We start from the raw sequence: 57,671 nt of genomic DNA on the forward strand, positions 1-57,671 counted from the left end.
CTACTATGCTACTTTTTCTAGCCCTCGTCTTTGGTGGCTTGATGATTACACTTGGGATTTCAACTCTTTTCTTAATCATTAAACGCTTTAAAGGTAGTGTCTATGACCGACAAGGCTATCTGACTTTGACCTTGCCAGTTTCTGAACACCATATCATCACAACCAAACTAATCGGTGCCTTTATCTGGTCGTTGATTAGCACTGCTGTCTTACTCCTATGTATCTATATTATCTTATTGTCAACAAATTCTGATGAAGTTCAACTGTCTATTCTTCTATCATTTGTTGGAGAACATTTTACCGGCTTTGGTCTTACTGTCTTATCCTTCCTGCTTAGTACAATTTCATTTATCCTCTGCATTTACTTGGCCATTTCCATCGGACAACTTTTCAACGAATACCGTACAGCACTCGCTGTTGCAGCCTACATTGGTATCCGAATCGTCATTGGAATTATAGAAGTCTTCTTCAATACCAGTACTAACTTCTATGTCAATTCACTTGCAGGATTTAATGATAATTTCTATATGGGAGCAAGCGTAGGCATTGTTGAAGAACTCATATTCATAGCTATCTTTTACCTCGGAACCTACTATATTTTGAGAAATAAGGTTAATTTGCAATAATTTTAAAATCAAATAAGAAAAACACAGAAAGTCAAATTAATAAAAAATTGATTTTCTGTGTTTTTTAGATTATTGCTAACTAATTTTGGTTTTAGCCAACACCAATAACAATTATTGACTCTAGAATACATAGAATCATGGTTATAATCATCTTTTTATTCATATAAACAACCTCACTTTCTTTTTTATATATGATATAATATTTTGAAAACATACTAAAAAATTTCCATATAAGCAATTGAGGTGACAGAAATGAAAAATTACGGAAAAATTTTTAAACAATTTAGAGAATCACGTGGATTAACATTAAAAGATGTTGCAAAACATGGTCTATCTACATCACATATTTCTAGATTTGAAAGAGAAAATTCTGATCTGACGATTGGTAAATTTATGCAAGCATTAGATGCTATTAATATGCCTGTTGAAGAATTTATGTATGCTGCAAATGACTTTCATCGGGATGAAATAAATGAATTATTAGAGCAAATTCGACTTCTAAGCTCTAAAAGAGATATTTCAGGAATGGAAAAACTACTTATTTCTCAACTTGAAAAGACTACAAAAAGAGAGAAATTCTATACTCTGAATACCATTCTAGTAAAAATTCGCTTACAAGATTTGTCAGAAAAAATCTATTACCATGAATCTGATATTAAATATCTATCTGACTATCTTTTTTCTGTGGAATACTGGGGATGCTATGAATTACTTTTGTTTATGAATACTATAGATGTATTATCTCACCCTACTATGATGTGCTTATCAAGAGAAATGTGTCAACGTTCCGAATTCTACAGAGATTTACCACATTATCGTAGATTGCTTGCCACCATGTTACTAAATGGATATATCACGTGTATAGAAAGAGAGGAATTTTTAGATTCTTTATATTTTAAAAAGCAACTAAAACATTGTTATTTTACAGAAACTGAGATATATGAAAAATTAGTTTTTCACTATGCCGAAAACTTATATACTTTAAAAAAAGACAAAAATAAACGTTCTGTTTTAGAAATGAGAAAGTGCATAGCAACAATGAAGTTAGTCCACAGCGATAGCTTAGCAAAAAAATTTGAAAAACATTTAGCAAAGGTAATAGAAGAACTGAAATAATTTTCTTATATGGGAAAATTTTTAATTATTATTTCAAAAAGAGTATCATTAAATCATCAAATTAAGGAGGTGAAAATATGAGAACAGTGCAAATTATTGACCTTGAAGATCTATTAGATACAGATCAAACTTACTCCGTACCAGGTCATTGTGGTCCAAGCCATTCTTGTGGTGGCGGACGATAGTTTTCTATGAGACGAGTTCTCACTCGTCTCCTTTATTTTATAATGGTGATATTATGCTAAAAAAAATATATACTAATATTGGAGATTATTATTTCGATAGTGAGAAATTCACATTATCTACTTCTTCAGTAGAGGGAACTACCTCCTATAAGCCCCCCTACATCCCCAAAAATGTTTTACAAAAAATTGTTATTAACATATCTAACAGTTGCAATTTATCCTGTTCTTACTGTTATGCGGATGGTGGAAATTACGGCATGGATAATAAAATCATGACTCTAGATACTGCTGATAATATTATTAACGAAGTCAAATTTAGAGGTATAACACAAATTAATAGACTTATCCTATTTGGTGGAGAACCTTTTCTTAATACTCAATTATTCGAATACATTATTAAAGAATTTTCCAAATTTACAACTATACTTAAAATAGAAACCGTGACTAACGGAACAATACTAAATAATAATGTTAAAAAAATAATAGATAATTTCCAACCATATCTAACTATTAGTTTAGATGGTCCAGAATTTATACATGATAAATTAAGAGGTAAAGGTAGTCATCGTAAAACTACTAAATTTATCCACTATTTAAAAACTATAAACTACACTAATTTTGAAATTGCTTCAACATACACTAGACTACATCAATTACATTCTCTAAGTAGAGATGATATTTTCCAATATTTTACAAATATGGATGTACACTTTAACATCAATGACGTATTTAGTAAAAATAAGGTGCTTGTGGTTAAAGAAATGGAAAAAAGCTTAGTAGATAGGAAAAAATTCATTACTGATTCTATAAATAATATTGTTGAAAATAATGAAAAAGCTTTTATAAGTCCCATCCTATATGATGTTTTAATTTCTATGATTTATAAGAGTACTAATCATACATTCTGCGACGATATAGATCCTTCAAATACCATAACTTTTGATGTTGATGGTAGCAAAAAATTGTGTTTTAGATTTTGGGGAACTCATAATAGCTCTAAAGCAGAGCTATTTAATAATAAAGAATACTTCCAACAATGTAAAGATTGTTGGTGTAAAGGTATGTGTCTTGAATGCGTTGCTAATATCATTGATGGTTATTCTTCAGTAATTAACGAAGATGGACAATTTATAGAATGTCATAAGCCTGAATTAATGGAATATTGTATTAAAGAAATCATTTATCTTTCACAAGATCAATCCAAAATATCTAAACTCGTTAATAATTTCAAAAGGTTTATCCGCTATGCTTAAAAATTTCTTTTCCAAGAAACACCTCATACTTTACTTCTTTTCTATTGCGATTACTTGGCTGGAAGCAATTATCACACCAGCCCTTGTTCAGAATATTGTTACCAGTTTTACCAATCAAGAGCTAGGCCTTCTTTGGAAAGTTTTGATTTTGGGAATCCTTGGAAACCTCATCCTCTTACTAGGCTTAGCTGGGAAACGCTATTACTACGCTCGTTTGATTACTGACTTCAAATATGGAATCAAGAGTGCTATTTTCAAGCGATTTTTAAACAGTTATGAGATTGATGAAAAGGATATTTTGTCCGACCTAGAAAATGACGTCAAGCAACTAGAAGAAAGCTATATTGAGCCAACGGTCATCATCATTTCTTCTCTTGGCTTCACAACTGTGTCCATTCTCTATGCCCTATGGACTAATTTTTACCTAGGCTTGATTTTCATCCTCTTCTACTCCTTTCCTGTACTCTGCAGTGCTATCGGATCAAAGCGTTTGGACTCACTTTCTGAAAAGCGGTCCACTGTTAACCAGAGCTACTTAGCAAGCTTGACAAATTTTATTGGTGGTAGCCAACAAATTCGCCATTATCAGGGACAAGACTACTTTTTTACTCGCTACCAAAAACAATTACAAACCAGTCTAGATGCCGAAATCAACTATGAAAAACAACGCACTTTAAACAGTCTCTTGATCAATAGCATCGATGCCTTTTGTTCTGTCACACCAATCGTCATCGGTGGCTTTATGACCTACTATAATTATTTAGATGCGGCGAGTTTTGTGGCTATCTATCTAGTTTCCCATAATATCGGCTATCAATTCCAAGAGTTGGCTTACTTTACCAACACCCGAAAAGCGACTCGAACTCTTCTCAACAAATACCAAAAACTTTTGAACCAGTCTGATCCCATCTCGCCTAGAAGCATAGAAAATATTTTCCCTATCCAACTTGACACCATCTCCCTTGAAAAAGAGGGGAATAGCCTCTTGTCTCCGATTTCCATACACATCAAGCAAGGAGAAAAAATTGCCATTATCGGGGAAAGTGGCTCTGGTAAAACAACCCTGCTCAATATCATTCATGGAGAAGAGACACCAACAAGTGGTCAGATTAGCTTTGCTGGTCAGAACCTGTCACGTCAAGAAATCACAAGTATTAGTTCCTATATTCTCCAAGATAGCCATTGCTTTGACACGCTATCTCTGGAAGACAATATCCTTCTAGGACTGGATAAAAATCCAGAGACTTTAAATCATATCCTCAAAAAAACAGGATTAGAACATTTGAAAAATCGAACGCTCAGTAATGATAGTCTATCTGGTGGCGAGAAGCAACGCCTAGAAATCGCTCGCGCCCTCTACCATGATAGCCAACTCATCTTAGCAGATGAGATTAAGGCCAATCTTGACTCGGAAAATAGCAGAAAAATTAGCGACTTGCTTTTCTCCCTACCTCAAACAGTCATTGAAGTCATTCACCACTACACAGAAGAGGACTTAAAGCACTATGACCAAGTCATTCACTTAAGCAAAGAAAAGTAGTATTCTTCGAAAATCGCTTCAAACTATGTCAGTTTGACCTACAAACCCAACACTTTGCTTTGAGCAACATGCAGCTGACTTCCTAGTTTGTTCTTTAATTTTCATTATCCCTTGTGCATTTCCTTGAAATTTTCTGAAAAAATAGTAAACTGGTATGTAAGAAGTCTATTTCGTGGAGTTTAGGATGAAATTATATGTTCAATTAATGATTCTCTTTGTGATTTCTCTAATCGGAGAGGGGATTTCCAGTTTCTTTCATTTGCCCATACCAGGCAGTATTATCGGTTTGATTATTCTCTTTCTAGCCCTGCAGTTCAAGTGGCTGAGAACCAGACATGTCAACATGGTTGGGAATTTCTTGCTGGCCAATATGACCATTCTCTTTTTACCGCCAGCAGTGGGAATCATGGAGAAGTTTGATGTGATTGCTCCCTATCTTTTGCCCATTGTTTTGATTGTCTTTTTTGCAGCAGTCATCAATATTATCCTTATTGCCTTGGTGGTTCAGTTCATCAAGAGACGATTTGAGGGAGATTATGAGAAAGGAGATGCCAAATGAGTGAATTTGTTTCCAATCCCCTGTTCGGGCTTGCCCTATCTATCCTAGCTTATCTAGTGGGAATGCTGATTTACAGACGTTTTCCCCATCCATTGACAACTCCCCTGCTTTTGTCGGCTATTTTTATCATTATTTTTCTTAAGGTGACAGGTATTTCTTACCAAGATTACTACCAAGGTGGGGTTTATCTGAACAACTTGATTGTTCCGTCTACAGTGGCTCTAGGGATTCCGCTTTATAAGAGTTTTCACCTGATGAAGCACCATGCTCGGAGTATTCTCTTTGGTAGTCTGTTAGCAGTAGTGGTCAATACCTCTTTCACAGCCCTTGTGGCAAAAATATTTGGAATGGACTTTTTCCTAGCCATTTCTCTCTTTCCTAAGTCAGTAACAACCGCCATGGCAGTAGGAATTACAGAAAAATTGCAAGGTCTGACGACCGTGACCTTGGTGGTTGTAGTGGCGACTGGGATTTTAACCAGTGTCATCGGACCAACCCTTTTGAAGTGGTTGAAAATTGACGATCCAGTAGCTGTTGGTCTTTCCCTTGGAGGAACAGGCCATGCAGTCGGAACAGGGACAGCCTTCCGATACGGCTCTGTAGCAGGAGCTATGGGTGGTTTGGCTATCGGTGTCACTGGTATTCTCTATGTCTTTGTCAGCCCTATCGTAGCCAGTTTGATATTGAGTTAATACTCTTCGAAAATCTCTTCAAACCGCGTCAACGTCGCCTCGCCGTAGGTATGGTTACTGACTTCGTCAGTTCTATCCACAACCTCAAAACACTGTTTTGAGCAACCTGCGGCTAGTTTCCTAGTTTTCTCTTTGATTTTCATTGAGTATAAAAAGCAAGGAATTCGAGCAATCTCATTATGGTAGTGATATGGGGGTCTAACTTCTCATATTTATACATTTCTCCAATCAGTTAGTTGATTACAATCGAGATTTTCTATACTCTCCTTATAAGATTTTCGCATAAGATGAGACAGCACACGCTGAAGACGTCTATGTTATTTAGATTTAATGCAATCTTTTAAAAGAGTTTTGATAATCTATATTTCTTATTTAGTTTAGTTGATTTCATATCACTTCATATCACTATACTATAATGCTTATCCAAATGATTACACTATCAAAATACCCTATTATTAGATGCTTACGAAACAGATTTTTATACTCTTCAAACCACGTCAGCTTGTCCTTAGTGTGTATATGTTACTGACTTGGTCAGTTCCTAAACCTCAAAACATAGTTTCGAAGATCCTTCCGCTAACTTCCCAGTCTGATTTCCATTGAATATTAAAGATACTTTATCACATAAAGAGGCTGGATGAAAAGTCTTCACAATCAAAAAACGCATACTATCAGGTCTTGAAAAATCCTGGTAGTATGCGTTTTTTGTGAGCTGACTTATTTCCTTTCACTATATCGCAAAATGAAATAAGAACGGAAAACGATGGGATTTTGGAATTCAAATCAATTTATAAGAATGTTTTAGAAGCAATATTATCCTATTCCAGATTCAGTTCACTATACAATCAAGTTTTCAAGTAACCTATTTACATAATGTGTAAGTAATTAGGTTCGTGATTCCACTCTTTTCATCTCTAAAAAACCTCGCTTTCGCGAGGCTCTTCTATTTATAAGCTAAGGCACGTTTAAAGGTTTTCCAGATTCCTAAATCATCTGTTTGCAGAACGAGACTAGCATACATGCGTCCGATAAATCCTGTTGCTACCACCGCAAAAATCACTGTAATAGCTAGCGAAATCCATGCTTCTGCTCCCCCTGCATAGCCATTAATGGTTCTAAATGGCATGAAGAAGGTCGAAATAAAGGGAATATAAGAACCAATCTTCAAGATGAGATTGTCACCAGCTGCACCCAGAGCTGTCACTCCAAAAAAACCACCCATAATCAAAATCATCAAAGGCGACAAGGCTTTTCCTGCGTCCTCCGGACGAGAAACCATAGAACCTAGAAAGGCCGCCAAGACGACGTACATAAAGAGACTAACCAAAATAAAGAGCAAGGTATTCAGTGAGAAAGCATCTCCCAAGTGATCTAAAACACCAGACTGAGCCAAGAATGGCAAATCTTTAAATAACAGAATGGCAGCGATACCACCTACAACATAAATCCCAATATGCGTTAAAATCACTAGAAATAGAGCCATCATCCGCGCATAGAAATAGTGACTTGCCCTTATGCTAGAAAAAACGACTTCCATAATTTTGGTGCCTTTTTCACTGGCAACTTCCTGAGCCGTCACACCCGCATAGGTAATCAGAATCATATAAAGAAAGAATCCTAAGGCGCCTGCTGCAATTGTTTGAATAAACTTTTTATTTTCCTTGGCTTCATCAATCTTTTCTGTGAATTGAACTGTCTGCGCTAAGCGTTTTTCCTGCTCTTGAGACAAGGAGGCCGTTGAACGATTAAGCTGATTTTGCAGCTCATTGAGTGTACCTGTAACTGCAAATTTAATTCCATTTTCAAGCGATGTTTCGCCATGATAAACTGCCTTTAGAACACTATCTTCTTGATCAATAGTCAAATAGCCTTTTAATTTTTCATCTTTAATCGCTTCTTTGGCACTTGCTTCGTCTTTATAGTCAAAGTTAATACCATTTACATTCTTCAGTCCTTCTGCCACAGATGGCACTGTTGTCACTACTGCCACTTTATTATTTTTAGCCATTGAAGAGCCTTGAAGATGCCCAATTCCTACAAAGATTCCTAAAAAGAGGAACGGCGAAATCACCATAAAGAAGAAACTCCACGATTTGACATGTCGAAGATAGGTTTCCTTGATTACAACCCACATATTTCTCATACTTCCACCCCTGATTCTAGTTTAAAGATTTCATCGATTGTCGGCGCTTGTTGGTCAAAGGTTGCGATATATTGCCCCTGAGTCAAGATTGGGAAGAGTTCCCTTCCAGCGCTCTCATCCTCCAAAATCAATTTCCAACTGCCTTGTTTGGTCAAGCTCACCTGTTTAACATGAGGAAGTTTTTCCAGTTCTTCCTTGCTTCGTTCACTTGCAACAAAGAGACGCGTTTTCCCGTATTGATTGCGGACATCCTGAACTGGTCCATGCAAGACCACACGGCCATCTCGGATCATGAGAATATCGTCACAAAGTTCCTCGACGTTGGTCATAACATGGTCAGAAAAGATAATGGTTGCCCCACGTTCTTTTTCCTGAAAGATGACTTGCTTGAGCAATTCAGTATTGACTGGATCCAAGCCACTGAAAGGCTCATCCAAGATAATCAAGTCTGGTTCATGAATCAGAGTAATAATAAGCTGAATCTTCTGCTGATTTCCTTTTGACAGACTCTTGATTTTATCAGTCAGCTTCCCTTTCACTTCCAACTTCTTCATCCATTGAGGGAGTTTTTCCTTGACCTCCTTGGCATCCATACCTTTTAGAGTCGCCAAATAGCGAACTTGTTCAAGAACTGTCAATTTAGGCATGAGACTGCGTTCTTCAGGCAGATAGCCAATCCGAGTGTAGGTCTCCTGACGAATATCCTGATTATCAAGACTAATTTCTCCTTGATATTCTAAAAACTTCAAAATACTGTGGAAAATCGTTGTCTTCCCAGCACCATTTTTTCCGACTAGTCCCAAAATACGACCTGGTCGCGCTTGAAAGTCAATACCAAACAAAACTTGCTTGGATCCAAAACTTTTCTCTAGACTTCTTACTTCTAGCATCTTTAACCTCCGAAATTTCTTTCACTCATTATACTCTTTTTTGATAGCCTTTACAATGATTTCTGTCCATTTTTAGAAGACTAATGCTATGTAAAATATGGCATGGAGCGTTTTTAGTGATAAATCCATTATACAGTAGCAAACTTAATTTATCCACTCTGCTCCTCAACTGTCTATTTTTGATCCTGAATTGTTATTTGAGTAACTCCTTTTTCCCCATAAAGTTCTCTTCCTCTAAAACTTCTGGAAAAAAGCGAATAATTTCTTGACAACATTTTTTATAAGAAACAAGTTCATCTGTCATTTCAAGAAGGAGTAATCCTTTATCTACTAATGGACGGAACGGAATTCAACCGCCTGTCCGATATGTTTTCTAAGGAACATATCTACTATGCACATCCCTATACCTCTTGGGAAAGGGGAACTAATGAGAATCACAACAGGCTTATTCGTAGATGGTTACCTAAGCCTAAGGGAACTAAGAAAACGACTCCCAAAGAAATCGCATTCATCGAAAAATGGATTAACAACTATCCTAAAAAATGCTTGAACTACAAGTCGCCTAGAGAAGACTTCTGGATGGCTAACTTGAACTCGAAATTTAGCAATAATTCATTCACCATCTAACTATATTTAGTAATTATTTCAGAACTGATTCATATTAAAATTAGCTAACGATTCAAAGGATTCATACTAGACATAAATTACATCCATCAGATAGAGACCCTTATTATTTTTAGATTTTAGCTTTTCTAGCTTCAGAATACATCTAAACTTTAGGGAATATGACTATTCGAAAGCTCGAATGCATCAAAATTATCTCAGATAAGCTATTCGAAACTTAGAATGCTTTTAAATTTATGTAATTGCGATTATTCTAAACCTAGAATACATGTAAACTTTAGGGAACGGACCTATTCTAAGTCTCGAAGGACTATTCACTATCCATTCCTCATCAAAAACACTCATTCCCCCTTTCTCCTCCAAAATATGGTATAGTAGAAATATACTATCTATGAGGAGTTTACATGTCACAGGATAAACAAATGAAAGCTGTTTCTCCCCTTCTGCAGCAAGTTATCAATATCTCATCGATTGTCGGTGGGGTTGGGAGTTTGATTTTCTGTATTTGGGCTTATCAAGCTGGGATTTTACAGTCTAAGGAAACCCTCTCTGCCTTTATCCAGCAGGCAGGCATCTGGGGGCCACCCCTCTTTATCTTTTTACAGATTTTACAAACGGTCGTCCCTATCATTCCTGGGGCCTTGACCTCGGTAGCTGGGGTCTTTATCTACGGTCACATCATCGGGACAATCTACAACTATATCGGTATCGTGATTGGCTGTGCCATTATCTTTTATCTGGTGCGCCTCTATGGGGCTGCCTTTGTCCAGTCTGTCGTCAGCAAGCGCACCTATGACAAGTACATCGGCTGGTTGGACAAGGGCAATCGTTTTGACCGTTTCTTTATCTTTATGATGATTTGGCCCATTAGTCCAGCTGACTTTCTCTGTATGCTGGCTGCCCTGACCAAGATGAGTTTCAAGCGCTATATGACCATCATCATTCTGACCAAACCCTTTACTCTCGTGGTTTATACCTACGGTCTGACCTATATTATTGACTTTTTCTGGCAAATGCTTTGACACGTAAAAAATCCGTTTGGTTTCCCAAGTGGATTTTTAAAGCGTAGATTAACTATAGCTTAATACTAAATATACTTTGGTATGGAAATCATGCATATTTTTCGATAGTAAGGCGAGGACTTACCTAGCCTTTCCGCCGTGATAGAAACACCTGAAATCTAATGGTTTCAGGTATTCGGAAACTTTGAGACATTAGGCTCAAAGTTTAGGTATGGAATTTCGAAGAAAGTCGCTACCGTCCGTAATCACTTAAGGAAAGGCTCAAAAATATTATTTGCAACCACAAAATCCGTTTGGTTTCCCAAGCGGATTTTGTGCTTTATTTTGAAACTTCTTTTGCAAGGACAAAGTTTCCAAGAGTAGCAGAACCATTTCCTGCGACTGCTGGCGTCACGATGTAATCACGCACATCAGGTACTGGTAGGTAGCCATTGAGAAGAGATGTAAATTTCTCACGGACACGGTCCAGCATGTGTTGTTGAGCCATGACCCCTCCACCAAAGACAATCACGTCTGGGCGGAAAGTCACTGTCGCATTAACCGCAGCTTGAGCGATATAGTAGGCTTGAACATCCCAAACAGGGTTGTTGAGTTCAATGTTTTCCCCACGAACACCTGTACGAGCTTCCAAACTTGGACCAGCTGCATAGCCTTCCAGACATCCCTTATGGAAAGGACAAACACCCTTAAACTCTTTTTCAATATCCATTGGGTGTCTAGCAACATAATAATGACCCATTTCAGGGTGACCCACACCACCGATAAACTCACCACGTTGGATAACACCTGCACCGATACCTGTACCGATTGTGTAGTAAACCAAGTTTTCGATACGACCACCCGCATTGTTACGGGCAACCACTTCACCATAGGCAGAGCTGTTTACGTCGGTTGTGAAGTACATTGGCACGTTGAGGGCGCGACGAAGGGCACCAAGCAAGTCCACATTTGCCCAGTTTGGTTTTGGAGTCGTCGTGATAAAGCCATAAGTTTTTGAGTTTTTATCAATATCAATCGGACCAAATGAACCAACTGCAAGACCAGCAAGGTTGTCGAATTTTGAGAAGAACTCAATGGTTTTATCGATTGTTTCGATTGGAGTTGTTGTTGGAAATTGTGTTTTTTCTACAACGTTAAAGTTTTCATCACCGACAGCACAGACAAACTTTGTACCGCCCGCTTCCAAGCTTCCATATAATTTTGTCATGATAAACCTCTTGTTTTTATTTTCTTTATTATAGCATATTTCGAAAGTCTAAATTTCTCTATTTTTTAGATTTTCCTCTGTAAATCTTACCATTCAAGCAAAAACGAACAAACATGTCATTTGTTCGTTTTCACATTAGAGAGGATTGATTAGATTTTCACTTCGATCACAGCATCCCCCTTCGCAACTGAACCTGTTGCGACTGGAGCTACTGAAGCGTAGTCAGCTGTGTTTGTAACGATAACCATTGTTGTATCATCAAGACCAACTGCAGCGATTTTGTTTAAGTCAAATGTTCCAAGAACATCGCCAGCTTTCACCTTGTCACCTTGAGCAACTTTTGCTTCAAAACCTTCACCGTTCATTGTTACAGTGTCGATACCAACGTGGATCAAGACTTCAGCACCATCAGTTGTTTTCAAACCAAAAGCGTGTCCTGTTGGAAAGGCGATTGAAACTTCAGCATCAGCTGGTGCATATACCACACCTTGACTTGGCTTCACAGCGATACCTTGTCCCATAGCTCCACTTGAGAAGACTGGGTCATTAACATCAGCAAGAGCTACAACATCACCGACGATAGGAGTTACAAGTGTTTCATTTTGAAGAGCTGCTGGAATATTACCAGTTGTTTCTTCTTGGACCAAACGTTCTGTCGTCGCTTCAGTAGTAACTTCTTCTTCGTCCTCGTAACCAAACATGTAAGTAAGAGCAAAACCAAGGGCAAATGATACAGCTACCATGAGAAGGTATTGGGCAAGTTGTCCGTTACCAACATAAAGCATTGTACCAGGGATGATGGTGATACCATTACCAGTACCAGCAAGTCCAAGGATAGAAGCCAATCCACCACCGATTGCACCAGCAATCAATGAAAGGAAGAATGGTTTACGGAAGCGCAAGTTAACCCCGAAGATAGCAGGCTCTGTAATACCTAGGAAGGCAGAAAGAGCAGCTGGGAAAGCAAGTGTTTTTAGTTTTGGATTTTTAGTTTTAACACCAACCGCAACAGTCGCAGCACCTTGAGCTGTCATAGCAGCTGTGATGATAGCGTTGAATGGGTTAGCATGGTCAGCAGCAAGCAATTGAACTTCAAGCAAGTTGAAGATGTGGTGCACACCTGACACGACGATCAATTGGTGAACCCCACCAATCAAGAAACCACCAAGACCAAATGGCATGCTGAGGATCGCTTTTGTAGCGATAAGGATGTAGTTTTCAACTACGTGGAAGACTGGTCCGATGACAAAGAGTCCAAGGATAGACATGACCAAAAGTGTCACGAATGGCGTTACCAAAAGGTCAATGACATCTGGAACAACCTTGCGGACAGCTTTTTCAAATTTAGCTCCGACAACCCCGATGATGAAGGCTGGAAGAACAGAACCTTGCAAACCAACAACAGGGATGAAACCAAAGAAGTTCATAGCTGTTACTTCACCACCTGAAGCGACTGCCCAAGCGTTTGGAAGTGAGCCAGAAACAAGCATCATACCAAGAACGATACCAACGGCAGGATTTCCACCAAATACACGGAAGGTTGACCACACAACCAAACCTGGCAAGATGATGAAGGCCGTATCTGTCAAGATTTGTGTGTAAGTTGCAAAGTCACCTGGAAGTGGCATTTCAAGAGCGTTGAAAAGACCACGCACACCCATGAAGAGACCTGTCGCTACAATAACTGGGATGATTGGAACGAAAACGTCACCGAAAGTACGGATAGCACGTTGGAACCAGTTCCCTTGTTTAGCAGCTTCTGCTTTCATGTCAGCTTTAGATGATGTTGGCAAGCCAAGCGCAACAACTTCATCGTACATTTTGTTAACTGTACCTGTACCAAAGATGATTTGGTATTGACCTGAGTTAAAGAAAGCACCTTGAACTTTTTCCAAGTTCTCAATCACCTCTTTATTGATTTTTCCTTCATCTTTGACCATGACACGAAGACGAGTCGCACAGTGAGCTACACTGTTGACATTTTCACGTCCGCCCAAGGCATCGATGACTTTTTTTGCAATTTCCTGATTGTTCATTTGCAAAAATCTCCTTATATAAAATTTTGTTATTGTTTGAAAGCGATTTTATTCGCCCTACGACTATTATTTTATCATGTTTTAGAAATATGTCAAGCGTTTTGCAGAAAAAATATTCTATCCACTTAGTGGGCACGCCATAGATTGATTGTTTTTGACTGTTTTAGCAGGCATTTCTTAAAAAAATAAGTTTGGAATCTTGTTTAAAAGGATTTTGCTTCACTTTCTTTCATTTTTTTGTAGATAGATGATTGATTTTCTGGTTTTAATTTGTGATAAACGCTTGACAGCTTTTCCTCTTTTTTAACATAAAAGGCTTGCATTTTTTATCGAAAACGGTTACTATTAAAAGTGATAAGATTTTTGGAGGAATGAATGAATGGAATGGACAACTGAGCGTCGTTACAGACTTTATCAAGATTGGACGCAAGAAGAAATTCAACATATAAAAGAAAATATAGCACAATCTCCATGGCATACTCATTACCATGTTGAGCCAAAAACAGGACTTCTCAACGATCCAAATGGCTTTTCCTACTTTGATGGCAAGTGGATTGTTTTTTATCAGAACTTTCCATTTGGTGCAGCCCATGGTTTAAAATCTTGGGTGCAATTGGAAAGTGAGGACTTGGTTCACTTCACAGAAACTGGTGTCAAAGTTTTACCTGATACTCCATTAGATAGCCACGGTGCCTACTCTGGTTCTGCCATGCAATTTGGTGATCAGTTATTCCTATTTTATACAGGAAATGTCCGCGATGAAAACTGGATCCGTCACCCTTACCAGATTGGAGCTTTGATGGATAAGGATGGTAAGATTACCAAGATTGACAAGACCTTGATCGACCAGCCAGCAGACTCAACTGACCACTTCCGTGATCCGCAAATTTTTAACTTTAAGGGGCAATATTATGCTATCGTTGGTGGACAGGACTTGGAGAAAAAAGGTTTCGTCCGTCTCTACAAGGCTGTCGATAATGACTATACAAACTGGCAAGCCGTTGGCAACCTTGACTTTGCTAACGACCGTACTGCCTACATGATGGAATGTCCAAATCTGGTCTTTGTAGGGGAACAACCTGTCCTTCTCTACTGCCCACAAGGATTGGATAAGAACGTTCTAGACTACGATAATATCTTTCCAAATATGTATAAGATTGGGGCTTCCTTTGACCCTGAAAATGCCAAAATGGTAGATGTGTCTCAACTTCAAAACATGGACTATGGTTTCGAAGCCTATGCAACTCAAGCCTTCAACGCTCCTGATGGACGTGCTCTAGCTGTTAGCTGGCTTGGCTTGCCTGATGTTTCATATCCATCTGACCGTTTTGACCACCAAGGAACCTTCTCTTTGGTCAAGGAACTCACTATCAAAGACGGCAAACTCTACCAATACCCAGTCGCAGCTATCAAGGACCTTTGTGCTTCTGAAGAACCTTTCTCAAACCGTGCCCAAACCAAGAACACTTACGAACTTGAACTCAACTTGGAAGCCAATAGCCAGAGCGAGATTGTCTTACTTGCTGATAAAGAAGGCAAGGGACTTTCAATCAACTTTGACCTTGTAAATGGTCAAGTGACAGTGGATCGTAGCCATGCTGGAGAACAGTATGCCCAAGAATTTGGAACTACACGTTCTTGCCCAATCGAGAATCAGGCTACTACTGCTACGATTTTCATCGATAACTCTGTCTTTGAAATTTTCATCAATAAAGGAGAAAAAGTATTTTCTGGTCGTGTCTTCCCACATGAGGACCAAAATGGTATCCTGATTAAATCTGGAAACCCAACTGGAACTTACTATGAATTAGATTATGGTCGCAAAACTAACTGATGTCGCCAAACTTGCAGGCGTCAGTCCTACTACCGTTTCTCGGGTTATCAATAAAAAAGGGTATCTATCTGAAAAAACCATTCAAAAGGTTAATGAAGCCATGCGAGAATTGGGCTATAAACCCAACAACCTAGCTCGTAGTCTGCAAGGAAAATCAGCTAAATTAATCGGCTTGATTTTCCCCAATATTTCTAACGTTTTCTATGCAGAATTGATTGATAAGCTGGAACACCAACTCTTCAAAAATGGATATAAGACCATCATCTGCAACAGTGAGCACGATTCTGAAAAGGAACGCGAATATATCGAAATGTTGGAAGCCAATCAGGTAGACGGCATCATTTCTGGTAGTCACAACTTGGGAATCAAAGACTACAATCGTGTGACAGCACCGATTATTTCCTTTGACCGTAACCTGTCGCCAGACATTCCTGTCGTTTCCTCTGACAACTATGCTGGTGGGGTTCTTGCTGCCCAGACCTTGGTTAAGACAGGCGCCCAATCTATCATCATGATTACAGGGAATGACAATTCTAACTCGCCAACTGGACTGCGCCACGCTGGTTTTGCATCTGTACTCCCAAAAGCACCTATTATCAATGTTTCCAGTGACTTTTCTCCCGTCAGAAAAGAAATGGAAATCAAGAATATCTTGACTCGACAAAAGCCAGATGCCATCTTTGCTTCAGATGACTTGACTGCTATTCTGGTCATTAAAATTGCTCAAGAACTGGGCATTTCTGTCCCTGAAGAACTCAAGGTCATCGGATATGATGGGACCTACTTTATCGAGAATTACTACCCCCAACTGGCTACTATCAAGCAACCTTTGGAAGAGATTGCCTGCCTCACTGTTGATCTACTCTTGCAAAAGATTGAAGGCAAGGAAGTCGCAACAACTGGTTACTTTTTACCAGTTACATTATTACCAGGAAAAAGTATTTAATACTCAATGAAAATCAAAGAGCAAACTAGGAAGCTAGCCACAGGCTGTACTTGAGTACGGCAAGGCGAAGCTGACGTGGTTTGAAGAGATTTTCGAAGAGTATAAGCACAAGAAAACTCAGACCGATCTGTCTGAGTTTTTTATGATCTTAAATTTTCTAAATAACGCTGGGCTGTCTCTAAGTTAAAGGTTTTCTCTGCTATAAGGCGCTCGACTAGGGGAGCTACCTCAGATTCACTAGCACCTGCGAGAAGTGCCAAGGATTTAGCCTGCAATTTCATGTGGCCTTGCTGAATCCCTGTACTCACCAAGGCTTTCAGGGCCGCAAAATTTTGGGCAAGCCCAATAGACACGATAAGCTGGGCTAATTCTTTGGCAGAAGAATTTCCCAGTAGTTCATGACTGAGGGCTACACGAGGGTTGAGACCGATAGAGCCACCCTTGGTCGCCACAGGCATGGGCAGGGTCATCTCACCGACCAATTCTTCTCTTTCAAGGTCCAGCGTCCATTGACTAAGACCTTGGTAATGTCCATCTCGACTGGCAAAGGCATGAGCCCCGGCTTCGATGGCACGCCAGTCATTACCAGTAGCAATTAAAATGGCATCAATACCGTTAAAAATTCCTTTATTGTGGGTAGCAGCTCGGTAAGGATCAGCTTGCGCAAACTGACTAGCCAAAGCAATTTTCTCCGCAATGTCTCGTCCTTGATCTTTTTGGCGGCTCAAGTAACGAAAGGCGATGCGACAGCTTGCTGTCACCAGAGAATCGGTCGCGTAATTAGACAGGATTCCCATAAGACTCTGTCCCTGGCTGAGTTCTTCTAAGACTGGTTTCAAGGCTTCCAGCATGGTGTTGAGCATATTGGCTCCCATGGCTTCTTGGGTATCAACATGGAGATAAACAACAAGGAAGTCTGTTTCGCCTTTTATCTGTTCTACATGTAAATCACGCGCCCCACCCCCACGTTTGACGATAGAAGGATAGGCTTGATTGGCAAGCTCCAAGAGTTCAGCCTTCTTTCTGGCAATTTTCTCTTGGGCTTGTTCAGGATCAGCAACTTGATAAAGGGCTACCTGCCCAATCATCTGGCGCTGATGGACTTGTGCAGTAAAACCACCTGCTCGCTTGATGATTTTACTGGCATAGCTGGCCGCAGCAACCACGGACGGTTCTTCTGTCACATAGGGAACTGTGTATTCCTGACCATTGACGAGGATCTCTGGAACCATCGAATAAGGTAAAGAAAAAGTTCCCACCACATTCTCACTCAGCTGGTCTGCCACAGTCACACTCATCTGTTCATCCTGCTCCAAACTCGCTTGTCTCTCAGGACTAAGGAGCGCCTGAGCTTTTAACAGCTCGAGGCGCTCTTGGTATGATTTTTTAGAAAATCCATTCCAACTTATCTTCATTATTTTTCAACCTTGCTATAACGGCGTTGGTGGTCAACAATTTCAATCAAGGCAAAATCTTGATTTTCATAGCCAGCAAACTGGGCAGAATTTGTCTCATCTAAGTCTACTTCCTCAAAGAAGACTTTTTCATAGTCAACAACAGACAGGGCAGTTCGTTGGTTGAGCTTATTCAAACGGTCTTTATCCAGATAAGCTTCGTATCCTTCAACCAATTCACCACTAAAGAACTCAGCTACAGCCCCGCTTCCATAACTATAAAGGGCGATTTTATCCCCAGCCTTCAAGCTATCTGTATTTTCCAAGAGAGACAAAAGTCCAAGGAAAAGTGAACCTGTGTAGATATTCCCCACTTTTTGACTGTAGAGAATAGACTGGTCAAAGTGCTTTTGCAAGAGGTCCTTTTTCTCTTGAGGCAGGCTCTTATCCATGATTTTTTTTAAGCCTTTGAGTGCTAATTTAGGGTAAGGCAAGTGGAAGCAAACAGCTGCAAAATCATCCAAAGTAAGCTGGTAGCGTTTTTGGTATTCAAGCCAAGTCGTTTTCAAACTATCCAAATATTGTTGGGTAGAATAAACACCATTTACATAAGGAGTTGTCGAGTAATTTGGACGCCAGAAATCCATGATGTCACGAGTCTGAGCCACATTGTCATTATTAAAAGCCATCATGCGTGGATTTTGTGTAATCAACATGGCCACACTGCCAGCACCCTGAGTGGGTTCTCCTGGAGTTTCAATACCATACTTGGCAATATCACTGGCAATGACCAAGACCTTGGACTGTGGAGAATTTTCCACATGCAATTTGGCATAATGAAGGGCAGCTGTCGCTCCATAGCAGGCTTCTTTAATCTCGAAACTACGAGCAAAGGGCTGAATGCCCAGCAAGCCATGTACAAAGACGGCCGCAGCCTTACTCTGGTCAATTCCTGACTCGGTAGCCACAATGACCATATCAATTTCTTGTCTTTCTTGCTCAGTTAAAATAGAGTCACTTGCACTGGCCGCCAAGGTCACGATATCCTCAGTTAAGGGCGCAATACTCAATTCCTCGAGTAAGAGTCCTTTACTTAATTTTTCAGGGTCAATGCCCCTCGCTTCTGCTAAGTCTTGTAATTTCAAGACATATTGACTGGTCGCAAAACCAATCTTATCAATACCGATTGTCATATTTACCTCTGTTTTATCATTCATGTAAAAAATCGTTCAGTACTATTTTATCACAAATGGCAATAAAAGAGAGAAAAAAGACTTGATTCACCAAATCAAGCCTCTTATTGGTCATAATTTTAAAGAATGATTAGTTGCTATAGAGTTCACCAACATAAGTAGCTTTATAAGCCCCATTCTCAGTTATCAGTTCCTGGAGGATTAAATTTCCTGAGTAAGTTCTTCCCATCTCATCTACAAATTCTTGATAAAACTGACTGGTCGGAATTTCTCTGACATCCTTATCAAATGCCTTATCAAGTGTTTTACTAACCTTCTCAGCAATCAACTGATTCTCTTGCCATCCACTTTGAAACTCTGAACCCGAACTAGAAGCCATGACTGGGATAACCAGCAAGGTCAGTAGACTTACAGATAATAAGGAAAATAGTGATTTTTTCATGATTTTTCCTCCTTTCTATATAGAGAATAGCACATATAGAAAGCCTTGTCACTATATTTATCTTATTTTTCAGAAAATTCTTTTATTTCTGTAAAATCTACGATACTCGATGTGTTTTTATATAATGATACAGTCTGAGAATCACTGTTCCGCTAGCCATTCCAATGGAAATGACCAGAGCCAGCATAACAACTAATGTTGCACTTGCCAGCGCTTTATTATAGTCCCCTGTCACAAAAAAGGCAGTTGTCCGATAGGAGAGATAACCCGGAACCAGAGGAGCCAAGATGGCCAAGATAAAGACCACAGCAGGTGTCTTATAAAGAATACTCAAAATCTGGCTGACACATGAACCGATAATGGCCGCAATGAAGGTAGCCACAATAACATTGGTCGGTTCCTTGAGCAAGAGATAGATTAGCCAGACAGCCATGCCCAAAATCCCTCCAGGTAAGAGCATAGAGCGTTGCACATTGAGTACGATTAAAAAAGTGATAATAGCAAGAAGACTTGCCACTGCTTGTAATAAAAAGGTTGTTAGTGTCATATTAGTTCATCAATACCAAGGCGACAGAAGTTCCCGCCCCTAAAGCAAGGGTAATGAGCAGGGATTCAAACATCTTGCTCATACCAGAGTTTATGTGGTTGGTCATAATATCACGGACCGCATTGGTCAAGGCAATTCCTGGAACAAACGGCATGACCGCACCAGCTATAATCAAGTCTGCCGTTGAAGGAAAGCCTGTGTAGCGAGCCCAAAACTGGGCAATCATTCCAAAGACGAAGGCCCCAGCAAAGGCTGTTACAAAAGGAATTCGGATAAACTTCTCCACATAGAGGGAAAAGGCAAAACCAAATAAGGTCGCCACTCCTGCCCCAAGTGCGTCGTAGATATTTCCACTAAACATAACCGAAAAGAAAGGAGCACTTAAGGTCGCAGCTAAAGTTACCTGCAACTTGGTATAGGGAAGGGGTTGGGCTTGCAAGGCCGTCAATTGCTTAAAGGCTGTTTCTAAATCAATCTGCCCCCCAACCAGCTGACGAGAAATCTGGTTGACATCGCAGACTTTTTCGATGTTATAAGAAGAGGAGGTCACGCGCTTCATGCGCGAAATATTGGTATTTTCAATGGAGAAAAAGATGGCAGCAGGCATGGCAAGGACATTGCAATCCACAATCCCCTGCGAATGCGCAATCCGAATCATGGTATCTTCTACACGATGAATTTCTGAGCCACTTTTAAGGAGAATAGTCCCCGCTAGCATAATCACATCAATAACTGCATTTAATTCTTTTGACTCTTCCATGCATTCCTCCTTTTATCAACTCCCTCTATTTTATCACAAATCTGGAGTCAAAAAAAATCTTTGCCATGAAATCATGACAAAGATTGATTACTCATTTTGATTATCCATCTGATTTTAAGGAGTAGCTGAACTTGTTTTAGGTTTGTAGATTGAAATCTTGACTCTAGTCTTATTGAGGTCTACCTTTTCACCTGCTCTAGGACTTTGTTCAACGACTGTACCTTCAGCAGTTCCAGCGGGAGCTGTCGACACTTCTACAACTTCTATATTGGCTTCCTTAATCCCAACAATTTGAATCAAATTATTCTTAGTAAACTCCAAGCTGGAACCAATGTAGCTCGGCATGGCAACACTTGTAACTTTTTTAGCTACTGTCAAGACGATTTGAGTAGGTTTACTCAAATCATAAGGGATACCTGCACCTGGACTTTGTTTCATAATCGTTCCTGGTTCGCTTTCGCTGGACTCTTCTTCCTCTATCTTAATCAAATTCTCAGGAACCTTCTTCTGCTTGAGTTCCGAGATGACTTCTGTAGAGTTCCGTCCAATATAGTTCCCTAATTGAATCGTCGTAGCTTTTTTAGCTACTGTCAAGACGATTTGAGTTGCCTTGCTCAAGTCATAGGTCGTACCTTCTGGTAAACTTTGCTTCATGACCGTTCCAGCCTCACTCTCATTCGACTCTTCTTCCTCAATTTTAATCAAATTATCTGGAACTTTTTTCTCTTTTAATTCCGCTATGACATCAGAGGATTTCCGGCCGACATAATTACTAATTTGGAAAGATTGCTTGCCTGATGAGACAACCAAATTGATTTTCGTTCCTTCTTTTCGACCAGTTCCAGCGCCAGGATCTGTACGGATAATCCGCCCCTCTTCCACCTTTTCACTGGCCTCTGACTTCTCCTCGCCAATCTCAAAATTGGCTTTCTTGAGGGTTTCCTTGGCTTCCGCAACTGTCTGACCTGCCACATCTGGAATGGCAATGGTTGCAGGAGTTCTGGATAGTATCCAAATAAGAGAAGCTGCCACCAACACAATGCTGGCCAAAAAAATCAGGTAACGCATCTTAAATCTACGTTTTTTCGGTGCTTGTGGTTGGTAAGTTTCCTCTGTCACAACCTGGCTTGTTTTTTTGATTGGTTTGTGTTCTGTCTGCGCTTGAACCTTAGGAATCGAAGTCAAGGTGCTCTGGGATACTTTTGGTAGAGTCTTGGTGTCCGCCTTAGTCGCATCGTCAAAGACCAGCTTTGGTTCATTACGACGATTATAAGACAAACTACTAGACAAATCCACATACATTTCAGCAACTGATTTATAGCGATCTGTCAATTTCTTAGCAGTTGCCTTGATAACAACATTTTCCAAAGCCTGAGGCACAGATGGATTTTCATCAATAACTGACGGCAGTGGTTTCTGGAAATGCTGAAGGGCGATAGTCACCGCGCTATCCCCGTCATAAGGAATATGACCTGTCAGCATCTCATAGAAAATAATCCCCATGGCATAGATATCACTTTGTACAGTCGCCTTCGAACCACGCGCCTGCTCTGGGGACAAGTAATGCACCGAACCCAGCATCGAGTTAGTCTGAGTCAGACTCGTCTCAGCAAAGGCTACTGCAATCCCAAAGTCTGTAACCTTGACAGTCCCATCTGGTGTCAAGAGGATGTTTTGAGGTTTCAAGTCCCGGTGAACAATCCCTCTGGTATGAGCCAAACGCATGGCGAGAAGAATTTGTCCCATGATACGGACGGCTTCTTCATTAGAAAGAGGATAGTGTTCCTTGATATAGCGTTTAAGGTCAAGTCCAGCCACATACTCCATAGCTAGGTACTGTTGACCGTCTTCCTCACCAATATCTGTTATCCGAACGATATGAGGATGGTCTAAATCTGCCATAGCTCTCGCTTCACGCTGAAAACGAGCTACAGCTATCGGGTCCGTCTGGTAGTTGGTCCTCAGAACCTTCACTGCCACTTCTTCCCCGTCTAGAATCAAATCTTTGGCCAAGTAAACATCTGCCATGCCTCCTCGACCAATCTGTTTGACAATCCGATAGCGTCCGGCAAAAATCTTGCCGATTTGGATCATTCTTCATCCTCCTCGTTCATAGAAACAAGGGCAACCGTAATATTGTCTAAACCTCCTGCATTGTTAGCAAAACGAACAAGTGTCTCCGTTTTATCTGCTAAAGGAATATCACTGGTTACAATATCACGAATCTCACTGCCTGAAATCATGTTGGTCAAGCCGTCACTATTGAGCAAGAGATAGTCGCCTGACTCAAGGATAACTGTCCCAAAATCAGGCTGAATTTCATCTTTTTGCCCAATAGACTGGGTGATAATATTTTTTTGCGGATGAGCTTCTGCCTCTTCTGGTGTCAATTGACCAGCCTTGAGCAACTCATTGACCAAGGAATGATCGCTCGTCAACTGATGGTATTCTTCTCCACGAATCAAGCCGATACGCGAATCACCAATATGAGCATAGATAGCCTGATTATCAATAATAGCAAGGACTTCCAAAGTAGTTCCCATGCCTCTGTAAGCTTCATCCTGACCAAGCTGGTGAATCTTTTGATTTTCAATTTCTAGGTAATGGGCGAACCATTCACGCACTTCATTGACTGTATCGATTTGGGTATCGACCCAAGCTATACCTAGGTCTGTTACCGCCATTTCACTAGCGATATTCCCTGCGCGATGACCTCCCATCCCATCAGCTAAAATAATCATGGTACGTCCAGCTCTATTGACATAGTGGTTGACATAGTCTTGGTTATTTGTCCGTTTCTGACCAACATCTGTTAATAATGAAATTTCCATGTGTCAGTTCCTTCCTAATCCGATATCTTGCGAAATTGACTGATGAAGAATCCATCACTTCCATACAATTCAGGTGTAATGAGGATACAGCCGTCTTTCATGATATCCTTACATTCATGTTCTAGCTTTACCTGCTCGAACTCAGGATGACTTTCTAAAAACGCTTCAACGACTTGAAAATTCTCCTCTGAGACAATAGTACAGGTACTATAAGTTATTATACCACCTTTGCCTAGTGTTTGACAAACACTACCTAATATTTCTAGCTGAATTTCCTGTAATGACGCGAAATCTGCCGTTTCTTTATTGTATTTGATGTCTGGTTTTCGGCGCAAAAGACCGATTCCTGAACAAGGAGCATCCACCAAAATCTTATCAAAGGAATTCTGACCAAAAAACTCATGCACCTTTCTGGCATCTAATTTTTGCCTTTGAACCCGATCTGCAACTCCTAAACGTTGGGCATTTTCTTGGATTAAATCCAACTTGTGGTCGTACAAGTCCAGAGCAGTGACCTGACCTATCGTGAGATAAGAGGCTATATGGGCTGTTTTTCCACCCGGAGCCGCACAGGCATCAAGCACTCGTTCATCACCTTTTAAATCAAGCGTCGGAGCAACCAATTGACTGGATTCGTCTTGGATGGTTATAGCCCCTTCTGAAAACAAATCATGGCCTGCAAAATGCCCCTGCTCCTTAACCAGACCAGAAGAAGACAAGGACGAATCACTAGCCTCCAACAAGGCTTGGATTTCCTCTTTTCGACTTAGGTCTGTTACACGAATACTGGCCTTGTTTCGCACCAAAAGGCTTTCAAAAATAGCTTGTGCTCGCTCTTCTCCGTATTCTTCCTTGAGCTTGGCAACTAGCCAAACCGGGAGAGAATAGGCAATGGAATCACGCTTGTTTTTTCGCTTGATGCTAGCAATATCTGGCCAGCCTTCACGCAAGATACGACGAAGGAGGGCATTGACCAATTTTTCACTGCCTTTTTTACGGACTTTGGCCAATTCTACTGCTTCATTGACCACAGCATGGTCTGGAATCTTATCCAAATAGCGAAGCTGGTAGGCACTCATGAGAAGCAGGACATAAAGCCAGCTGTCTAACTGGTCTCTGTCTTCGATAAAGTGGGATAGGTACCATTCCAGAGTCAGTTTACGGGTTATCGTTCCATAGACCAACTCGGTTACCAAGCCCTTGTCTGCTGCAGAGAGCTGACTCCCCTTGAGGTGTTTATTTAAGGCGATATTTGAGTATGCTTGATTGATAAAAACATCCTCTAATACTGCTAGGGCTAAACTTCTAGCCGTTTCTACTTTAGTCACCAAATCGTTCTCCTACAGTCAATGTCCGTCCAACTCCGTTGAGGAAGGAAGCGATGTCCATCTTAGGTTTACCAGCAGGCTGAACTTGTTTGAGGGATAGAGCCCCTTCTGCCGTTGCGACAATCAATTCTTTCTTGCCGATAGAGAGAATCTCTCCTGGATTTCCCTGACCTTCTACTGGTAGGGCTTCATAAATCTTAAAGCGGTCACCCTTAAGGAAAGTATGGGCAACAGGCCAGGGGTTCATGCCTCGGATTTGGTTAAAGAGTTGACGATTGGTTTTGTTCCAGTCCAGTTTTTCTTCCTCTGGCTTGATATTTGGAGAGAAGGTAACCTGACTCGGATCCTGCGGTTCCGGTTTGATTTCCCCAGCAATGTAGGCAGGCAAAGTATCCAAAAGCAAGTCACGACCAACAAGAGCTAATTTCTCAAACAAGGTTCCAACATTGTCCTCATCTGTGATAGGAATACTGCGACGAGAAATCATATCCCCTGCATCCATTTCCTTAACCATTTCCATAATGGTCACGCCAGCTTCCTCATCCCCTTGAATCAAGGCGTAATGGATAGGCGCACCACCTCGGTGTTTTGGAAGAAGGGAGGCGTGAACATTGACCGCAAAGTGCATGCTATCAAGGAGTTTACTTGGGAGAAACTGCCCAAAAGCAGCAGTCACAATTCCATCTGCTCCTAGCTGCATAATAGTTTCCATCTCTGGACTTCCAGATAGTTTTTCAGGTTGGTAGATAGGAAGTCCTGCCTCTTTGGCAGCTTGTTTAACTGGGGTTTCCTTAATCACTTTTTTACGTCCGACAGCACGGTCTGGCTGGGTCACAACGGCTAGAATTTCGTAACGGTCATCTGTCAAAAGCCCTTTTAAAACTGTTGCTGAAAAGTCGGGTGTCCCCATAAAGATTAATTTTGTCATATCTTCTCCTTCTTATAAAAATTGCTGTGGCTCATGGTCAATGCTGAGACGGAGCTCACTATTTTCCCGTTCTTGAGTCAAGGCCAGAACCTGATTTAGAGTCGGCCCCAGCTCATCTTCTAAACGGTATTTAATTAAAATCTGGTAATGATAGAGGTTGTGGGTACGAGCAATGGGTTTTGGCGTCGGCCCGAGAATCTTACTGGTTTCAGACAAACCTGACCGCAAAATGTTCATCACTTCATAAGCACGTTTGACCACCTCTTCTTCTTTCTTGTGAGAAAGGGTAATGCCAATGGTAAAATAGTAAGGTGGATAACCAAGTTGTCGTCTGATACCCATTTCATAGGCATAAAAACCTTCGTAGTCCTGATCCTTGGCAAATCGAATAGCATAGTGCTGAGGATTATAAGACTGGATTAAGACCTGACCAGCTTTTTCAGCTCGACCTGCACGGCCTGCCACCTGAGTCAGGAGCTGGAAGGTTCTTTCAGAAGAACGGAAATCAGGCAAATTCAAGGCTGTATCTGCATTAAGAACTCCTACTAGTGTCACATTGGGAAAATCCAATCCCTTGGCAATCATCTGAGTACCTAGTAAAATATCTGCTTCTCCTCGACCAAACTGATCAAGCAGAGCTTGATGACTCCCTTTCTTGCGAGTCGTATCCACATCCATGCGCAGAATGCGTGCCTGTGGAAAGAGTTCTGCCAGCTCGTCATAAGCCTTCTGAGTTCCTGTTCCATAGTAACGAATACTGCGACTCTTACAGTTAGGACAGACCTGAGGAATGTCCTTTGAAAAGCCACAATAATGGCAGTTCATGGTCTTGGTATCCATGTGCAGGGTGAGGGAAATGTCACAGTTGGGACACGTATCCACCGTCCCACACTCTCGACACATGACAAAACTAGAATAACCACGGCGATTGAGCATGAGAACCACCTGTTCTTTTTTAGCCAGACGGTCTTGAATAGCTTCTAGCAAAGGGGGCGTAAAATTTGACGTCTCGTTTTGTCCGATATAGTCTCGAAAATCAATCACTTGAACCTCAGGAATGGTAGCTAAAGGATTGGCTCGCTGGGTCAGACGTAAGTGTTGATAGACACCTTTCCCAGCTCGCGCACGGCTTTCCAGACTAGGAGTTGCAGACCCAAGCACCAGAGCCGCTTGATTATACTGGGCCCGTAAAATAGCCACCTCTCTGGCATGGTAACGGGGATTGCTGTCCTGCTTATAAGTCGCTTCATGCTCCTCATCGATAATCATAACACCTAGATTTTTCAGCGGAGCAAAGATGGCCGATCTGGCACCAACTACAACTTGGGCATCGCCGCGTTCCACCTTGCGCCATTCGTCATACTTTTCACCATTGGATAGGCCTGAGTGAAGAATGGCTACCTTGCCTCCAAAACGTGCAATAAAACGCTCTGTCATTTGCGGAGTCAAGGAAATCTCAGGCACCAGCAAAATAGCTGTTTTGCCCTTGTCCAAGGCTCCTTGGATTATTTGTAAGTAAACCTCGGTCTTCCCACTTCCTGTAATCCCTTGAAGGAGGAAGGGAGGCTGATGACTGCCAATCGCACTGACAACTGCATCACGCGCCTGTCTTTGCTCTGGATTCAACTCCAAAGGCTGACTTGCCTCAATGCCTTCAAAATAAGCAGCCGAACGTTGAACTTCCTTTTGAACTATGGTCACAGCACCTTGTTCCACAAAGAAGTTAACTTGGTCCCTCGAATAGAACTCTAGCAAACTAGCCAAGGAAGCACTCTCAGGATGAGAAAGCAAGTAATCTCTCAATTCTAACTTTTTCTTGGCACGTGCAGAAATCTCGACATCTTCTAATTGAGCAAGATTCACCTCATACCAAGACTGGGTCTTGACCTTCTTTTGATCAATTGCCTGATATTCTAGCCCAAGCAGTCCTTTTCTAGTCAAACGCATCATTTCAGCTTGCTTAGCTAAATCCAGAGAAGAAAAGGCAAGCGAATCTTCTGAACCAAACAAGCGCTCTCGGTCTTCCTGACTCAGACCTGCCATAGGATAGAGAATCTTGTCATAGCTAGAGTTCAGAAATCCCGGTAACATAGCCTTGAGGATGGAGATCTTGTAAGAGAAGACGGACTTGCGTAACTCCTCAGCCAGCCAGAGTTGTTCTTGCGTGAGAACAGGAGAAAAATCCAGCACCTCGGCAATATCTTTTAAATCTTGCTCTATCTCTTCTCCTTCTGATTGAGACTTCAAACCAAGAACAATTCCTTGAATCAGGCGATTCCCCTTACCAAAAGGCACATGTACCCGCATTCCAACTTCCAACATTCCCTCAAATTCCTCAGGAATTCTGTAACTATAGGGCTGGTCCGTCTGCATCAAGGGCACATCTACGATAATCTTAGCTAGGGTCATCTTCTCACCTCCTCCTTGTCAGTACATTCTTGCAATAGAAAAAATAAGATTGAGTCCCCCCAACCTTAAATCTTTTCACCATCTTCTTTTTCTTTAGCGATTTGCTCTTTGATTTTCTTTTCTTCTTCTTCTTTGCGGCGTTTTTCTTCTTCGATACGGCGACGCACTGCTTCACGTTTTCCTTCTGGATCTGGGTGAATTGTAACGTTTCCTGATTCGATTTCTTCTAAAGCGCGAAGAGTTGATTTTTCAGACTTGAAACCTTGAGTTGCTGGCGCACCTGCTTCCAATTCGTGGGCACGTTTTGCTTCCAAGATTACGAGTGAATATTTTGAAGGAACCTTGTCGAGCAAGGTATCAATAGAGGGTTTTAACATCATTTACTTGTACCTATTTTCTAAATTTTATCGAGTAGTTGGAGATTTTGGTAACATCTCCTGATAGTGACCAATGACACGATCCACACGGAAGTGTTCTGCTTCGATCACACGTTTGACACGCTCAGCAGCTAGGGGCACCTGATCGTTGACAATCGCATAATCATACTCACGCATGAGGGCAATTTCTTCCTTGGCTTTTTCGATTCGCTGAGCAATTACTTCTGCACTGTCTGTTCCACGTCCTACCAAACGATCTTGCAATTCATCCAAATCTGGTGGTGTCAGGAAGATAAAGACAGCATCTGGAACCTTTTTCTTGACCTGAAGAGCGCCCTGAACCTCAATTTCAAGGAAAACATCGATTCCCTTGTCCAAGGTTTCATTGACATAGGTCAGAGGAGTTCCATAGTAGTTGCCGACATATTCTGCGTATTCCAACATCTGTCCTTGACGAATCAGCTCTTCAAACTCTTCACGAGTACGGAAGAAATAGTCAACACCGTCCACTTCTCCAGGACGTTGTGCGCGTGTCGTCATCGATACAGAGTATTGAAATTGGTTTTCAGAACTCTCAAAAATCTCTCTTCTAACCGTTCCTTTTCCAACCCCTGAAGGACCAGAAAAAACGATTAGTAAGCCTCGGTCTGCCATTGTGTCTCCTTTTAGTCAGTCTGTAAAAATAAAATAAAATTTTCCTTCAGATAGTAGCATTTTACACAAACTATCCTTCTACAGTCTTTCTATCTAGTGTAACAAAAAAGCAGTAATTTTTCAACTGCTCTTTCTTATTTATTTAGCATAATCTACTGCACGAAGCTCGCGAATCACGGTTACCTTGATATTTCCTGGGTAATCGAGATTGTTTTCAATTTTCTCACGAACTTTGTGAGCCAAGATTGTGACTTTGTCGTCCTTGATTTGTCCTGGATTTACCATGATACGAATTTCACGTCCTGCTTGAAGGGCAAAGCTAGTTTGTACTCCTTCAAAGCCGTTAGCAATTTCTTCCAAATCATGAAGACGTTTGATGTAGCTTTCAAGAGACTCACTACGAGCACCTGGACGGGCTGCGCTCAAGGCATCTGCTGCAGCGACGATCACTGCAATCACGCTCTCAGCTTCAACATCGCCATGGTGGCTAGCAATCGTATTGACCACAACTGGGTGTTCCTTATACTTACGAGCCAATTCCATACCGATTTCAACGTGGCTACCTTCAACCTCACGGTCAATGGCTTTCCCGATATCGTGAAGGAAGCCAGCACGACGGGCAAGAGCCGCATTTTCACCAAGCTCACTGGCCATAATACCAGCCAACTTAGCAACCTCAATCGAATGACGCAAAACATTTTGTCCATAAGAAGTGCGGAATTGCAAACGACCCATAATCTTCATCAAGTCTGGATGAAGGTTTGGCGCACCAATCTCATAGGCAGCGGCCTCACCGTATTCACGGATTTTATTGTCGATCTCTTGACGGTTTCTCTCAACCAACTCTTCGATACGAGCTGGGTGGATACGACCATCTTTGAGCAACATTTCCATAGTCATACGGGCAATCTCACGACGAATCGGGTCAAATCCTGACAAGGTCACCACTTCTGGTGTATCGTCGATAATCACATCGACCCCTGTCAAACTTTCAAAGGTACGAATGTTACGACCTTCACGACCAATAATGCGTCCCTTCATAGTATCGTCTGGTAGATGAACTGTTGAGTTTGTTGACTCCGCTACATATTCACCAGCAATACGTTGCATAGCTTGAACCAGGATGTCCTTGGCCATTTTGTCAGAACGTTCCTTGACCTCTTGCTCAGCTTCACGAATACGGCTGGCAATCTCCTTGGTCAAGTTCTCCTCTGTCTGAGCCAAGATAATATCTCGTGCTTCTGCCTGAGACAGGGCACCAATACGCTCTAGTTCTGCTTCTTTTTGTCTTTCGACTTCCTCTAATTGCTCTTCACGCGCATCAAGGTTTTTCGCTCTATCAGAAATACTTTGTTCTTTTTGTTCAAGTGTTTGTTCTTTACTCGTCAAATTGTCGTCCTTACGGTCAAGGCTAGTAGCTCTCTCTGTCAAACGACTTTCGATTTGTTTGAGTTCTTGACGTTCTGATTTGAATTCAGCGTCCACTTCTTCACGGTATTTTCTGGCTTCTTCTTTGGCCTCCAATAGTGCTTCTTTTTTAAGAGACTTGCTTTCACGCTTAGCTTCATTAACAAGTAAATCCGCTTCACGCTCAGCTTGTCCACGTAAATTAGTTGCTTCTTGTTCAGCATTTAAAAGCATCAACTCCGCAGCTTCCTGAGATGATTTCATCTTAGCTGAGATGCTGACATATCCAATGACTAAACCAATGATGACGGCAAAAACAGCAATCGCAAGCGACATGATTTCCATGTTTTTACCTCATTTTATTGTTATTCCGAATGACATACATTCTTTTACATTCTACCATAAAAAAGTGATTTTCACAAACCTAAAATAGAATATGTTTTGGGGAAATTAGTCTGAATTTTAGGATTACACTTCTTCGGATCCCTTCAAACTTTTGAACACATCATCAATAAATATATCTGCTAATCTCTTCTTGAAAGAATCATTATTTAATAGAGCACCAAATAAATCTTGACTCTGAGAGTATCCTTCTATGAGAGCATTGTCAATCTCTTCTTCAAAAGCAAAAACGAAGTCTTCTCTGGAGTTGACACGAGCAGATTGCTTTAGTCTCGGATTCTTTTTCATCAATTCACGAATGGATACCGCTCCACTTAGACCGACTTGGTGATCAATATCCAAATCCAACTGTTCGTTAATTTCATCTAAGATTTCAGATAAACGCTTCTCCTGGTCAGTCGTAACACCTCCAGTACTTGGCTTGGTAAGTATTAACTCTGGATGATATTCCAATTCAGAAACTGACCTGAAAGAACCTGTTTGCTTATGTTTCATATAGTCCACTACGATCTTATCTGCTATTGTAAAATCATTTCCTCCAATGCGAACATCAATCATCTTGACAAGGCTTTGCAGATAATTATAACGTTCGTGCAGAACTTCATTTTGATAAGCAGTTGCCTGAATCAAGAAAGTATACATTCTAAGAAAACCTCGAATAACCTTTCGAATAGAAAGTTGTTCTTTCTCATCAAACCGTCTAACTCTATCATAACCTTGATTTAACAGAGAAACCATCTTTTGTTTTTCTCTGCTGTTTCTCTTTTCTTGGTATAAGAATTGATTAAACTCATGAACAACATCACTGTCCAAAATACCATACTCATCAATTTTCCGATCCAAGGTCAAGACATCGCTAGGTGTGACTGTATCTGCTAAAATAGTCTCACGGTAGTAGGGAGAAAAAGCTGAGCGAATATCGTCATAAGTATTTTTAAAATCAAGGATAAAGGTCTTCTTGTTGTAGCCTCTATAGATACGATTCAAACGAGACAATGTTTGCACCGCAGCAACACTTCGCAACTTTTTATCCACATACATAGCAACCAGTTTTGGTTGATCAAACCCTGTCTGATACTTATTTGCCACAATCAGGATTTGGTAGTCCTCCGTATCAAAATGATCTTTCAAATAATCTTCCTTGACCTGATTCATTTGCGACTCAGTATATTCACTACCTTGGTAATCAACCTTGCCAGAAAAGGCAATCAGGGTTCCAATACTGGTGATACTGTGGTCTTTGAAGTACTTTTGAAAGGCCAATTGATACTTAACTGCTGCCTCACGACCCGAAGTCACAATCATAGCCTTACCTTGACCACCCAATTCAGCCATAATATCATGACTGATAAAGTGATCCATGATAATTTCAACCTTTTGATTGATATTTTCATCAGATAATTCTACAAACTTTGCAATCTTACGCTTGGCAAGAGTCGTTTTTAGCTCAGGATCTTCTTCGACTGCTTTATTGAGCTTGTAATAGGTCTTATAAGTCGTATAGTTATCTAAAACATCTAGAATAAAACCTTCCTCAATAGCTTGCTTCATACTATAAACATCAAAAGGAGCTTTAGAACCATCTGCTTGTGTTGTACCAAATAGCTGTAGAGTTGTCGCCTTGGGAGTTGCAGTGAAGGCAATGATTGAGACATTGTCCTGCTTACCTGTCCGAGCAATCTCCTTCTCGATAGCGTCCGCAACACTTACTTCTTGAATCTCATCGATAGTTCCATCTTCTGTATCTGTTTCTGTCAAGACTTGACTAACCGAACTCATATAGGATCCTGTCGTTGAACTGTGAGCTTCATCAATCAGGATGGCAAATTTCTTTTTCGCAGTATTCCCTACAGACATCCAGTTAGATTGGTTGATTTGGGCAAACTTATGAATAGTCGTAGCTATGATTTTTGTATTTCCTGCAATCGCATCCGCTAAGTCACTGGAGGTTTCTTTGTCGCCCATTACCTTGACCACTCCAGGCTTGTGGGAGATTTCCTTGACCGCTTCTTGTAATTGACGGTCAACTACGATACGGTCTGTAACGATTAATACAGTATCCACAATATTTTGATTTTGTTCATCATGGAGCGATACCAAACTATGAGCCAACCATGCTATGGTATTGGTTTTACCAGAACCAGCCGAATGCTGAATCAGATAATTACTGTCAGTATGGTTGACTTTCATGTCCTCTAGGAGACGGCTAACTGCTCTTCGCTGATGGTATCTCGGGAAAATCAGGGTCTTCTTTTTATGCTTATCCATCTCAAAAAAGATAAAACTCTCTATTAACTGGAGAATACTATCCTTGGTCAAGACATCAAGCCACAAGTAGTCTGTATCGACACCATCAGGGTTGTGAGGGTTGCCACTTCCCATCTCAATACCTTCCCCTTTCCCCACATTAAAAGGTAGAAAATAGGTTTCTTGTCCTTTCAATTGCGTCGTCATATAGACTTCTAGGGTATCCACTGCAAAGGAAGCCAAGACTCCCTGTTCAAAACGGAAAAGACGATTCTTAGGATTGCGTCCCTTGAGCTGCCTGATAGCATCCTGTACAGACTGACCACTGGGATTAAACTTAAGTTCGATAGCAAATAGTGCTAATCCATTGATAAAGATAACAAGGTCAATGCGGTCGCTCTCCTCATAAACCACTTCTTCCATAACAGATAGACAATTGGCTTGGTATTGTTGAACAGTCTTTTCATTAAAACTAGTCGCAGGTTTACGATAAAGAAGACGAAGTTGTTTATTTTCAATAAAGATTCCCTCTTTTAAGGCGAATAAAAAGCCACCCTTGACGATTTCTTTATTAATCAGATTGACGATTGTCTCCTTACTCAGTTTTTTAAGGAGATAGTCCATGGTCTCCTCCTGGGTCTCCATCAGAAAATCCCACAGGAGTTCCACATCCATGGCTAATCTAGGATCGTAGCAAGTAGCGTCCCGCTGGATATAGCCATTTTTTTCTTTCAAGTCTTTGATAATCCACTGCTGGAAATCATAGCGCTCCTTTAAGCCCAAATTTGCCATAGTTTCTCACTTTCTTGATTTTAAAATTATATTATTCGATACATTCCAATCAAATTTCTATCAGTCAAATAAGGTCATTTGACCAGAAATTTCTTTATTCTTAGATTTTATACGGTGTTCAAATTCGACGACATGTTCATCATCTACAGCATAATGAGTAACTTCCAGAACTTCCCATGCACACTGCTCCTTACCAGCAATACTTTTATCAATCTTTCGTAATTTACATCTTATGAAAAAACCTGTGTTGAACGAAATAACTTTGTTTTGTGATTTTTCTAAAAAGTCCTTGTCTTTGACACTAAAACGTATTTTATCCCCTTCATACTCACCTGTCCACTTTTCTGTTACACCAGCTACTAACACAGGAGATATAATATAAACTTTAGCATCGTAAATAACTGTCTCACTAGTCTGATTATTAGAAATGTAATTATCAAATTCGCCACTACCTATATTACTGGTTACTTTTCCTTCTTGTGTTATCTCGATTTCTGAAATCTCTTTATCAATTTTATTTGCTTTAAAAAAAGCATTTTTGTACTTAGCAAGGCTAGAAAATTCTTCAATGTATATCTTTGCCTGCTCTAGTGTCAGATCTCCCTTATTTATTTTTTCTTGTAAATCAAGTACTAATTTTTCACGATCTAACGTTGTACTTTTAGGTTCTTGAACTTGTTGAAAAAAAGCAGTAAGACTTATTGAAATAATAGACGTAATACCAGCTATAAAAATTTTGTCTAGATTCTTTTTCCATAAAATTTTAAACTCCGATTTAAAACTGCCTTTATCTCTCGCCAATGCTCTAATTTCAATTGAGAGACCAAATTGATTGGTTATTTCATATAAAAAATCAGCTAAATTTTGTTCAGATTTTAATAGTGTCTTAGCATCTAACTCATGTTTTTTAGAATCCTCAAAAATCCATCGAATAGAATAACTATATTCTCCTATTTCTGTATCCATTACACCCTCCTCTTCCCTGTCACATAATCATAAATAAGAGTTTGTCGTTGTTTATCAATATTTTCAATTTGATTTTGTTTGATTTCAATCATTGCCTGAATTCGCTTAATTTCACAATCTAAATAATTAGAAATATTATGTTGTTCGGTAGATGAAGGTATTGATACCATAAAATTCGATAACATAGGCATTCGTATAGAATCTACAGTTGATTTTGCTTCCCCTAATGATACTTCATTTTTTAAATTAATTGATACATAGTAAAATAAAAATTTACTTTCAATATTTTTAAAATTTGATAAAATATACACTCTTTGATGAGCAGTAAATTTCCCCTTATAATAATGGAAAACTTTCCCTACTCCTACCCCATCACCAGCTGTTAAAATAGCCTCTGTATCATGAGTATATGTCGGAAGTTTTTCAACATTTTGAGATCTAACAAAGAAAGGATATCCTTCGCTCTCTACAGTCCTATCTTGAGTGTTACTTGTTCCAGTTGAAATTTCTACCAAATATTTTAATCGTTTCACTCCCCACCCTTCAGGCACCTCTCCAATCCAGTCGATACTCGAATCTTTCATTGGGACTGTTTTATCCAGTCCTTTTGTGACAGTCTCATAAATCAAGCTAGAGCGGTAATCTTTGAGCTTTTGAATCTGCTCCTCCAGTAATGCTTTAGCTTTATCTAACTGGGCGGTTTTCTTATCTAGAAAATCAGCAATTTTTTGTTGTTCATTTTTTTGAGGAAATGTAAAAGTGAATTCATCAAATACATTTTGATACAAATGTAAAATGGTGCTAGCCCCTGAATTTGTATAGTTAAACCACATCCAAAATTCATCTGATAATAAAACATAGTATAAAAATTTTCTATCAATCTCATCAATTGTTTGGATTCTTAACACACCACTATTTAACGAAGCTTTATCATCAAGCCCTGAAATAATAGCTACTTTACCTACCGTACCATCTTTCGTAATTAGTAAGTCACCATTTTCAACTTGAATCTGTGAAGCTTCTGACCAACGTTTTTCATCAATATGTACAGCTGTTTCAAAATTAATTGTTCCATTGTGAAAGTCAGTTCCAGTAATTAAATATGGTCCTTCTTCTTTATATTCAGCTGATGTTAATCCTTGCCAACCAATTCTACCATTAAGCTGTGTTGTGAATTTTATTTTAGAAATCTCCCACTCTTCTGGTATCTGTCCGATCCAGTCAATGCCACTCTCTTTCATCCTAGTCATGTTTTAGTTCCTCCAAGAGAGTCTGTAGTTCTGCTTCCAAGTCATAGAACTCTGCCAATAACTTCTCAGCACTCTCTGGTGCTTGGTAGTGATAGAAATAGCGGGTAAAAGGAATCTCGGCTCCATAGCCCTTTTCCTCATCAAACCAGTAGTGGGCGTCAGGTACATGGGGATAGACCTCACGCGCAAAGTAGGTTTCCACATCCTCTGTCAGCTTAACGATTTCACTGTCCTTGGTGGTCTTATCATAGACAATCCCATCGGCAATCTCATTTGCCTTGTCTTTCCTCTTGGTTCGGATAACTTCTGCTGTTTTGTCCATTTCACTCATAGCTAAGGCTAGCGCATTGACATTGGCAGGCGTAAGCTTAAACTCTCCCAGCAAGTCCTTGATGACTTGGGCAAAGTTCTCAAAGTTAGGATAGGTCTTATCAGAGCTTCCCTTAGCAAGAGCTGTCAGGATAGCTTCTTGCTTGATCTTACCAGCTACAAGATCCTGTAATTTTTTCTCATCCTTGGCTGAACGTGGTTCCATCTCTAGCAATTCTTGATACTTGTATTCATCAAATAGTTTAGCTAGGAAAGGAACACTTTTCGCTTTCTCAATTGTTTCTTCACTTATATGGCCACGACGTTGCAGAGGTTGCATAACTGTAAACTCTCGATAGAGAAACTCTTGATTGTCAAAGATTTTTACATGGTCATTTTCTTGAAAATCATCGTACCAGTGAAGGATCTGACGGATATTATCTTGGGACAACTCACGGCGTTTTTGACCTAGAGATTTACGTAGAGGAATAAACTCCTCCGTCGCATCGATAAACTGAACCTTGTTCTGGCGCTCAGGAGACTTGTTTTTATTATAAATCCAGATATAAATCCCAATTCCTGTGTTATAGAAAAATTGACCTGGAAGGGCGACTATAGCTTCTAGCAAATCATTCTCAAGGATATAACGGCGAATCTGACTTTCTCCCGATGACGTCCCACCTGAAAAGAGGGGAGACCCATTTGAAATGATGGCTGCACGGCCATTTTCTTCTAATTTTGCAAGAGCATGAAGATGGAAGAGTAGTTGAGCATCTCCAGTTCCTGGAGTCGCAACAAAACGACCTTGACGACCTTCTGTTTTATCAAAGAGTTGATGATCTTTCTTAACTGCATCCTCAACCCCATCATCCGCATCCTTACCACCCCAAGCTTGACCAAAGGGAGGGTTAGCGATGACAAAGCTCATCTTAGTATCTGGGAAAGGATCTGGATCTTTTAAGGTATCCACCTTCACAAAATAATCAGAGTCTTCCTGACGAATTAGCATATCTGCACGACCAATCCCAAAGGTTTCAGGCAAAACTTCCTGACCAAAGAGACGGACAGTGGCTCCCGTATTCAACTGACGGATATAGCTTTTAGCTGTAGCCAGCATTCCCCCAGTTCCAGCGGCCATGTCTAGTATTTTCAACTCTTTTTTATCAACAAAAAGTTCTTCGTCTGCCTCAATCAAGAGTAGGTTGACCATCAGAGCGATAACTTCACGAGGGGTATAGTGAGACCCCGCTTCCTCATTTTCAGAAAATCGGCGGATGATATCCTCAAACATGTATCCCATACGCATAGAATCAACTGAACTTGGAGACAAATCAATTTGAGAGAACTTTTTAATAACCGTGAAAAGACGACCACTCTGGGCTAGGGTACGGACTTGCTCTTTAAATTTTAGGTTTTCAATGATGTCCTTGACACGATAGGAATAGCCATCCAGATAGGCTAGAAAATTCTCCTCGATTGCATTTGGATCGTTTTGAAGATTTGCCAACGTAAAAGGACTAACATTGTAGTAACGATAGCCTGAAAGTTTCTCCAACACTTTCTCAGGTGTATTGGGATTTGCTTTGTATTGTGCTACCACCTGATCCTTGGTTGGCAGCAAGGCAGCTTCTAAACGAGTCAGGACAAACATTGGAATGATGACATCGCGATACTTATCTGCTCGATAAGCTCCTCTAAGGGTGTTAGCGATAGACCAAACCGTATTGACATCATTAGAAATTTGGATGTCATTTGCTTGGAATAGTGGTAATTTTTCTTTGAAATTAGACATTTACTTCCCCTGTTTTTATTATTAACAATTCTCTTCATTATACCACAAAATACGAGTTATAAAGCGTATTCAAGGGTAAAGATAGAAGTTCATATACTAAATTTCTTTACTGAGTTTTTGTCTTTTGTACTAGGGCTTCTGTCATTTTCCAAAAAACTTTATCTTAAACTTACTAATAAAAATTTAAAAAATAAAAAGCCTACTTCGCAGTAGACTTAGTAATGATCTTTAAAGGACAAGAAAGCCACGCTATCTCCATCCATCATATAAATCAAGCGATTTTCTGCGTCGATACGACGTGACCAGGCTCCTTGGTAGTCATACTTGAGTGGTTCTGGCTTACCTATTCCTGTAAAGGGATCACGTTGAATATCCTTGACTAGTTTGTTTATTCGTTTTAGGGTTTTCTTATCCTGATTTTGCCAGTAGCAATAATCAACCCAGGCATCTTCTGTAAACTTGAGCAGCATTCCTCACTCCTCAATAACATGGACTTGAGTGCTTCCAGCACGGACTTGAGCCATTCCTCGCAAAACCTTGTCTGATAACTCCTTATTTTGAGCGATTCTCAGGGTTTCCTGAATACTGTCCCATTCGCTCTTTGAAAGAACTACAATGTCCTCATCTGGATTTTTGTTAACCACCGTTAAAGGCTCAAATTCATCATTGACCTTCTTCATGTAGTCTTTTAAATGATTTCGGAATGTTGAGTAAAGAACTGCTTCCATAACCATACCTCGTTTTACCTCTTTTCCACTATTATACACAAAAAGAAAGAAATTGTCAGGAACTTGTACAAGATTTTCTTTTCTATCTATTTATTCGTAAAAAATCTCAAAAAGTCCACCTTTCAGTAGACTTAGTTTGTTTCTATTCTTATCGGCACTCTTCCAAAATTCTGGTCTGCTATACTTGGATTTCCTAGTTGGTAAATCTGGTCTGACTTTTGAGTCATGACATCCCAAGGTTCTTTGCCAATTCGGCTGACTAGACTGACCTGACCTTTCAAAGACTTGAGATGTTGCCTGCCTTTTTCAGTAAATCCAAGGACATGAATGGCTTCTGGCAAGTCACCTTCTCTAGCTTGCACCAAGATATAGGTCAAGAGGCGTCTGACACGCGCCTTGGTGTAACGCTTGGTCGCAACCGCTTCAACCAAGTCTTCCACAGATTGGGCTATCTTGATAGCATCCTTGATGCGCACTGCCATTTCTTGATTGACCTGATAGATGGTGGTTAGGTCGAGATTTGATAAGATTTGATAGCGGAGCAAGGGAAAATAGTCTTCCCAGCTCACCTTATTAGCCTGCTCAAATAGAGCAACAGAAGGCATAAAGCGTTCTAAGAAATCTGTATCTCTCTGGTGCTGACGGAGGGCTGTAGCCGAGGCAAAGTCCACATCTTTATCCACAGAATGGTAACCCGCCCCCTGACGTTGAATTGGATGCATCTTGATATTTCGTCCCGCAACCGCCTTGGCATAAGCGAGAGCAAGAACATGATTGGGGGTATTACCTGAAAAATCAAGACCAGCAAATTCCTTCCACATGGCTTGGGTTTTCTGGGGATAGGAAAGGGAATCAGGCAGATTTTCCACAAATTTCTCCATCTCAGCACCTTGCTCTGTGTATAAGTCAGCGATTTCCTGGTAATCCAGAACTTCCTCTGTCCCAAAAGCTAGATTATCAATGCCCAAGCGAGCCAAGATATCCACAGCTCCTTGACCGAAGAAATCAGCTGCCTGAACACTGACTAAAAAGGGCAATTCCACTACCAGATCTGCTCCGTTTTCCAGCGCCATCTGGGTCCGTGTCCACTTATCTACAATAGCAGGCTCGCCTCTCTGCATGAAATTTCCAGACATAGCCACGACTTTCAGTCCTTCAGCCTGTTCCAGCAGGTATTTGTGTCCATTATGAAAAGGATTAAACTCCGCGATAATACCCGTGATGGTCATAGTGATCTCCTACTTCTGCGCCACAAAAAACCAACGGGTGCTAGTTTCTGTTGGCTCCTTGTCCTCAAAGTCCGCATAGAGTTTGAAGGACTTGAATCCAGCCTGTTCCAACAAAATATCATAGGTCAAGACCTCATAGGTCCGCTCCTCATGCACTTCATCGTGACGACTAAAGGAACCGTCATCCTCCTTGATAAAGAAGGTCAGCTCATGTACGATAGAATGTGGTGCTGAATCCTCATAGGTGTCCCAAAGCATAGCGAAATCTTCCGCATTTTCATGGTAGGAATAGCCTGGAAAAACTTCATCTGTCTGGTAAGTCGAATGCACGTCAAAGATGAAAACTCCGTCTTCATTAAGAGCATTATAGACTTCCTTAAAAACGTCCCCTACTTCCACTTCATCCTGCATGTAGCAGATTGAGTCCGAATAACAAGTGACAAAATCATATTGACCTGCCTTGGACAAATCCAGCATATTTCCTTCAATGAAATCAATCTTTTGCTTGGCTGAAGCAGCTCTCTTTTCGGCAATTTTCAACATATCAGCACTCAAGTCCAGTCCAGTCACATCAAAACCAGCCTGAGAGAAGCGCACCGATTGAATTCCTGTTCCACAAGCCAGTTCCAAGAGTTTCTTTCTCTCCTTGGTCTTAGGCAAATGACGCAGCGAAAAATCCGTCCATTTATCGTATAAACTATCATCCATCACAACATCGTAAACAGCCGCAAAGGTTTCATAAGTTGCCATAATCATGATACCAAGAGCCTCAATGGCAAACACCACTAGCTCTTTACCTTTCTATCAATTTTTCTAAAATAAGCAAAGAAACCCAGTTGACTACAACTGAGTTCATCTTCTAAGCAAGAGCTTCTGAAATATCTACTGAATTCGCCTCATGCCATAGTTTTTCTAAGTTATAGTGGGCACGCATTTCTTCTGAGAAGATATGCACAACGACACCACCAAGGTCTAGCAAGACCCAGCCTCCTGCCGCATCGCCTTCGACATGGCTGCCTTTAACACCAGCTTCGGCTACTTTTTCACGAATGTTATCAGCAATAGCGTCCAACTGACGGCTATTCATCGAGCTCGTGATGACAAAGTAGTCCGTCACGCTGGTCAAATCTTGTACGTCGAGTGCAAGGATATCCTCCGCACGTTTCTCATCAGCCGCTTTCACGACTAGTTCTAGTAATTCTTTTTCGTTCATTTAGTCCTCTTTCTAGAAAATATGTTTGTAATCTAGGACATCTGCAAAGCGCCCCTCCCAAATACCCTCATAGAATTCATTTATCGTTTCTGCTGGAATGTCTTTCCCATCAAACGTTGTGCAAGTTCCTTCTGGAATAATAAGCTGATAGCCATATTCAAAAGCAACCTTGACAGAGGTATCCACACAATATTCTGTCTGCATACCACATAAAACTAATTTTTCAATCCCCTGTTTATCCAAATATTCTTTTAAACCAGTTTCTTTGAAAATACTGTTATACTTCTTCTGAAAGACCTTTTCATCAGGTTTTCGGTTTAAAAGCTCAGATAACTGCCAATCTTCTGATGTTTGAGCTTCAGCGTTCTCAATATGTTGAACATAAATAATTTCGATATTCTTACTTCTAGCCTGGTTTTGTAAATAAGAAATTTTTTCCAATAGACTATTTGTCTGAAAACCGGTTTCCACTAAAATATTCTGAACATCAATGATTATAAAAGCCGTCTTCATTTAGTCCTCTTTCAAATAGTGCACAAAGGCGTTATAGGTTTCAAGGGTTTGGGGATAGATGGGAAATCCCTGATGAGCTAGATGCTCCACGGTACGAGCTGTTTCATAGGCCACCGCCTTATTGAGCGATTGACTTGCAATCTCACGCGCCTGGTCTACTCCAGGAAAGGCTCGATTGTGCTCGATATAGTCTGCGACATAGATGACCTTATCTAAATCTGTCATCTGACCAGCACCGACTGTATGGATTTCAATGGCTCGCAGGATTTCTGTATCATGCAAATCCAAATCTTCTTGAATCTTGTAGATACCAACCAGCCCATGCCAGACATTATTGCCCCAGTTTTTGAGGTCAGGGTCTAGCTGATAACGGTCAATCAAGTCTAAAAATTCCTGATCTGACAGCTTTTTAGCATAGTCATGAAGGAGCCCTGCTAAGCCTGCTTTCTCGGCATCGACTCCAAATCTCTCCGCCAGTTCTATGGCTGCACGCTCCACACCTAGACAATGGGTTAAGCGTTTTTCAGGTAGAAGCTCTGCCATTTTTTCTAACAAAGCCTCACGGGAGCAGTTGATATAGTCTTGATAGGCCATCAGTAGAGCCCCTCCTTCTCGATGAAATCTAGCACAGGCTGAGGTAGGAGAAAGTTGGGTTTCCGACCTTGGGCCAGGAAGTCACGCACCATGCTAGATGAGATATCCATGAGAGGCACATCCACCCAGATAACTGGATAGGAAGTGCCAGCCTTATAGCGTGGGCGCTGAACTCCCACAAACTGAACCATATCAACCAGTTCATCAATTCGATACCACTTAGGCAAATAGTCCACCATGTCGGCACCGATGATAAAGTAATAATCCGTATCTGGATGTTGCTCTGTCAAGATTTTCATGGTGTCGTAGGTATAGGAAATGCCCTTGCGCTCCAACTCAATGGTTTCAATGTCCAGACCTTCAATCCCCTCAATCGCCAACTCAAGCATCTTGAGACGATGGTGTTCAGGGATTGTTTCCTTTTTATCTACATGAGGAGGTTGGTATTCAGGCATAAGCAGAACTTGATCTAGTCCCAACTGCTGGCGCACTTGATCCGCAACAATGAGATGGGCATTGTGAACGGGGTTAAAATTGCCCCCTAAAATCCCGACTTGTTTGCGTTTTTTCTCCTTGATTTCTGGCTCCAACTCTACCTTGGTAAAGGGAGTTAATAGTTCAATTGCCATAGGCTAGTCTCCTTTATTTCTCTGTAAAAACAGTTATTTGGAGTAGGTTTTTAGATTTCTTTGACTTTTTTAGAAATCTTGCGATTTTCTTTCTTGCTAGATTGTTTAAATAAAATCAAGATGCGTCCAATTTTTTGGACTGTATCCACACCGATTTCTTCTTCCAAGATTTCAGCGACTTCGTGGATATTTTCATCTGTATTTTGCAAGAGAGTTACCTTAATCAATTCGCGGGCGTCAAGAGCTTGACGAACGCTGGTTTTGATTTGGTCGTTGAGACCATTTTTCCCGATTTGGATGATGGGTTTGAGAGTGTGTGCCTGGCTGTTGAGGAAGGCACGTTGTTTTGATGTTAATGACATAATTTCTTCCTTGTTTTTTTGATAGTTATTTTAGGTGGTGAGGGACGGTCGGAACTAATTTCCCAAAGATCCCATCTTTGAAAAATGGATTTCCTGACCTCACAATTGAGCCTTGGTCTCAATTGTGCCCCTTGCCAATCTACAGATTGGCAATCACACCACGGCAATAACTATCGCTATATGAGCTCACTTTGTTCGCTCAGCGATTTTGGTTTAAATAATGGCTTTTCGTGTGACGACGGCAACGCCTTCTGGTCCCCAGACGGCGACTTTGGCGGTGCCTGTTACGCGGATCCAGCCTAGGCCTGAGATGACTAGGTCTGTCTTTTCCTTGATATTAAAGACATGTTGAACTAATTTTGGAAAATCTTCTTTTTCCTTGCTATTTGGTGGTGTCAGAAGGGTTCCGACGTGCTTGTCATAGAAAGCACTAGCGCCTTCTAGTTTGGTACGGTGTAGTTTGAGTTCATTATCAAAGAAGGCTGTGAATCCTTGCTTTTCACCCGCAATGAAGTCAAAGCGTCCTAGACCGCCTAAAAACAGGGTTTGTTCAGGATTGAGCTGATAGGTTTTAGGCTTGATTTCCTTTTTGGGGCTGACATACTTGAGGTTTTTAGCCGTCAAGTAATGAGCCATTTGGTGACGGTGGATGATTCCCGGTGTATCGTAGATATAAGAACCATCATCAAGCGGAATCTCGATTTTGTCCAAAGTTGTCCCCGGGAAGCGTGAAGTCGTAATGACATTCTGGTCACCCGTGATTTCTTGGATAATAGCATTGATAAGAGTTGATTTTCCAACATTTGTTACCCCAACAACATAAACATCGCGGCCCTTACGGTAATGCTCGATTTTGTCAATGACTTCCTTAATGGCATGTTTGTTTTGTGCTGAAGTTAGGACAACATCGACTGGACGAAGTCCTTCTTCGTGGGCACGCTCCATGAGCCACTGGCTAATCTTGCCCGGTTTAACTGACTTAGGTAGGATATCTTTTTTATTTCCGACCAAGAGGACATCATTGCCTGATACAAAACGTGGCAAGCCTGGGATGACAGAGCCATTAAAATCAAAGATATCAATGACATTAACCACTAAGGCATCACTGTCTCCCACCTCGTGTAAGAGCTTGAGGAAATCATCGTCTGTCAACTGGACATCCGTGATTTCATTGTAGTGGCGGAGACGGAAACAACGTTGGCAATAGACTTCACCTGTCTCCAAACCTTTTTCAAGTGCCGACTGGGGGGTAAATCCAAGACCAACCTTATCTGTCGTCTGAATGGTTGCTCCACAACCAATACAGAGAATTTCTTCCATAGTTAAATTCCTTTTTTATATGTAATCTGTCCGTACTTTTCAGTGATTTTTCGCATCACACGGCGCTCACGAGCTCGGTTAATCTGCGTTTTGATCGAGTCATGTTGGACCAAGGGTTTGACTAAAATCGAGCGAATGCCAGCACGGTGGGCTGCTCGAATATCTGTCATAAGCTGGTCGCCAACCATGACTACTTCCTTTTTCTCATAGTGGAATTCCTTCATGGCACGGTCAATTCCAAATGTGAAGGGCTTCAGAGCCCAATAAACGTAGTCAATCTCAAATTTCTCAACTGCTCGTTGGACGCGTTTCTTAGTGTTATTTGAGACTACGATAATGCGAATGCCCGCGTCCCGAAGGTCATGTAGCCATTGCTTCATCTCTGGTGTTCCGTCAGGATTATTCCAAGCAATGAGGGTATTATCCAAATCGACCAAAACAGCCTTGATTCCCTGCTCCTGCAGGCTTGGGACTGTCAGATCATAAACTGCTTCCACAGCAAAATCTGGCATATAATTTTCAATCGCCATTTTGGCTCCTTTTCTTAACTTTTTTTCGCAATTTTCCTTAGTAATAAGGATAAAACAATCCACAAACCTATACTAGCCAAACTGATGTAGAGCCAAGCATGGGGCTCATCTGTTAAAGGTAGGGGAACATTCATTCCGAAAAAGCCTGTCACGACTGCCAAAACAGCTAGCAAGACTGAAATGATAGTCAAGGTTGTCAAATTATCATTCAGATTATTGTTTAGAATGTTGTTGTAAGATGCTGATAGTTGTTGAAGGACTTGAGAAATCAAGTCTGTCATGGATACCAGCTGATGAGCCTCAATCATGGCATCATCAAACTGTTCTCTCTCAATCTCGTTAAAACTGCGATAGAGGGCATGCCCTTGAATATGTTCCAGCAACATGCGATTTTGCTTGGCAGCCGCCGTAAGATAAACCATACCGGTCTCCAAGTCGGAAAGGGCAAAAAGGTTTTTCTTAGTCGTCCGCTGGCGCAAGAGGCCATTAACCTCGTCCTTACTCTTGTCCATCTGCTCAATGACAGGATAGTAGGCATTGCTGATGATTTCCAGACTGGCAAAGAGAAACTTGTAAATCGAAAGCGTGTCATGACTCTCCAGATAACGGGTCATCTGTTCAATGACATAGGCGTTCTTGGTATTACTAATGGTAATCAGGCGATGATGTTCCACGATAAAGGTCATGGGAAAGGCTTCGTAGTATTCCTTGTCCTTTTTCAAGTTCAAGACATTGTAGATAAAGGTCACAGTCCCATTTTCACGGTGATAATCCATGTGAGCGCGTTCATTTCTATCCAGTGCGTATTCAATCGTTTCCTTGTCCAATCCATAGATGTCAGAAAGATCTTCCATATTTTTAATCTTATCCACATCAAGGTCTATCCAGGTACAACCATTGCCCAACTGCTTTTCTAAAACCATCTTTTCTCCTTTATTAAACTCTTTCTATTGTACCACAAATTACTTAAAATAACAGGTCTAGTCTGTGCGTGAGAAATTGCTAACAACTGTGATATTTCGGTTAGGAACAAAGTGAAGAGCTTGCTCCTCGCTACGAAGCTGGGTCGTACGAATTCCCACGCTGACGACCTTGCCCGATACAGTAATAGGACCATTTGTCAGAACGACCTCATCTCCCACATCCAGTTGACGTTCAAAAAGGATGAAAAAGCCATTGATGACATCAGACAGAAAACCTTGGGCTCCCATCCCAATCGCCACCCCAGCAATCCCAGCTCCAGCCAACAAACTAGATACAGGTAAGCCTAAAATCGATAAAATACAGTAGAGTAAAAAGAAATATAGCGTATAATTAAACACATTTTCTAGTAAACGCGCAATAGTCTTTTGGCGTCCGACATCATGATGAGACATTTTTAGAGAAGGTTTGACAATTCTCTGCACCATGGTATGAAGCATTTTTTTAGCAATATAAAATACAATCAAAAGCAGTAAAAGAGAAATGACCTTGGTGAGAATATTCTCGATAATGGTTGTCACATCTAGCTTTTCAATATAAGCTTGAATAAATTTTTGCATATAAAACTCCTTTATTTCATTATACCATACTTTTATCGGTCTCATTCTCCATAAATATTCAAAAAATAGACAGAAAATTCTTGATTTTGCCTATCATTTATACTATAATCATAATCACTACATAAAAAGGAGATTATTATGAAAAGAATCATTCATGCTTGGAATAAGGCAAGCCTTGTCAAGCGTATCTTGATTGGTATGCTTTGTGGGGGAATCCTAGGACTGACCCTTCCTAATCTCTCAGGAATTGGACTACTCGGGGATTTATTCGTCGGAGGTCTAAAAGCTGTTGCTCCTATCCTAGTCTTTGCCCTCGTTGCCAATGCCCTTTCCCAACATCAAAAGGGGCAAGATAGCAATATGAAAACTGTTATTTTCTTGTATATCCTAGGGACTTTCGCTGCTGCTCTTGTAGCTGTACTAGCAAGTTTCATCGTCCCTATTGAAATTACCCTAAATAGTGCCAATACTGAAATTGCACCACCAGATGGGATTGGGCAGGTCCTCAGCAACCTCTTGCTCAAACTGGTTGACAATCCAGTCAATGCCCTCATTACTGCCAACTACATCGGTATCCTATCTTGGGCAGTTGTTTTCGGAATTGCCATGAGAGAAGCCAGCAAAAATAGTAAAGAATTGCTAAAAACTATCGCTGACGTGACTTCTAAAATTGTCGAATGGATCATCAACCTGGCTCCATTTGGAATCCTTGGTCTTGTCTTCAAAACTATTTCCGATAAGGGAATCGGAAGCCTTGCCAACTACGGTATTTTATTGGTTCTATTAGTAACGACTATGCTTTTTGTTGCCCTTGTGGTCAACCCTTTGATTGCCTTCTTCTTTATGAGACGCAATCCTTACCCTCTAGTTTGGAACTGCCTCCGTGTCAGCGGTGTGACAGCCTTCTTCACTCGTAGTTCTGCGGCTAACATTCCTGTCAACATGAAACTCTGCCATGACCTCGGGCTAAACCCAGATACCTATTCTGTTTCTATCCCACTTGGTTCTACTATCAACATGGCAGGGGCAGCGATTACCATTAACGTTTTGACCCTTGCTGCAGTAAATACTCTGGGAATCCCTGTTGACTTTGCCACAGCCTTTGTCCTCAGTGTAGTAGCAGCTATCTCAGCCTGTGGTGCTTCTGGTATTGCGGGAGGTTCCCTCCTTCTTATCCCAGTTGCTTGTAGCCTTTTCGGTATTTCTAACGATATTGCCATGCAAGTTGTTGGGGTTGGATTTGTGATTGGGGTCATCCAAGACTCATGTGAAACAGCCCTTAACTCTTCTACAGATGTTCTCTTTACCGCCGTTGCCGAATACGCAGCAGCCCGTAAAAAATAACTCATAAAGGCAAGCCTGCTCAGGTTTTGTCTTTTGCTCTTTTATTCTAACTTATACTCTTCGAAAATCAAATTCAAACCACGTCAGCTTCGCCTTGCCGTACTCAAGTACTGCCTACGGCTAGCTTCCTAGTTTGCTCTTTGATTTTCATTGAGTATTATCAGGAAATTCTTATGTCTATTAGCCAACGTACGACCAAGCTCATCTTAGCTACCTGCCTTGCCTGCCTGCTTGCTTATTTTCTCAATCTTTCCTCAGCAGTTTCGGCCGGAATTATCGCTCTCTTGAGCCTATCTGATACGCGTAGAAGTACTTTAAAACTGGCTCGCAATCGACTCTTTTCCATGCTCCTAGCTCTGGCTATCGGTGTTCTAGCTTTTCACCTGAGCGGATTTCATATCTGGAGCCTCGGCCTCTATCTAGCCCTCTATGTTCCCCTGGCCTATAAGATGGGCTGGGAAATTGGCATCACACCAAGTAGCGTCTTGGTTAGCCATCTCTTGGTGCAAAAATCAACCTCTCCAGACCTTCTAGTCAATGAATTCCTTCTCTTTGCTATCGGTACAGGATTTGCCTTACTGGTCAATCTCTACATGCCTTCACGAGAAGAGGAAATCCAGCACTACCACACGCTGGTGGAAGAAAAGTTAAAAGATATCCTCCAGCGTTTCAAATATTATTTATCCAGAGGGGATGGACGCAACCGAGCACAGTTGGTAGAGGAATTAGACACACTTTTAGAAGAAGCCCTCAGACTGGTCTATTTGGATCACTCTGACCACCTCTTTCACCAAACCGACTACCATATCCACTACTTTGAGATGAGACAGCGACAAAGTCGTATCCTGCGAAATATGGCCCACCAAATCAACACCTGTCACCTAGCTGCCAGTGAAAGCCTGATTTTGGCCCAACTCTTTTCAAAAATTGCTAGTCAACTAAGCCAGACCAATCCTGCTTCTGATTTGCTAGATGAAATTGAACGCTATCTGGAAGTCTTCCGGAACCGCAGTCTGCCCAAGACAAGAGACGAATTTGAAACCCGTGCCACCCTTCTTCAACTCCTACGTGAAGCCAAAACCTTCATCCAAGTAAAAGTTGATTTTTACCAAAAATATGGACAGTAAAAAAGAAAACCACTAAAAAACAGAACTTGCTAGCTCTTTTGAAAAGTAGTATAATTATTGCATGCACAATCATCTTGTGATGCAGAGACTGTCCGTAAATGGACTTTCTTCTATTTACAACTCTAAAAAGAAAGGAGATACTATGACCTATTTGGAAAAATGGTTTGACTTCAATCGGCGTCAGAAAGAAATTGAAAGTCTCTTGGAAGAGACCATTGCCCAGAAGAGCGAGCAAAGTCTGACCTTGAAAGAGTTTTACCTGCTCTACTATCTGGACTTGGCTGAAGAAAAATCTCTACGCCAGATTGACCTGCCAGATAAGCTTCATCTGAGCCCGAGCGCTGTTTCTCGGATGGTGGCTCGTTTGGAAGCTAAAAATTGCGGTCTGCTCAGTCGCATGTGTTGCCATCAAGATAGACGCTCTAGTTTTATCTGCCTGACAAGTGATGGGCAAAAGACACTGACCTCGCTACAAAAGGCTGTCGAAGCAAGCTTGGAAACTGGTTTGGATTTCTTGATTTGAGATGATTTTAGAAAAAAGTTGCGTGCGCAATCATTTTTCTTGACATTCTCTTCTACAAGGAGTAAAATAAAGTCATCATTAAACAAAGGAGTTTTAAACATGATTGAAATCACCTATTTAGATGCCAGCAAGAACGAAAGAACTGTGACTTTCGAGTCTTATGAAGACTTTGATCGTTCGCAGCAAGCTTGCCTTATCGGCGTCGCAGACTACTACCCTGTCCAAAAATTGACTTATAAGGGTCATGATTTGGACTACCATGGGACTTATGGAGACATCTTCTTCTATCTCAAGAAACAAGATTTAAGCCAATATAACTAAAAAAGGAGAAATACAATGGCAAAAGCAATTACAGATGCAACATTCGAACAAGAAACAAAAGACGGTTTGGTCTTGGTAGACTTCTGGGCAACTTGGTGTGGTCCATGTCGTATGCAAGGTCCAATCTTGGATAAATTGTCTGAAGAACTTTCAGAAGATGTCTTGAAAATCGTTAAAATGGACGTTGATGAAAATCCAAACACAGCTCGTGCTTTTGGAATCATGTCTATCCCAACTCTTCTCTTCAAAAAAGACGGCCAAGTTGTCAAACAAGTTGCTGGTGTTCACACAGCAGAACAAATCAAGGCCATCGTTGCTGAATTGAGCTAATCAAACTAGAGACCAAGTACTTTCTTTGGTCTCTTTTTTCTTGCTCTTTGCCATTTTTCAAAAAATATGCTAGACTGTAAGTAGAATATTACGATGTTTGGGACATGCCATCGCTAAAAAAAACCTTGACTTGGTATTTTTTAGCTCCCTCAAGGGAGCTTTTTGCGTGCTCTGAACATTTCCCATTTTGGAAGGAGTACTATGAAACGTCAATCTGCCTTGGTCGTCTTTAGTGGCGGTCAAGATTCTACAACCTGCCTCTTTTGGGCTAAAGAACACTATGAAACAGTCGAAGCTGTCACCTTTGCCTATGGCCAACGCCACCATCTTGAAATTCAAGTTGCCCAAGAAATCGCTAAGGAACAGGGGATTCGCCATCACATCCTAGATATGTCTCTGCTGGGACAAATCACTGAAAATGCCCTGACCTCTGATATGGAGATTGAGCAAAAAGAAGGAGAGATTCCCAATACCTTCGTTGATGGTCGCAACCACCTCTTTCTATCCTTTGCGGCTGTTCTTGCTAAGCAACGGGGCATTAAAGACATCGTGACAGGTGTCTGCGAGACAGACTTCTCAGGCTACCCCGATTGTCGAGATGTCTTTGTCAAATCCCTTAATGTTACCCTCAACCTTGCTATGGATTACGACTTTGTTATCCAAACACCTCTCATGTGGCTGGACAAGACTGAAACTTGGGAATTGGCTGACCAACTCGGTGCCTTTGACTATGTTCGTGAAAAGACCTTAACCTGCTACAACGGAATTATAGGGAGTGGCTGTGGAGATTGCCCAGCCTGCCACCTACGTCAACATGGTCTAGATGTTTATCTCTCACAGAAAGGAAAGGACTAATGTTTTTTGCACCCAAAGAAATCAAACAGGAAACTGGGGAGTCTCTGGTCTACAATCCTCACAGAACCTTGGTATCAAAAGAGTTTACCTTCGATGCTGCCCACCACCTCTTTCACTATGAGGGAAAATGTAAGTCCCTGCACGGCCACACCTATCATTTGCAGATTGCTGTCAGTGGATTTTTAGATGAACGTGGCATGACCTACGATTTCGGAGACATCAAAGCGATCTACAAGAACTACTTAGAGCCCCACCTGGACCATCGCTATCTCAATGAAACTCTTCCCTATATGAACACGACTGCTGAAAATATGGTTTACTGGATTTTCCAAACCATGAGTCAAGAGTTGCCAGACGAGCGCGGTCTCCGTTTGGAATACGTTCGCCTCTATGAGACTCCGACTGCCTTTGCAGAGTTTAGACGGGAGTGGTTAGATGACTAGGGAACGTGTCCTCAAACTACCAGTTCTGGAAATTTTTGGCCCAACCTTTCAAGGTGAAGGCCGTGCTATCGGGCAGAAAACCATGTTTGTCCGCACTGCTGGTTGCGACTACCACTGCGACTGGTGCGATTCTGCCTTTACTTGGGATGGCTCTGAAAAGCCAACTCGTATGACAGCTGACGAGGTCATTGCTGCCTTGGATAAATTGGGGAGCTACGACTATGTCACCCTGTCTGGGGGAAATCCTGCTATCCTAGCAGCCAATATGGCCGAATTGGTCACTAAGCTCAAGGAACGCGGTGTCACCCTTGCTGTCGAGACTCAAGGTTCTCGCTGGCAAAATTGGTTAAAAGACATCGACCAAGTCACCCTGAGTCCCAAACCTCCTTCATCCAAGATGGAAGTCAACTTTGAGACCTTGGACTTTATCGTTTCCCAACTGGATCCAGACAAGGTCACCTTTAAAATCCCTGTCTTTGATGATGCAGATTTAGCCTTTGCTAAAGGAATACAAGAACGCTACCAACCAGATGTCCTCTTCTTATCGGCTGGAAATCCTGAGCCCAAGGCCACAGGCAATATTATCCAAGATCAACTGAACCGTCTCAAAGAACTCTGGGAACGCGTCGCTACTGACGATAGCTGGGGCAATGTCCGCGTCCTTCCTCAACTCCATACCCTCCTCTACGATAACCAACGTGGTGTTTAAGATTAGAAAGAAAAAATCATGTCACAACAAGAAGAAATGAAAAACCTAAGCCTCCTCGGCAACAAAGAAACCAACTATATCTTTGACTATCAACCAGATGTCCTCGAATCTTTTGACAATCGTCATGTGGAAAATGACTATTTTATCAAATTTAACTGTCCTGAATTTACCTCGCTTTGCCCTATTACCGCTCAGCCAGACTTTGCGACTATCTATATTTCCTACATCCCTGACAAGCTCTGTGTTGAGTCAAAATCCCTCAAACTCTACCTCTTTAGTTACCGAAACCACGGAGATTTCCACGAAAACTGTATCAACACCATCGGGAAAGACTTGGTCAACTTGCTAGACCCTCGCTATTTAGAAGTCTGGGGAAAATTCACTCCGCGCGGTGGCATTTCAATCGACCCCTACTACAACTACGGTAAACCTGGAACTAAGTTTGAAGGCTTGGCAGAACAACGCCTCTTCCAACACGACCTTTATCCAGAGAAAATTGACAACCGCTAAACTCATACGAAAAAGCCCTGTTCCTCAAGATGAGGAGCAAGGCTTTTTGAGTTTCAATTATTCTTCTGTTCCAAGGAAGTTTTTCGCAACAAGGGCTGCAAGAACTCCACCAGCGATTGGTGCAAGGATGAAAATCCAAACTTGTTGAAGGGCTGCGCCGCCTACCAAGACAGCTGGTGCCAAGCTACGAGCTGGGTTTACTGAAAGTCCAGTAATCTTCAATCCGACAAGAATCATCGCCATCAATGACAAACCGATTACCAAACCAGCAATCGCGCCATTGCCCTTACTTTCTGAAGTCACAGTCATGATAACCAAGACAAACAAGAAAGTTGCGATGATTTCAAACAAGAAACCACCAAAGACAGTGACACCGTTTGCCAAGGCATTTTCACCAAGGCTAGCAGTTGACATACCTGAATTACCCAAGAGGAAGAAGACTGCGCCAGAAGCGATGAAAGCTCCAACAACCTGACCAAGGATGTAGTTTACAAGTTCTGAAGATGACAAACGTTTGTTAACAAACATAGCAATCGAAACAGCCGGGTTCAAGTGAGCACCTGAAACAGTTCCGATTGAGTAGGCTGCCACCACGATTGCCAAACCAAAGGCAAAGGCGATTCCAAGGTGACCAAGGCCATCAAGACCATTTCCAAAAACAACAGCCCCTGTCCCAACGAACACAAGCATGAACGTACCGATTAACTCAGCGACAAATTTTTTCATTCTCTTTCTCCTTTTTTCAAAAACTAGATACTAGTCTATCAAAAGAGGGAAAAGGTTTCAAGAAAATTGATTGGAAATTTTCAGGATAGAATTCTATAAAAACGGTAGCATTTATTTGAAACATTTTTTCTAAAGTTATATAATGTCAATATAGTTCTAATTAGTTATTCAGTCCCTAATTTGAACTAATTTTTACAACTTTGCTGTTCTTTTATGAACGTTTAAATGGTATCGTGGATACCAAGGAGGAATCATATGTCTAAAGTTGCTATTGTCACAGGTGCAGGTCAAGGAATCGGTTTTGCAATCGCAAAACGATTGGTTCAAGATGGCTTTAAGGTAGGAGTCTTAGACTACAATCCCGAAACAGCTGAAAAAGCTGTTGCCGAATTATCAGCTGAAAATGCCTTTGCTGTCGTGGCCGATGTTTCGAAACAGGCAGAAGTTGCACAAGCATTTCAAAAGGTTGTTGACCATTTTGGCGATTTGAATGTTGTCGTAAATAACGCTGGTGTTGCTCCCACTACTCCTCTTGATACAATTACTGAGGAACAATTTACACGCACTTTCGGTATCAACGTTGGTGGTGTCATTTGGGGTTCACAAGCTGCACAAGCACAATTTAAAGCACTTGGCCACGGAGGTAAAATTATCAACGCAACCTCTCAAGCTGGTGTAGTCGGTAATCCAAATCTAACTGTTTATGGTGGAACCAAATTTGCTGTTCGCGGAATTACGCAAACATTAGCACGTGATTTAGCAGACTCAGGCATCACTGTTAACGCCTACGCACCAGGTATTGTGAAAACACCAATGATGTACGACATCGCTCATGAAGTTGGTAAAAATGCAGGAAAAGATGACGAATGGGGTATGCAGACATTTGCAAAAGATATTACTCTAAAACGTCTATCTGAACCAGAAGATGTGGCTGCTGCCGTCAGCTTCCTTGCAGGACCAGATTCAAACTACATTACAGGACAAACCATTATCGTTGATGGTGGTATGCAATTCCATTAAGATACACAAAAAGAGGTTGGAAAATGATTCAACCTCTTTTGTTAGTTTTCATTATTAGTTAGGAGGATACAATAGAAACTCTTTCAATAAGTACTATTAGCTTATCCCTAGCATTGAAAAGACTGGATAGCTTCTTTCAAGTCATCTTGTAAACTATTTCTCTGGTCAAGTTGGACATAGACTTCCAACAGACAGGATCTGAAGTTGGAAAATTTGTAAAAATCCTCCCTTTCTTCTATCGGAAAATCAACAGTTTTTATCCAAGAAGCTACTTTCTCTTGCTCCAACTTCCCTTGTAAAATAGGTTCATAGATCACTCTTGCTAAACGCCAATCTTCATCATCTGTAAAACGAATGGGAATTCTTTTAAATAATGGACCAAGTATGTCAAATACTTCATGAACTCTGTTTTTAGGAAAGTCTGGATGACAAACCACCTCTGTCAGTAAATCGGCTCCATGTGCAAAAGTGTGAACCCAACCATACTGACTTGAAAAACCTGTTGTATCCTTTTCTTTTGAAAGATAATACAAACCTTGATTTAAAAGGACATTACGAATTTCTGATTTTAATCTCTGATAGAAAATCGATTGCTGGTTGGCATCTGCAGACAAGAGATTTGCATAAATAAGCGCCCTAAAAGAACGTTCAAGGGTTGACAAGCCTACCTTATCAATCTCTTTGTCTAGTCCTCCATCAGCTGAGACCACATCAGCAATGAAGTGAAATTGTTCCTGTGTAAATAGTTCTTCCTGAATCCCTCTAGCAAAGCTTGTAAAAACAAGGTCATCACGAATTTCTGGAGAAGAATCTCCCAAGTGATCAAGCAACCATTGGATTTCTTCATCATGATAACTTAGTTTTTCTTCTGCTATTTTTCTAAGTAACTCTTGATACATGGTCAATACCTCTACATTTCTAGCAACTGTTCAAAAGGCCAGCCCAAGATAACTTTCTATCTTATTCTTTTTTAGATAGAGTTTTTCCTGCAGCAATTGCATCGGCCTCTGTCATCTCGACAACATTAGATTTAATAGTTTTTGAAGGCATTCTATCCTTACTATACCAATAAACTTTTGATTTTCCATGGTTTGCAACATAGACAATTCTATCTTGCTGTTGGGCTTTAGTTTCAGCTTCACGTGCATTTCTTTTCTCTTCTTCTTTTTGAGAAATTAATGACTCAACTGCACCTATCCTGTCGAGCAATTCTGCCTTTTTATCGTTATTTTCAATCTGATTAACTGTTTCTTTGGCAGACTTCACTTGACTCGGATCTTGACTTTCTTCCAATTGTTTGACTAAGTCTTCACCTTTTTCTTGCAACTCATTTGCGGCCTTTTCTTTGGCAATTCTCTCTTCTTCTGCTTTTTCTTTAGCTTTTTTCTCATCTTCAATTCGTTTCGCCTCCTCTATGCTAGATGAAGTATCCGCCGTTGAAGATGTAGAAGCAGTAGATGTCATAGTCTGCTTAGTTTCTGACTGAGAAGATGAAGTTTTCTTTGTGACTGTTGGGGTTTGAAGAACAACTGCAACAAAACTAACAATGAAAAGCCCTATCATTAAATTTCTTTTTCGAATATCTGGTGCTTTCTTTACAAAATACCAAATACCAACTCCACTCAAAACTAGATAGAGAGTAGGCAAAGCAATCAATAAAATGATTCCCAATAAAACTAGACCAATTTTGATAAAACGTATTCTTTGTGAATCCTGCTCCAGCCATTTTTTAATTCTGTTCATATCGTTATCCTAAATTCCTTTACTCTCCCAACTGGGCACTGTAGGCGATAATCTGGTCAACCGTGTCTGACAAGAATTGAATGGTATCACGGAGTGGTTTGTCTGTTGAAATATCGGCTCCGATAATCATGGCTGACTCAAGCGGTGTCTTGCTACCACCTGATTTGAGGAGATTGAGCCAGTCCTCAGCTCCAGTTTCTGAGTTTTTAAGATGGAGGTAACCTGCAGTCGAGATGACTAGTCCTGCTGAGTAAGTGTAACTATACAAGCCCATGTAATAATGAGCTTGGCGCATCCAAATCAAAGCTGCATCATCGTCGATTTCAATGGCATCTCCCCAGAAATCCGTCAAAACTTCCTTCATAATGCTGTTGAGCTTACTTGCTCCAAAGGTCTTCCCTTCTTCAATCAATGTATACACCTTACGCTGGAAGGCTGCTTCCAAGAGGTGGGTAATAAAATTATGGAAGTAGGTGTCTGTCAAGCGGTGAGCAAGGGCAAAACGTTTTTGACGAGAGTCGTCAGACTGGTGCTCCAAGTAGTCACTGAGGAGCAATTCATTGAAGGTTGACGGCGCTTCAACATAGTAGGTCGACATGTGGGCATTAAAGTAGCTTTGATGATTATCTGAAAAGATGAATTGACCAGAATGCCCGATTT

Annotated in this window: 57 protein-coding genes and 2 pseudogenes (2 of these 59 cut by a window edge); 20 read left to right on the forward strand and 39 right to left on the reverse strand. The window is 41.0% G+C overall.

The annotated features are described in order from the left end of the window. The 6 genes from HT725_RS05100 to HT725_RS05125 all read left to right on the forward strand — a co-directional run. On the forward strand, positions 1 to 626 hold the 3' portion of the coding sequence (locus tag HT725_RS05100; RefSeq protein ID WP_173219723.1) for a hypothetical protein. Its footprint begins 142 nt before the window's first position; only the last 626 of its 768 coding nucleotides appear in the window; the start codon falls outside the window, past its left edge; it ends in the stop codon at positions 624 to 626. 252 nt (positions 627 to 878) lie between these two features. After that, entirely contained in the window at positions 879 to 1,742 is an 864-nt protein-coding gene (locus HT725_RS05105) for an Rgg/GadR/MutR family transcriptional regulator (RefSeq protein WP_173219720.1), read from the forward strand. Between the two features lie 238 nt (positions 1,743 to 1,980). Beyond that, positions 1,981 to 3,180, forward strand: a complete 1,200-nt coding sequence (locus tag HT725_RS05110; protein ID WP_173219717.1) for a radical SAM protein — start codon at positions 1,981 to 1,983, stop codon at positions 3,178 to 3,180. After that, positions 3,173 to 4,720 carry an ABC transporter ATP-binding protein gene (locus tag HT725_RS05115; protein ID WP_173219714.1) on the forward strand — a complete coding sequence of 516 codons (1,548 nt, stop codon included), beginning with the start codon at positions 3,173 to 3,175 and terminating at the stop codon, positions 4,718 to 4,720. The genes HT725_RS05110 and HT725_RS05115 overlap by 8 nt, the downstream gene beginning before the upstream one ends. A 184-nt stretch (positions 4,721 to 4,904) precedes the next feature. Next, complete coding sequence (locus HT725_RS05120; protein ID WP_000781325.1) at positions 4,905 to 5,279, forward strand: CidA/LrgA family protein; 375 nt, start codon at positions 4,905 to 4,907, stop codon at positions 5,277 to 5,279. Beyond that, a complete protein-coding gene (locus tag HT725_RS05125; protein WP_001288943.1) occupies positions 5,276 to 5,971 on the forward strand; it encodes an LrgB family protein in 696 nt (231 codons plus the stop codon). Before HT725_RS05120 ends, HT725_RS05125 begins: the two co-directional genes overlap by 4 nt. Before the next feature lie 215 nt (positions 5,972 to 6,186). Here the strand turns inward: HT725_RS05125 and HT725_RS10235 are convergent. The 3 genes and pseudogenes from HT725_RS10235 to HT725_RS05135 form a co-directional block, all read right to left on the reverse strand. Further along, positions 6,187 to 6,336, reverse strand: a pseudogene (locus tag HT725_RS10235) (IS630 family transposase); the annotation flags it as partial. Positions 6,337 to 6,914: 578 nt separating this feature from the next. Continuing rightward, on the reverse strand, positions 6,915 to 8,114 hold the full coding sequence (locus tag HT725_RS05130) for an ABC transporter permease (protein ID WP_112443876.1): 1,200 nt from the start codon (positions 8,112 to 8,114) through the stop codon (positions 6,915 to 6,917). After that, the gene (locus HT725_RS05135) at positions 8,111 to 9,004 is read right to left on the reverse strand and encodes an ABC transporter ATP-binding protein (RefSeq protein ID WP_112443875.1); all 894 of its coding nucleotides are present in this window, start codon (positions 9,002 to 9,004) and stop codon (positions 8,111 to 8,113) included. The genes HT725_RS05130 and HT725_RS05135 overlap by 4 nt, the downstream gene beginning before the upstream one ends. A gap of 339 nt (positions 9,005 to 9,343) precedes the next feature. Here HT725_RS05135 and HT725_RS05140 point away from each other — a divergent pair. Beyond that, positions 9,344 to 9,631 (forward strand): annotated as a pseudogene (locus HT725_RS05140) (IS30 family transposase); the annotation flags it as partial. Positions 9,632 to 10,032: 401 nt separating this feature from the next. Continuing rightward, positions 10,033 to 10,650 (forward strand): TVP38/TMEM64 family protein, encoded by a 618-nt coding sequence (locus tag HT725_RS05145; protein ID WP_000076168.1) that lies wholly within the window; start codon positions 10,033 to 10,035, stop codon positions 10,648 to 10,650. Positions 10,651 to 10,969: 319 nt separating this feature from the next. On the opposite strand, the gene scrK is transcribed toward HT725_RS05145, so the two are convergent. Both scrK and HT725_RS05155 read right to left on the reverse strand, forming a co-directional pair. Further along, positions 10,970 to 11,857, reverse strand: a complete 888-nt coding sequence (gene scrK / locus HT725_RS05150; protein ID WP_000164310.1) for a fructokinase ScrK — start codon at positions 11,855 to 11,857, stop codon at positions 10,970 to 10,972. A 149-nt stretch (positions 11,858 to 12,006) separates the two neighbouring features. Continuing rightward, a complete protein-coding gene (locus HT725_RS05155; RefSeq protein ID WP_188109845.1) occupies positions 12,007 to 13,893 on the reverse strand; it encodes a sucrose-specific PTS transporter subunit IIBC in 1,887 nt (628 codons plus the stop codon). A gap of 379 nt (positions 13,894 to 14,272) precedes the next feature. On the opposite strand from HT725_RS05155, the gene HT725_RS05160 reads away from it, so the two are divergent. Further along, complete coding sequence (locus tag HT725_RS05160; RefSeq protein ID WP_173219990.1) at positions 14,273 to 15,727, forward strand: glycoside hydrolase family 32 protein; 1,455 nt, start codon at positions 14,273 to 14,275, stop codon at positions 15,725 to 15,727. Continuing rightward, complete coding sequence (locus HT725_RS05165; RefSeq protein WP_166732299.1) at positions 15,708 to 16,673, forward strand: LacI family DNA-binding transcriptional regulator; 966 nt, start codon at positions 15,708 to 15,710, stop codon at positions 16,671 to 16,673. Before HT725_RS05160 ends, HT725_RS05165 begins: the two co-directional genes overlap by 20 nt. A gap of 140 nt (positions 16,674 to 16,813) precedes the next feature. Here HT725_RS05165 and HT725_RS05170 read toward each other — a convergent pair whose 3' ends face one another. The 30 genes from HT725_RS05170 to HT725_RS05315 form a co-directional block, all read right to left on the reverse strand. After that, positions 16,814 to 18,088, reverse strand: coding sequence for a hydroxymethylglutaryl-CoA reductase, degradative (locus HT725_RS05170; protein ID WP_173219894.1), 1,275 nt, complete (start codon positions 18,086 to 18,088; stop codon positions 16,814 to 16,816). Next, positions 18,088 to 19,260, reverse strand: coding sequence for a hydroxymethylglutaryl-CoA synthase (locus HT725_RS05175; RefSeq protein WP_166732301.1), 1,173 nt, complete (start codon positions 19,258 to 19,260; stop codon positions 18,088 to 18,090). The genes HT725_RS05170 and HT725_RS05175 overlap by 1 nt, the downstream gene beginning before the upstream one ends. Before the next feature lie 130 nt (positions 19,261 to 19,390). Beyond that, positions 19,391 to 19,639 (reverse strand): hypothetical protein, encoded by a 249-nt coding sequence (locus HT725_RS05180; protein WP_166732304.1) that lies wholly within the window; start codon positions 19,637 to 19,639, stop codon positions 19,391 to 19,393. Between the two features lie 160 nt (positions 19,640 to 19,799). Continuing rightward, positions 19,800 to 20,249: a threonine/serine exporter family protein gene (locus HT725_RS05185; RefSeq protein WP_057487161.1), complete on the reverse strand. Its 450-nt coding sequence runs from the start codon at positions 20,247 to 20,249 to the stop codon at positions 19,800 to 19,802. 1 nt (position 20,250) lies between these two features. After that, complete coding sequence (locus HT725_RS05190) at positions 20,251 to 21,009, reverse strand: threonine/serine exporter family protein (protein ID WP_023943605.1); 759 nt, start codon at positions 21,007 to 21,009, stop codon at positions 20,251 to 20,253. A 114-nt stretch (positions 21,010 to 21,123) separates the two neighbouring features. After that, positions 21,124 to 23,103 (reverse strand): serine/threonine-protein kinase StkP, encoded by a 1,980-nt coding sequence (gene stkP, locus HT725_RS05195; RefSeq protein ID WP_173253172.1) that lies wholly within the window; start codon positions 23,101 to 23,103, stop codon positions 21,124 to 21,126. Further along, positions 23,100 to 23,840, reverse strand: coding sequence for a Stp1/IreP family PP2C-type Ser/Thr phosphatase (locus tag HT725_RS05200; RefSeq protein ID WP_173253173.1), 741 nt, complete (start codon positions 23,838 to 23,840; stop codon positions 23,100 to 23,102). Before HT725_RS05200 ends, stkP begins: the two co-directional genes overlap by 4 nt. Before the next feature lie 14 nt (positions 23,841 to 23,854). Continuing rightward, positions 23,855 to 25,168, reverse strand: coding sequence for a 16S rRNA (cytosine(967)-C(5))-methyltransferase RsmB (rsmB, locus tag HT725_RS05205; RefSeq protein ID WP_173219900.1), 1,314 nt, complete (start codon positions 25,166 to 25,168; stop codon positions 23,855 to 23,857). After that, positions 25,161 to 26,096, reverse strand: a complete 936-nt coding sequence (fmt, locus tag HT725_RS05210) for a methionyl-tRNA formyltransferase (protein WP_173219903.1) — start codon at positions 26,094 to 26,096, stop codon at positions 25,161 to 25,163. Before fmt ends, rsmB begins: the two co-directional genes overlap by 8 nt. A 12-nt stretch (positions 26,097 to 26,108) precedes the next feature. Next, entirely contained in the window at positions 26,109 to 28,505 is a 2,397-nt protein-coding gene (locus tag HT725_RS05215) for a primosomal protein N' (protein ID WP_173219906.1), read from the reverse strand. A gap of 65 nt (positions 28,506 to 28,570) precedes the next feature. Further along, complete coding sequence (gene rpoZ, locus HT725_RS05220; RefSeq protein WP_000979235.1) at positions 28,571 to 28,885, reverse strand: DNA-directed RNA polymerase subunit omega; 315 nt, start codon at positions 28,883 to 28,885, stop codon at positions 28,571 to 28,573. 24 nt (positions 28,886 to 28,909) lie between these two features. Further along, a complete protein-coding gene (gene gmk / locus HT725_RS05225; RefSeq protein WP_000775041.1) occupies positions 28,910 to 29,536 on the reverse strand; it encodes a guanylate kinase in 627 nt (208 codons plus the stop codon). 138 nt (positions 29,537 to 29,674) lie between these two features. Further along, complete coding sequence (locus HT725_RS05230; RefSeq protein ID WP_173249593.1) at positions 29,675 to 31,288, reverse strand: ribonuclease Y; 1,614 nt, start codon at positions 31,286 to 31,288, stop codon at positions 29,675 to 29,677. Positions 31,289 to 31,411: 123 nt separating this feature from the next. After that, a complete protein-coding gene (locus HT725_RS05235) occupies positions 31,412 to 34,384 on the reverse strand; it encodes a DEAD/DEAH box helicase family protein (RefSeq protein WP_173219912.1) in 2,973 nt (990 codons plus the stop codon). 60 nt (positions 34,385 to 34,444) lie between these two features. After that, complete coding sequence (locus HT725_RS05240; RefSeq protein ID WP_173219914.1) at positions 34,445 to 35,350, reverse strand: hypothetical protein; 906 nt, start codon at positions 35,348 to 35,350, stop codon at positions 34,445 to 34,447. After that, positions 35,350 to 36,600: a restriction endonuclease subunit S gene (locus HT725_RS05245; protein WP_173219917.1), complete on the reverse strand. Its 1,251-nt coding sequence runs from the start codon at positions 36,598 to 36,600 to the stop codon at positions 35,350 to 35,352. The genes HT725_RS05240 and HT725_RS05245 overlap by 1 nt, the downstream gene beginning before the upstream one ends. Then, positions 36,593 to 38,701, reverse strand: a complete 2,109-nt coding sequence (locus HT725_RS05250; RefSeq protein ID WP_173219920.1) for a class I SAM-dependent DNA methyltransferase — start codon at positions 38,699 to 38,701, stop codon at positions 36,593 to 36,595. The genes HT725_RS05245 and HT725_RS05250 overlap by 8 nt, the downstream gene beginning before the upstream one ends. 215 nt (positions 38,702 to 38,916) lie before the next feature. Then, positions 38,917 to 39,171 (reverse strand): Txe/YoeB family addiction module toxin, encoded by a 255-nt coding sequence (locus HT725_RS05255; protein ID WP_173219923.1) that lies wholly within the window; start codon positions 39,169 to 39,171, stop codon positions 38,917 to 38,919. A 3-nt stretch (positions 39,172 to 39,174) separates the two neighbouring features. Further along, positions 39,175 to 39,429 (reverse strand): type II toxin-antitoxin system Phd/YefM family antitoxin, encoded by a 255-nt coding sequence (locus HT725_RS05260; protein ID WP_000388572.1) that lies wholly within the window; start codon positions 39,427 to 39,429, stop codon positions 39,175 to 39,177. Positions 39,430 to 39,560: 131 nt separating this feature from the next. Continuing rightward, positions 39,561 to 40,658, reverse strand: a complete 1,098-nt coding sequence (locus HT725_RS05265; RefSeq protein WP_173219926.1) for a nucleotidyltransferase — start codon at positions 40,656 to 40,658, stop codon at positions 39,561 to 39,563. Between the two features lie 9 nt (positions 40,659 to 40,667). Beyond that, positions 40,668 to 41,408 (reverse strand): class I SAM-dependent methyltransferase, encoded by a 741-nt coding sequence (locus tag HT725_RS05270; protein ID WP_319946281.1) that lies wholly within the window; start codon positions 41,406 to 41,408, stop codon positions 40,668 to 40,670. A gap of 109 nt (positions 41,409 to 41,517) precedes the next feature. Next, on the reverse strand, positions 41,518 to 41,871 hold the full coding sequence (gene rsfS, locus HT725_RS05275) for a ribosome silencing factor (RefSeq protein ID WP_050230861.1): 354 nt from the start codon (positions 41,869 to 41,871) through the stop codon (positions 41,518 to 41,520). Positions 41,872 to 41,883: 12 nt separating this feature from the next. Further along, positions 41,884 to 42,384, reverse strand: a complete 501-nt coding sequence (locus HT725_RS05280) for a cysteine hydrolase family protein (RefSeq protein WP_173219932.1) — start codon at positions 42,382 to 42,384, stop codon at positions 41,884 to 41,886. Continuing rightward, a complete protein-coding gene (gene yqeK, locus HT725_RS05285; RefSeq protein WP_173219935.1) occupies positions 42,385 to 42,978 on the reverse strand; it encodes a bis(5'-nucleosyl)-tetraphosphatase (symmetrical) YqeK in 594 nt (197 codons plus the stop codon). It lies immediately after the preceding gene. Then, entirely contained in the window at positions 42,978 to 43,607 is a 630-nt protein-coding gene (locus HT725_RS05290) for a nicotinate-nucleotide adenylyltransferase (protein WP_173219938.1), read from the reverse strand. The genes yqeK and HT725_RS05290 overlap by 1 nt, the downstream gene beginning before the upstream one ends. 50 nt (positions 43,608 to 43,657) lie before the next feature. Beyond that, a complete protein-coding gene (yhbY, locus tag HT725_RS05295) occupies positions 43,658 to 43,969 on the reverse strand; it encodes a ribosome assembly RNA-binding protein YhbY (RefSeq protein WP_000060169.1) in 312 nt (103 codons plus the stop codon). Between the two features lie 213 nt (positions 43,970 to 44,182). Further along, a complete protein-coding gene (yqeH, locus tag HT725_RS05300; RefSeq protein ID WP_173219941.1) occupies positions 44,183 to 45,289 on the reverse strand; it encodes a ribosome biogenesis GTPase YqeH in 1,107 nt (368 codons plus the stop codon). A 2-nt stretch (positions 45,290 to 45,291) separates the two neighbouring features. Next, a complete protein-coding gene (locus tag HT725_RS05305) occupies positions 45,292 to 45,819 on the reverse strand; it encodes a YqeG family HAD IIIA-type phosphatase (RefSeq protein ID WP_173253174.1) in 528 nt (175 codons plus the stop codon). Positions 45,820 to 45,833: 14 nt separating this feature from the next. Further along, entirely contained in the window at positions 45,834 to 46,742 is a 909-nt protein-coding gene (locus tag HT725_RS05310; RefSeq protein WP_173253175.1) for a magnesium transporter CorA family protein, read from the reverse strand. Positions 46,743 to 46,799: 57 nt separating this feature from the next. Next, a complete protein-coding gene (locus HT725_RS05315) occupies positions 46,800 to 47,360 on the reverse strand; it encodes a mechanosensitive ion channel domain-containing protein (protein ID WP_172922536.1) in 561 nt (186 codons plus the stop codon). Between the two features lie 138 nt (positions 47,361 to 47,498). On the opposite strand from HT725_RS05315, the gene sstT reads away from it, so the two are divergent. The 9 genes from sstT (at position 47,499) to queF (ending at position 53,522) form a co-directional block, all read left to right on the forward strand. Next, the gene (sstT, locus tag HT725_RS05320; protein ID WP_119943197.1) at positions 47,499 to 48,704 is read left to right on the forward strand and encodes a serine/threonine transporter SstT; all 1,206 of its coding nucleotides are present in this window, start codon (positions 47,499 to 47,501) and stop codon (positions 48,702 to 48,704) included. A gap of 173 nt (positions 48,705 to 48,877) precedes the next feature. After that, positions 48,878 to 49,831 (forward strand): aromatic acid exporter family protein, encoded by a 954-nt coding sequence (locus tag HT725_RS05325; protein ID WP_164226100.1) that lies wholly within the window; start codon positions 48,878 to 48,880, stop codon positions 49,829 to 49,831. Positions 49,832 to 49,973: 142 nt separating this feature from the next. Then, positions 49,974 to 50,354, forward strand: a complete 381-nt coding sequence (locus HT725_RS05330; protein ID WP_112443854.1) for a MarR family transcriptional regulator — start codon at positions 49,974 to 49,976, stop codon at positions 50,352 to 50,354. Between the two features lie 99 nt (positions 50,355 to 50,453). Further along, a complete protein-coding gene (locus HT725_RS05335; protein WP_000570253.1) occupies positions 50,454 to 50,675 on the forward strand; it encodes a DUF4649 family protein in 222 nt (73 codons plus the stop codon). A gap of 15 nt (positions 50,676 to 50,690) precedes the next feature. Further along, positions 50,691 to 51,005 carry a thioredoxin gene (gene trxA / locus HT725_RS05340; RefSeq protein WP_001029581.1) on the forward strand — a complete coding sequence of 105 codons (315 nt, stop codon included), beginning with the start codon at positions 50,691 to 50,693 and terminating at the stop codon, positions 51,003 to 51,005. A gap of 201 nt (positions 51,006 to 51,206) precedes the next feature. Next, positions 51,207 to 51,860, forward strand: coding sequence for a 7-cyano-7-deazaguanine synthase QueC (gene queC, locus HT725_RS05345; protein ID WP_164226099.1), 654 nt, complete (start codon positions 51,207 to 51,209; stop codon positions 51,858 to 51,860). Next, positions 51,860 to 52,303 carry a 6-carboxytetrahydropterin synthase QueD gene (gene queD / locus HT725_RS05350; protein ID WP_000464575.1) on the forward strand — a complete coding sequence of 148 codons (444 nt, stop codon included), beginning with the start codon at positions 51,860 to 51,862 and terminating at the stop codon, positions 52,301 to 52,303. Before queC ends, queD begins: the two co-directional genes overlap by 1 nt. Beyond that, positions 52,296 to 53,012, forward strand: coding sequence for a 7-carboxy-7-deazaguanine synthase QueE (gene queE / locus HT725_RS05355; RefSeq protein ID WP_045611102.1), 717 nt, complete (start codon positions 52,296 to 52,298; stop codon positions 53,010 to 53,012). The genes queD and queE overlap by 8 nt, the downstream gene beginning before the upstream one ends. A gap of 18 nt (positions 53,013 to 53,030) precedes the next feature. Further along, positions 53,031 to 53,522 carry a preQ(1) synthase gene (queF, locus tag HT725_RS05360; protein ID WP_173233178.1) on the forward strand — a complete coding sequence of 164 codons (492 nt, stop codon included), beginning with the start codon at positions 53,031 to 53,033 and terminating at the stop codon, positions 53,520 to 53,522. A gap of 57 nt (positions 53,523 to 53,579) precedes the next feature. On the opposite strand, the gene HT725_RS05365 is transcribed toward queF, so the two are convergent. After that, entirely contained in the window at positions 53,580 to 54,248 is a 669-nt protein-coding gene (locus HT725_RS05365; RefSeq protein WP_173233180.1) for an MIP/aquaporin family protein, read from the reverse strand. Between the two features lie 255 nt (positions 54,249 to 54,503). Here HT725_RS05365 and HT725_RS05370 point away from each other — a divergent pair, with 255 nt between their 5' ends. After that, the gene (locus tag HT725_RS05370; protein WP_000048147.1) at positions 54,504 to 55,268 is read left to right on the forward strand and encodes a (S)-acetoin forming diacetyl reductase; all 765 of its coding nucleotides are present in this window, start codon (positions 54,504 to 54,506) and stop codon (positions 55,266 to 55,268) included. Positions 55,269 to 55,375: 107 nt separating this feature from the next. On the opposite strand, the gene HT725_RS05375 is transcribed toward HT725_RS05370, so the two are convergent. From HT725_RS05375 to pepF, 3 genes are all read right to left on the reverse strand, one after another. Beyond that, positions 55,376 to 56,167 (reverse strand): DUF2785 domain-containing protein, encoded by a 792-nt coding sequence (locus HT725_RS05375; RefSeq protein WP_173219705.1) that lies wholly within the window; start codon positions 56,165 to 56,167, stop codon positions 55,376 to 55,378. Positions 56,168 to 56,228: 61 nt separating this feature from the next. After that, positions 56,229 to 57,011 (reverse strand): deoxyribonuclease, encoded by a 783-nt coding sequence (locus HT725_RS05380; RefSeq protein WP_173219559.1) that lies wholly within the window; start codon positions 57,009 to 57,011, stop codon positions 56,229 to 56,231. Positions 57,012 to 57,030: 19 nt separating this feature from the next. After that, on the reverse strand, positions 57,031 to 57,671 hold the end of the coding sequence (gene pepF / locus HT725_RS05385; protein ID WP_173219562.1) for an oligoendopeptidase F. 1,156 nt of this gene lie beyond the right edge of the window; 641 of the gene's 1,797 nt are visible here — the last part of the coding sequence; its start codon lies beyond the right edge, outside the window; its stop codon occupies positions 57,031 to 57,033.

This window comes from Streptococcus sp. 2579 (assembly GCF_013277195.1).
Classification (GTDB): domain Bacteria; phylum Bacillota; class Bacilli; order Lactobacillales; family Streptococcaceae; genus Streptococcus.

What these genes read in the sequence shown, in the direction of transcription:
- HT725_RS05105 (WP_173219720.1), top strand. Translation starts at nt 879, where the DNA reads ATGAAAAATTACGGAAAAATTTTTAAACAATTTAGAGAATCACGTGGA.
- HT725_RS05110 (WP_173219717.1), top strand. Translation starts at nt 1,981, where the DNA reads ATGCTAAAAAAAATATATACTAATATTGGAGATTATTATTTCGATAGT.
- HT725_RS05115 (WP_173219714.1), top strand. Translation starts at nt 3,173, where the DNA reads ATGCTTAAAAATTTCTTTTCCAAGAAACACCTCATACTTTACTTCTTT.
- HT725_RS05120 (WP_000781325.1), top strand. Translation starts at nt 4,905, where the DNA reads ATGAAATTATATGTTCAATTAATGATTCTCTTTGTGATTTCTCTAATC.
- HT725_RS05125 (WP_001288943.1), top strand. Translation starts at nt 5,276, where the DNA reads ATGAGTGAATTTGTTTCCAATCCCCTGTTCGGGCTTGCCCTATCTATC.
- HT725_RS05130 (WP_112443876.1), bottom strand. Translation starts at nt 8,114, where the DNA reads ATGAGAAATATGTGGGTTGTAATCAAGGAAACCTATCTTCGACATGTC.
- HT725_RS05135 (WP_112443875.1), bottom strand. Translation starts at nt 9,004, where the DNA reads ATGCTAGAAGTAAGAAGTCTAGAGAAAAGTTTTGGATCCAAGCAAGTT.
- HT725_RS05145 (WP_000076168.1), top strand. Translation starts at nt 10,033, where the DNA reads ATGTCACAGGATAAACAAATGAAAGCTGTTTCTCCCCTTCTGCAGCAA.
- scrK (WP_000164310.1), bottom strand. Translation starts at nt 11,857, where the DNA reads ATGACAAAATTATATGGAAGCTTGGAAGCGGGCGGTACAAAGTTTGTC.
- HT725_RS05155 (WP_188109845.1), bottom strand. Translation starts at nt 13,893, where the DNA reads ATGAACAATCAGGAAATTGCAAAAAAAGTCATCGATGCCTTGGGCGGA.
- HT725_RS05160 (WP_173219990.1), top strand. Translation starts at nt 14,273, where the DNA reads ATGGAATGGACAACTGAGCGTCGTTACAGACTTTATCAAGATTGGACG.
- HT725_RS05165 (WP_166732299.1), top strand. Translation starts at nt 15,708, where the DNA reads ATGGTCGCAAAACTAACTGATGTCGCCAAACTTGCAGGCGTCAGTCCT.
- HT725_RS05170 (WP_173219894.1), bottom strand. Translation starts at nt 18,088, where the DNA reads ATGAAGATAAGTTGGAATGGATTTTCTAAAAAATCATACCAAGAGCGC.
- HT725_RS05175 (WP_166732301.1), bottom strand. Translation starts at nt 19,260, where the DNA reads ATGACAATCGGTATTGATAAGATTGGTTTTGCGACCAGTCAATATGTC.
- HT725_RS05180 (WP_166732304.1), bottom strand. Translation starts at nt 19,639, where the DNA reads ATGGCTTCTAGTTCGGGTTCAGAGTTTCAAAGTGGATGGCAAGAGAAT.
- HT725_RS05185 (WP_057487161.1), bottom strand. Translation starts at nt 20,249, where the DNA reads ATGACACTAACAACCTTTTTATTACAAGCAGTGGCAAGTCTTCTTGCT.
- HT725_RS05190 (WP_023943605.1), bottom strand. Translation starts at nt 21,009, where the DNA reads ATGGAAGAGTCAAAAGAATTAAATGCAGTTATTGATGTGATTATGCTA.
- stkP (WP_173253172.1), bottom strand. Translation starts at nt 23,103, where the DNA reads ATGATCCAAATCGGCAAGATTTTTGCCGGACGCTATCGGATTGTCAAA.
- HT725_RS05200 (WP_173253173.1), bottom strand. Translation starts at nt 23,840, where the DNA reads ATGGAAATTTCATTATTAACAGATGTTGGTCAGAAACGGACAAATAAC.
- fmt (WP_173219903.1), bottom strand. Translation starts at nt 26,096, where the DNA reads ATGACAAAATTAATCTTTATGGGGACACCCGACTTTTCAGCAACAGTT.
- HT725_RS05215 (WP_173219906.1), bottom strand. Translation starts at nt 28,505, where the DNA reads ATGACCCTAGCTAAGATTATCGTAGATGTGCCCTTGATGCAGACGGAC.
- rpoZ (WP_000979235.1), bottom strand. Translation starts at nt 28,885, where the DNA reads ATGATGTTAAAACCCTCTATTGATACCTTGCTCGACAAGGTTCCTTCA.
- gmk (WP_000775041.1), bottom strand. Translation starts at nt 29,536, where the DNA reads ATGGCAGACCGAGGCTTACTAATCGTTTTTTCTGGTCCTTCAGGGGTT.
- HT725_RS05230 (WP_173249593.1), bottom strand. Translation starts at nt 31,288, where the DNA reads ATGGAAATCATGTCGCTTGCGATTGCTGTTTTTGCCGTCATCATTGGT.
- HT725_RS05235 (WP_173219912.1), bottom strand. Translation starts at nt 34,384, where the DNA reads ATGGCAAATTTGGGCTTAAAGGAGCGCTATGATTTCCAGCAGTGGATT.
- HT725_RS05240 (WP_173219914.1), bottom strand. Translation starts at nt 35,350, where the DNA reads ATGGATACAGAAATAGGAGAATATAGTTATTCTATTCGATGGATTTTT.
- HT725_RS05245 (WP_173219917.1), bottom strand. Translation starts at nt 36,600, where the DNA reads ATGACTAGGATGAAAGAGAGTGGCATTGACTGGATCGGACAGATACCA.
- HT725_RS05250 (WP_173219920.1), bottom strand. Translation starts at nt 38,701, where the DNA reads ATGTCTAATTTCAAAGAAAAATTACCACTATTCCAAGCAAATGACATC.
- HT725_RS05255 (WP_173219923.1), bottom strand. Translation starts at nt 39,171, where the DNA reads ATGCTGCTCAAGTTTACAGAAGATGCCTGGGTTGATTATTGCTACTGG.
- HT725_RS05260 (WP_000388572.1), bottom strand. Translation starts at nt 39,429, where the DNA reads ATGGAAGCAGTTCTTTACTCAACATTCCGAAATCATTTAAAAGACTAC.
- HT725_RS05265 (WP_173219926.1), bottom strand. Translation starts at nt 40,658, where the DNA reads ATGACCATCACGGGTATTATCGCGGAGTTTAATCCTTTTCATAATGGA.
- HT725_RS05270 (WP_319946281.1), bottom strand. Translation starts at nt 41,408, where the DNA reads ATGGCAACTTATGAAACCTTTGCGGCTGTTTACGATGTTGTGATGGAT.
- rsfS (WP_050230861.1), bottom strand. Translation starts at nt 41,871, where the DNA reads ATGAACGAAAAAGAATTACTAGAACTAGTCGTGAAAGCGGCTGATGAG.
- HT725_RS05280 (WP_173219932.1), bottom strand. Translation starts at nt 42,384, where the DNA reads ATGAAGACGGCTTTTATAATCATTGATGTTCAGAATATTTTAGTGGAA.
- yqeK (WP_173219935.1), bottom strand. Translation starts at nt 42,978, where the DNA reads ATGGCCTATCAAGACTATATCAACTGCTCCCGTGAGGCTTTGTTAGAA.
- HT725_RS05290 (WP_173219938.1), bottom strand. Translation starts at nt 43,607, where the DNA reads ATGGCAATTGAACTATTAACTCCCTTTACCAAGGTAGAGTTGGAGCCA.
- yhbY (WP_000060169.1), bottom strand. Translation starts at nt 43,969, where the DNA reads ATGTCATTAACATCAAAACAACGTGCCTTCCTCAACAGCCAGGCACAC.
- yqeH (WP_173219941.1), bottom strand. Translation starts at nt 45,289, where the DNA reads ATGGAAGAAATTCTCTGTATTGGTTGTGGAGCAACCATTCAGACGACA.
- HT725_RS05305 (WP_173253174.1), bottom strand. Translation starts at nt 45,819, where the DNA reads ATGGCGATTGAAAATTATATGCCAGATTTTGCTGTGGAAGCAGTTTAT.
- HT725_RS05310 (WP_173253175.1), bottom strand. Translation starts at nt 46,742, where the DNA reads ATGGTTTTAGAAAAGCAGTTGGGCAATGGTTGTACCTGGATAGACCTT.
- HT725_RS05315 (WP_172922536.1), bottom strand. Translation starts at nt 47,360, where the DNA reads ATGCAAAAATTTATTCAAGCTTATATTGAAAAGCTAGATGTGACAACC.
- sstT (WP_119943197.1), top strand. Translation starts at nt 47,499, where the DNA reads ATGAAAAGAATCATTCATGCTTGGAATAAGGCAAGCCTTGTCAAGCGT.
- HT725_RS05325 (WP_164226100.1), top strand. Translation starts at nt 48,878, where the DNA reads ATGTCTATTAGCCAACGTACGACCAAGCTCATCTTAGCTACCTGCCTT.
- HT725_RS05330 (WP_112443854.1), top strand. Translation starts at nt 49,974, where the DNA reads ATGACCTATTTGGAAAAATGGTTTGACTTCAATCGGCGTCAGAAAGAA.
- HT725_RS05335 (WP_000570253.1), top strand. Translation starts at nt 50,454, where the DNA reads ATGATTGAAATCACCTATTTAGATGCCAGCAAGAACGAAAGAACTGTG.
- trxA (WP_001029581.1), top strand. Translation starts at nt 50,691, where the DNA reads ATGGCAAAAGCAATTACAGATGCAACATTCGAACAAGAAACAAAAGAC.
- queC (WP_164226099.1), top strand. Translation starts at nt 51,207, where the DNA reads ATGAAACGTCAATCTGCCTTGGTCGTCTTTAGTGGCGGTCAAGATTCT.
- queD (WP_000464575.1), top strand. Translation starts at nt 51,860, where the DNA reads ATGTTTTTTGCACCCAAAGAAATCAAACAGGAAACTGGGGAGTCTCTG.
- queE (WP_045611102.1), top strand. Translation starts at nt 52,296, where the DNA reads ATGACTAGGGAACGTGTCCTCAAACTACCAGTTCTGGAAATTTTTGGC.
- queF (WP_173233178.1), top strand. Translation starts at nt 53,031, where the DNA reads ATGTCACAACAAGAAGAAATGAAAAACCTAAGCCTCCTCGGCAACAAA.
- HT725_RS05365 (WP_173233180.1), bottom strand. Translation starts at nt 54,248, where the DNA reads ATGAAAAAATTTGTCGCTGAGTTAATCGGTACGTTCATGCTTGTGTTC.
- HT725_RS05370 (WP_000048147.1), top strand. Translation starts at nt 54,504, where the DNA reads ATGTCTAAAGTTGCTATTGTCACAGGTGCAGGTCAAGGAATCGGTTTT.
- HT725_RS05375 (WP_173219705.1), bottom strand. Translation starts at nt 56,167, where the DNA reads ATGTATCAAGAGTTACTTAGAAAAATAGCAGAAGAAAAACTAAGTTAT.
- HT725_RS05380 (WP_173219559.1), bottom strand. Translation starts at nt 57,011, where the DNA reads ATGAACAGAATTAAAAAATGGCTGGAGCAGGATTCACAAAGAATACGT.